This window comes from Enterobacter cloacae complex sp. GF14B (assembly GCF_004136805.1).
In the GTDB taxonomy this organism is placed as follows: Bacteria; Pseudomonadota; Gammaproteobacteria; order Enterobacterales; family Enterobacteriaceae; genus Enterobacter; species Enterobacter hormaechei_C.
Map to the genome: position 1 here is coordinate 57,672 of NZ_QFRV01000005.1, position 47,295 is coordinate 104,966.

Consider the following 47,295-nt stretch of genomic DNA (forward strand, 5'->3'; position numbering starts at 1 on the left):
CCTTCGCCTGTTTTTGTTGAGCGTCCTTAAGCCCGGTAAACCAGTTACCACCATTTATCGACCAGAGACTAAAATCATTATTTTTAAGCGCATCTAACGCCATTTGCTCGTGATTACCGCGTACCGCATAAAACCAGTTTTCCTGCATCAGCTGTAAACATTTTACGCTGTCAGGCCCGCGGTCGATAATATCCCCCACCGAGATCAGCAGATCCGTATCAGGATTAAAATGTCGTCGTTTCAGCTCATCCATAAGCCACTGATAGCAACCATGAATATCGCTGGCAACCCAGATATGACGCCAGTGTTCTCCCTCTATTTTCTGATACATAACGCCTCCTGTAAGAAGTATAGCTGCCACAGAAAATGTCATGAACTGGCGTCGGATTTCGCGAATCCAAACAAACCATAAACCAGCCGGAAATAAAGATCGCTGCGCTATTAATCCCTTATTCCCTGGCCTTTAAAATAGAGCGGAATAAAAAGAGGGATTTTCACGTGTCAAACATACACCTGCAAAACGATGTTTTTTATCCGCATCGTACAAATATTATTTCTGAACTGGTGAGAGGAAAACGCGTTCCCGGCCCAATCTGGCACAAACGTGATTACCGGTTAAAGTTCCTTCTGCGCTCGCTTTTATTCTGGTCCTCCACCCATCGCATGCTGGAGGCCCTGTCCGGGCGCGATGATTTCGACAGGCTGCTCACCTCTCAAATTACCTTGCCGAGCAAAACTCACCGCCAGTATCTGATGCGCGGCCTGAACTCAAACGACCGGGCCGATGCTATCGTCAGCCACTATCAGTGGATTGATAGTCTGAAAAACATCGCCCTCGCCCACGCGCTGACCAGCCCGCAAGAGGTGCCGGTTGTCCGGTTCGAAGCAAAAAACGGCGAAATCTATACCGTCCACGCCTCGTCCGCAGGTAAGGCCGAACGCGAAGGCGAAAGCACGCTTTGGCTGCACGACAATGACAATACGCTGCTTGCCAGCCTGACGTTCTGTGTCGCACGCAGTAACGGCCGTACGGTGCTGGTGATCGGCGGCCTTCAGGGTCCACGTCGTCATGTTTCACGGGAGGTGATTAAACAGGCTACCCGTGCCTGCCATGGTCTTTTCCCGAAACGCGTGCTGATGGAGGTGATCTTCCAGCTTGCCTCACGCTCGAACATCAGCGCGATTTTTGCCGTCAGCGATGAAGGCCATGTTTTCCGCGCGCTGCGCTACCGTCTGAGCAAAGGCCGTCATTTTCACGCCAGCTACGACGAGTTCTGGGAAGGCCTGAACGGAAAGAAACTCTCCCCCTTCTGCTGGCAGTTGCCGCTCCAGATGGAGCGTAAAGCACTGGAGGAGATTGCCAGCAAAAAACGCGCCGAATACCGTCGCCGCTTTGCGTTACTTGATGATATTGCGGCTTCCGTACAGGCGCGCATTGATCCCGCAGTCGTCTCAGGCAAAATACAAACAAAAATTTAACAAAACAGCCAAAAAGGACTGGACTTACGCCTGCCGGGTTGTGGTATGTTTGAGGCAGGCGCACAGGAAGTGAACCTTCTGCTGAGACGAAAACCGGATTTTATCGTTTATTTTCATGCGGATAAAAAGAGACCGAATACGATTCCTGTATTCGGTCCAGGGAAATGGCTCTTGGGAGAGAGCCGTGCGCTAAAAGTTGGCATTAATGCAGGCTCAATCGCCTTGCCCTTTAAGAATAGATGACGACGTCAGGTTTTCCAGTCCACAGTAAAAGTGGTCTGAAAAAAAGCGTCAGAACATCACTAAATGTGAAAAACCGCAGAGCTTTTACAAGCACCTGCGGTTTTTTTTTACTGGAAACCTGACGGCTAGCAGAGCTTTTCAGCGCGCTCAATAAACGGTGCCAGACTTTTCTTCTGCCCGGGGTTTGCCGGGTCATCCACCTGGATCACGCTGACAGGCTGTCCGTTACTTTTCCCGCTGGCCACCTGCTGCTCCGCTACGTCATTTAACGGATACTGCACGAGCGTACTGGGATTGATGACATACAGCGCGTTACCGGGACGGCAGGTGAGCATGACCTCTTCACGATTAAATGCCCAGTTGTCCTTGCCCACTTCAAACCGGCTGACGGTGATGACCTGCGGCGCGGCCAGCGCACTGCTGGCACAGGTGAGAAGTAAAAGAGAAAGCAGTGTCTTTTTCATATGTTATTTAACCTTGTCAGAAGGGTTCCCAGGTCGCGAACAGGCTGACGGCCGCCAGTACCAGCGCGCCCAGCACCACCTCTGCCTGTGTCATCCTGATAAAAATCTGTTGTTCCCGCCCGGCCTCCGGGCGAAAGCGTGGCACAAGAAAATACCGATTCGCCAGCGCAATTGCCACCATCATCATGACCAGCGCACATTTGAACAACAACAGCTGGACATAAGGCGCATGCCACGGCACGTTTATGCCAACAATAAAGAGCGTATTGATTATCCCGGTCAGCAGCACGCCTGCCACGGCGTAATGCCCCACGCGGGAGAAGCGCATCATGGTAAAGATAGCGGCTGGCTGCCAGCGGCCTTTCGCCAGACGCATACAAAACAGCAGCGGCAGTAAACCACCCACCCAGGTCGCGGCGCAGAGCAGGTGAAGCGCATGGTTGAGACGATGCAATGCTCCCGGTGCGCCACCGTTCATCGCGGCATGTCCCACGCCCGCCAACAGCACCAGCTGCCCCATCACGAGCAGTAACAGCCGTGAGCCTTTTTGCGGGGTAAGCCATGCAGCGCCCGCCGTCACAGCGGCCAGCACCATTTGCCACAACCAGACGCCGCCAAATTGCGTTCCCAGCACGCTGCGCCAGACCGCCGGACGAATGACATCGCTCCAGCCGTTGCCCATCAACCCACTTTGCAGGCCAAACATCAGCAGAGCCGCCATCAGGTTGATTAAGGCCGCGAGTTTCTGCTGCCGCTGGAAACGCCGGGTCATGAGGCGCTGCAACGAAGACGGTGCAAACCAGACGCTGTAAAGCGCGTTGCCGAAAAGCAGCATCAGCGCAGCAAAATGGATAAAGCGTAACGCGACGTAGCTCAGGGCCAGCATACTATTTCACGCTAAAGTGATAGCTGCCTTTGGTTTTGTGGCCGTCCACGGAGACCACATGCCAGTCCACCGTGTAGGTGCCGGTCGTCAACGGTTTCTCAAGAGGAACAATCAGCTTTGCGTTATCCTTCTCGTCACGCTTCACCGCGCCGGTCTGGATCTTGTGCTGCTGCGCGTCCGTCACCACCACGCCGCTGAAGGCAGGCTCAATGCCTTCCGAGAAGTTCAGGGTAATGACCTCTGGTGCCACCGCAACGGTATTTTCCTGCGGGGATTGCTGCTTAAGATGCGCATGGGCCAGAGCTGAGGTCGCGGTTGCTGAAGAGAGCAAAAATGCCAGCGCGCACGCGACGCGGGAAGGGGTAAAGTGCATCACAATCATTCCTTTTCGTTATGCCTGAATGCTAAAGAATAACTCTGTATAATTAACGAGTCGAGGAACATCCTTTGCTCCCTTGTCATCGTTGAACAATCGCGGTAACGTTGCCGCCGCAGAAAAAGGAGAAGGAAATGAACGTTAACCTGGCCGCCCTTCCTCAGGACGAGATGGACAAAGTGAATGTCGATCTCGCCGCCGCGGGTGTCGCATTCAAAGAGCGTTACAACATGCCCGTCGTAGCTGAAGTGGTAGAGCGTGAACAACCCGCACATCTGCGCGACTGGTTTCGCGAACGTCTCATTGCGCATCGCCTCGCCTCCGTCAATCTCTCGCGCCTGCCGTACGAACCTAAAGTTAAATAAGCTTAACGTCTCGTTACACTTCCTTACGCGTTATGTGGCAGGATAAGAAAACCCTGATAAATTTAGGTGTAATCTTAAAATCCCAGCGACTTAGTGTATAAGGAAGTCACGATGTCACGATGGAATATTGCCGCGGCTCAGTATGCCCCGCGGCACAACTGTGTTGATGAGCACGTAAAACATCACCTGCACTTTATTGCCGAAGCTGCCTGGCATGGGTGCGATTTGATCGTCTTTCCGGAGCTTTCGCTTACCGGCCCAGGCGGAACATCCTTACCCCCACCTCCTGACGATTTGCAGCTTGCCCCCCTCCTTCACGCCGCCCAGTCACGTTTCATCACGGTGATTGCTGGTATTACGCTCCAGCAACACGGCCAGCGCCAGAAAGGACTCGCGCTTTTCACCCCTAACCTGTCGACCATCCGGCGTTATCCGCAGGGCAACGGTGCGGGTGTTATTCCTGGCGATAAAAGGTTAACCATCGTGGATAACCAGGCTGACGCCCCGGAACTGGACCCGGAGGTAACGCTGTTCACCAGCAGCCTGGCCGTGGGCGAGCACCGCTGGCGACAATCGATCGGTTCGTTACAACGCTTCGCGCACAAGTACGCCATCGCGGTATTAATGGCGAACGCGCGCGGCGGTAGCGCGTTATGGGATGAAAAAGGTCAGCTGATTGTACGTGCCGATAAGGGAGAACTGCTGCTAACCGGTTCTTTAGGCCAACAGGGTTGGCAAGGCGATATCATTCCATTAGGCTAGGCATTTTAGGATCAGGAGCGATCAATGCTGCGCGTTATCGATACCGAAACCTGTGATTTGCAGGGTGGAATTGTGGAAGTCGCTTCTGTCGACGTGATTGACGGAAAGATAGTCAACCCAATGAGCCATCTGGTGCGCCCGGATCGTCCCATCAGTGCGCAGGCGATGGCTATACATCGCATTACGGAATCGATGGTGGCGGATAAGCCGTGGATTGAAGAGATCATCCCTCTTTACCACGGTAGCCAGTGGTATGTCGCCCATAACGCCAGCTTTGACCGCCGCGTGCTGCCGGAGATGCCCGGCGAATGGATTTGCACCATGAAGCTGGCGCGCCGTCTGTGGCCTGGGATCAAATACAGCAATATGGCGCTGTATAAGTCGCGCAAACTCAGCGTGCGGACGCCGGAAGGGCTGCATCATCACCGTGCCCTTTATGACTGCTACATCACCGCAGCGCTCCTGATTGATATCATGAATACTTCCGGCTGGACGCCAGACGATATGGCGACCATTACCGGGCGCCCCGCGCTACTGACTACCTTTACGTTCGGTAAATATCGCGGGAAGCCAGTATCGGAAGTGGCGGACAAAGATCCGGGCTATCTGCGCTGGCTGTACAACAACCTCGACAGAATGAGCCCGGAACTGCGCCTGACGCTGAAGCATTATTTAGGCGAAGCCTGAGTCCCCGCCCGGCCTGGCAGCGTATCCTGCGCCAGGCCAATCAAAAAGGCGTACTCCAGCGCCACCCCTTCATAGGATTTAAATCGCCCTGATTTCCCTCCGTGCCCTGAGTCCATATCGGTACACAGCAGCAGCAGATTATCGTCAGTTTTCAGCTCACGCAGCTTCGCCACCCATTTCGCGGGCTCCCAGTACTGCACCTGGGAATCGTGCAGGCCGGTGGTCACCAGCATATGCGGATAGGCTTTCGCCTCAACGTTATCGTACGGGCTGTACTCTTTCATGTAGCGATAATAGGTTTCATCCTGCGGGTTCCCCCACTCCTCAAACTCCCCGGTGGTCAATGGAATGGACTCATCAAGCATGGTCGTCACCACGTCCACAAACGGCACCTGGGCGATAACGCCTTTAAACAGTTCAGGCCGCTGGTTGATCACGGCACCCATTAGCATGCCCCCGGCGCTGCCCCCCATGCCAAAGCAGAGCTGCGGATCGCCATAACCCTGCGCGATCAGCGCATCGCAGACATCAAGGTAGTCGTTAAAGGTATTTTTCTTTTTGAGAAATTTTCCGTCTTCATACCAGTGCTGACCCAGTTCGCCGCCACCGCGAATATGGGCAATCGCATAAACAAAACCGCGGTCGAGCAGGCTCAGCCTGCTGCTGCTGAAATCGGCGTCCATGCTTGATCCATAGGAGCCATAGCCATAGACGAGGATGGGGTTTTTACCTTTGTTGAAGTGCGCCTTGTGATAGACGAGCGATACAGGGACTTCAACGCCGTCGCGTGCGGTCACCCACAGGTGCTCACTGCGATAATTTTCCGACTCAAAACCCCGGACCTCAGCCTGTTTAATCACCTGACGCTGCCCGGTGTCCATATCCAGTTCAAACAACGTATCCGGGGTGGTCATCGACGAATAGCCGTACCGCAGGCGGGACGATTCCGGTTCCGGGTTAAAGCCGATCCACGTTACGTAAGCCGGGTCATCGAACGCAATGCCCACCACTTCGCGGGTTTTGCGGTTGATTTGGCGGATACTGGTCAGTCCGCGCTGACGCTCTTCCACCACCAGCCAGTCGGTAAACAGGGTGAACCCCTCCAGCATCACCTGATCGCGCGCGGGAATTAACACTTCCCATTTGCGTTCATCGCGCACTTTGGTTTTATAAAGGCCAAAGTTTTTGCCCTCGCGGTTCGAACGCAGGTAAAAGCTGTGCTGGAAGTGATCCAGGCTGTACTCATGATCTTTACGGCGCGGCAGGAAGCACAGCGGCTGCGCATCCGGCAGCTCTGCATCCAGCAGCAGCACTTCTGAAGTGGTGGCGCTGGAGAGGAAAATGATCACGTAGTGGCGAGACGACGTTTTGTGCAGGCTGACATAGAACGTCTCGTCTTTTTCCTCGTAGACTAATTCATCGTCGGCGGAATCGGTCCCCACCGTATGACGCCATACCTGATAAGGCAGCAGCGTTGAGGCATGCTTTTTAACGTAGTAGACCGTTTCTGAATCGTTACCCCAGACGAAATCGGGGGAGACATTATCCAGCATTTCGGGATACCAGTTTCCCGTTTCAAGATTGCGGAAACGCAAACCGTACTGGCGGCGGGAAAGGTAATCCTCAGCCAGCGCCATAATGGCGTTATCGGGGGAAATGGACATGCCGCCCAGCGTATAAAACTCACTGTGGGCAGCACGTTTGTTGGCATCCAGCAAGATCTCCCATTCGTCCCACTCGGCGCTCAGCACAGACTGGCGCTGGTAGATGGGATATTCGTTTCCCGGCTCATAAATATGGCGATAGCGATAACCGTTTTTGCACCACGGGGCAGAGACATCACGCTGGGGGATACGCTGCACCATTTCGTTCAGGAGCTGATCCTGAAGCGCCTGCTGGCTGGCCATGACCTGGCGGCCATAGTCGTTTTCCTCGTGCAGATAGTCGAGCACCTCTGGCCGGGAACGAGAATCGTCCCGCAGCCAGTAGTAGTTATCGATACGCGTATCGCCATGCGTGGTGATCGCATAAGGAGTACGTCGGGCTTTTGGAGGCATGGCATTCTTACTTTTTCGTTTTACATCCTATAAGGTTGGCAAAACACGCGTATGATGCAAGCGAAACATGGCCTTCTAGCCCGCGAGAGTCTGCTTCTGCTGCTGAATATCCTGCTCAATTCCCTCGCGAACGTCCTGGGGGATCTTCAGCGCATCGCCCAGGGCGTTCAGGTAGCTGCGCTCCATAAAGTGATCGATATCGATGGCGGCACAGCTCAGAAAATAGAGTTCCAGCGCCTCTTCTTCGTTTTTCACGCCTTGCGCCAGACGCTGCGGATCGAGCGGCTGTTCAATGGCCTGCGCCACCAGCGCCCTGCCCTGCTCCTCAACGCCCGCTTCCCGCATCTGCTGTTCAATTGCGGCACGTTCACTGGCATCAATATGCCCGTCGCTCTTGGCTGCAAAGACCAGGGCGAGGATCAGGCGCTCGGTGCGTAAATCTAACGGTGATACCTGCTTCCCGTACTGCGGTTCATCCTGATGCGCGCTGCGCACCTTGTCTTTGTATTTGTTCCATAAGACGGAGCCTGCAATAGCCCCTCCGCCCGCCAGCAGCGCGCCGGTACCGTATTTGGTAAGCAGTTTCCGCGATGATTTATTGGCAACCAGCAAACCGGCCAGCCCGCCAAGCGCACCCGGCACCAGCAGCTTGCTTAGACCCTGCTCGCCCGACGACGAGCCTTTTTGTCCCAACAGGGATTGCAGTTGATTCATCCAGCCTGACATATTTTTCCTCACGTAACAGTGCGTAACCTTCACAGCCTAAGCGAGCGGGTGTCAGGAAATGTCTGTCAGTGCTAAAGAAGCGCAAATTTCCCCCTTGTCCGGTTAACCCCATACAAGACAGACGCAAACGTTTTCGTTTATACTACCCGCATCTTTTTCAGGGGGATTTTTATGACTCTTTTAGGAACCGCGCTGCGCCCTGCCGCGACGCGCGTCATGCTGTTGGGATCGGGTGAACTGGGTAAAGAAGTGGCCATTGAATGCCAGCGTTTGGGCGTGGAGGTGATTGCGGTGGACCGTTACGCGAACGCCCCTGCCATGCACGTTGCGCATCGCTCGCACGTCATCGATATGCTTGACGGCAATGCCCTGCGGGCGTTAATTGCCGAGGAAAAACCGGATTTCGTGGTGCCTGAAATTGAGGCCATTGCCACTGAGATGCTGGTTGCCCTTGAGCAGGAAGGCCAGCGCGTAGTGCCTTGCGCCACTGCGGCAAAACTGACCATGAACCGGGAAGGCATTCGTCGCCTGGCGGCAGAAGAATTACAGCTCCCGACCTCCAGCTACCGTTTTGCCGGGGATAAAGCTGCGTTTCTCCAGGCCGTCGAAAAGATTGGCTACCCGTGCATCATTAAGCCGGTAATGAGCTCCTCCGGCAAAGGGCAGAGCTTTATCCGCGACAGCAGCACGCTGGACCAGGCCTGGGACTATGCCCAGCAGGGCGGTCGTGCCGGTGCCGGGCGCGTCATCGTGGAAGGCGTGGTGAAGTTTGATTTCGAAATTACCCTGCTTACCGTCAGTGCCGTGGACGGCGTTTATTTCTGCGACCCGATTGGTCATCGTCAGGAAGACGGCGATTATCGAGAATCCTGGCAGCCGCAGCAGATGAGCGCGCTGGCGCTGGCACGCGCGCAGGAGATCGCCCGCAAGACGGTGCTGGCGCTGGGCGGCTACGGCCTGTTCGGCGTGGAATTGTTTGTTTGCGGCGACGAGGTTATCTTCAGCGAAGTCTCCCCTCGCCCGCACGATACCGGGATGGTTACACTGATTTCACAGGATCTCTCCGAGTTCGCGCTGCACGTGCGCGCTTTCCTCGGCCTGCCGGTTGGCGGCATCCGTCAATACGGCCCGGCAGCCTCCGCGGTGATCCTGCCGCAGCTGACCAGCCAGAATGTCACCTTTGATAACGTCGAAGGTGCGGTTGGTGCAGGCTTACAGGTCAGACTGTTCGGCAAACCGGAGATCGACGGAAGCCGTCGTCTGGGCGTGGCATTAGCAACCGGGGAAAACGTGGACGAAGCCGTCGCGAGAGCGAAAATAGCGGCCACTGCGGTAAAAGTGACAGGGTAAATAACTAAAGGCTGGTCAACTAAGCGACCAGCCACATTACATGATTAACATTGTTCCGTTTCTATCGCTTCCATTCGTATTCCATATCCTCGTAGGCTTCATTCGTTTTCGAGATGAAAACAAAAATACCGAGGCCAATAAAAATAACGAAGGGAATGATGATGCTCGCAATCAGTTCCCAGATTGCTGGCGGATCGTTTTGCGCCAGGAAACTGATACGATAGGCAATGAGGGATAACACGCAGAATAAAGCCGCCATCCCCGCAGGATAAAGGGGATTACTCCAGTTACACCAGGTAAGTTTTTTTGGGATAGCTGTCTTCATGGAGGAAAGCGAAGTAATACAAAATTTGTTTTTGTCTGAATAAGCTGCCAGTTGCTCCCCCTGGGCATATTTGACCGCATCCGCCGCAAATGCCAGAGCCAGCCACCGATACCCGGCACTCTTTGCGCCCAGAGAGGCATCGATATCCAGCCGTTCCACCGTGAGCGCTTTTTTATCCAGTGCCTGCATTAATGGATATTTTTCAATACGGGACAGCCCGGTATACCAGAGATTTTTCGGCGTAAGTACCGAACCCGTCTCAAGGAAGACCGCCATTTTGTCCTCTACATCGGTCACGTCAGACATAGGCTGATATAAATATACCGGTTTTTCGCCCTCCTCCCGGACATAATGACTGGTCAGCAGGAATGCACATGCATTTTCCATGCTCTTTGATTCGCCGCTTTCTTCATGTAAATCAACGATAACAATCAACCGGTTTTCAACTCTGTAATCAGATAAGTTCATCCATTGGCTAACGATCGCGTAGTCAGGACATTCTGTGCTGTACTCAATTTTACACGTGCTTGCCGTTTCAATACCCAACCGCTCCAGAGTGCGCCTCAGTTCATCAATGCAGGATCCACTCCCTCCGTGAACCCAGACAACGGTTTCAAAAATACGGTAGTTATAGTCCTTCAATTTTTCTGCCATCGGGTCCAGTAAGCGGTAAAACATCTGTTCATTCCTGGTCTGGTCGAAGCGATCTTCCAGCTGAATATTAACCGGCGTTTTCGGTGCCAGCGGAAATTCGCCTTCCAGTTTCAACATATTCAGCGCGGGTTCCTCCAGGGGGGTGATTGCAGACCATGCTGCGATAGCGATATTTTTTCGCGCATACGCCTTTAAATTAATCTCCTGCTCTTTTGCTATGAATTTTCGGGTTTCAGCATAATGAATGTTGGCGTCATGAAATATGAAACTTGTAAAAACTAGCAACGATACAACACAGATGGGCAGAATAACTGAAGGCACAAAAAAGAGAGCCGTAACGTGTTCCTGTTCAGGCCAGGTGAGAGCCCGGATCGCGAGGCCCATTGCGACGGCTATCACATAGAGGAAAACAATCATGACGACTGGCACAGTGGAATCCGGGTCTGGCTGTTGTTTGTATAACCACCACGCGCGCATTACGAAGCTCCCGCCACAGGTAAGGTACTTTTGATTTCACATCCACACGCCGCGCGACAGCCATCTACCACAACCCCACGGCCATGCATGGTCCAGGTTGGGTGACATTCAGTGATTGCGAACGTCCCTTTATGGAGCGGACACTGCGCAAGATCATCTTTTAAGGCCACGGGCTGCCCCATAAAGTCTGCCCCAGAGGCCTTAGTGACTTTTCCTCCGCTTATCAGCGGATCGTTTAACCTAATGACGCCTTTCATCGCTTTATCTCCCTATTTTCCCGCATCCATGTTGCATTGCATGTGCTCCCAGCCGGTATAGCCTTTCACGTCGGGTACGCTGTCGGGTAAATCTTGCCAGTTAGCCTTAAGTTGCTGCGTGCTGCCCTCGAGCCCCTGCTTAGTCATGTAGACCATTCCCCACGCCCAGCCAGGGGAACGGGGGTCCAGCTTCCCGCTGACTTTATTTCCCATTCCGTCATCCACGGTATAGGCAATCCCCGGCCCGCCGGGCAGAATGCGCGGGTCTTCAAATGGCTTTGATGACATATACAGCCGGTGTTTGGTCTGTAAAAAACCCTGGTCGTTGACGACGGTGAAAGAAATAATATCCTCATAGGATGGTTGGTTAGTACCATCGGGCTCATTAGGCCCTACCGAAAAAAACTGGGGAGACCATGTTTTACCATAATCTTTAGAAATCATTGTTCCTGGGTCATCCCAGGTGGGTATGGCAATATATCGTTCAGAAGGATGAACAAATTTTTTGGTGAAAATCCGATAAAATTGACTGACGGGCCTGGTATGAATACCCCGAAAAGTATCCGTATACCAGAGTTCACCTTCGCAGCCCCAGCCTTTCAATTCGAGAAAACGGTGATCATCGAACCGGTAAACAACCTGTGTGGGCGGTTCTTTAGCCTGGCATCCGGTCGCCAGCACAACGGACGTCGCTGCGAGAACGGTACATAATCCTTTCATCAGTTATCGCCCCGCATCCATATCACAGCGCATATGATCCCAGCCGGTGTACCCCTTCACTTCGGGTACGCTGTCGGGTAAATCTTGCCAGTTAGCTTTAAATTGCTGCGTGCTGTGCTTAAGCCCCTGCTTAGTCATATAGACCATTCCCCAGGCCCAGCCAGGGAAACGGGGGTCCAGCGTATCGCTTACTTTATTTCCCATTCCGTCATCCACGGTATAGGCAATCCCCGGCCCGCCGGGCAGAATGCGCGGGTCTTCAAACGGTTTTGACGACATATACAGCCGGTGTTTGGTCTGTAAAAAACCCTGATCGTTGACGACGGTGAAAGAAATAATATCCTCATAGGATGGTTGGTTAGTACCATCGGGCTCGTTAGGCCCTACCGAAAAAAACTGGGGAGACCATGTTTTACCATAATCTTTTGAAATTATTGTTCCTGGGTCATCCCAGGTGGGTATGGCAATATATCGTTCAGAAGGATGAACAAATTTTTTGGTGAAGATCCTGTAAAATTGGCTAACAGGTTGGGTATGAATACCCCGCCGAGTATCCGTATACCAGAGTTCACCTTCGCAATCCCACCCTTTCAGTTCGAGATAACGATGATCATCGAACCGGTAAACAACCTGTGTCGGTGGTTCTTTCGCCTGGCACCCGGTTGCCAGCACAACGGACGTAGCTGCGAGAACGGTACATAATCCTTTCATCAGTTATCGCCCCGCATCCATATCACAGCGCATATGATCCCAGCCGGTGTAGCCTTTCACGTCGGGTACGCTGTCGGGTAAATCCTGCCAGTTTGCCTTAAGTTGCTGCGTGCTGCCCTCGAGCCCCTGCTTAGTCATGTAGACCATTCCCCACGCCCAGCCAGGGGAACGGGGTTCCAGCTTCCCGCTGACTTTATTTCCCATTCCGTCATCCACGGTATAGGCAATCCCCGGCCCACCGGGCAGAATGCGCGGGTCTTCAAATGGCTTCGACGACATATACAGCCGATGTTTGGTCAGTAAAAAACCCTGATCGTTGACGACGGTGAAAGAAAGAATATCCTCATAAGGCGCGTAGTCATCGCCATTGGGTTCATTATGATTTGGTGAAAACGCTACGGAGTGCCACGTTTTCCCATAGTCCTTAGATACTATGAATCCACTCGCGCCCCATCCCGTCAGTGCAATATATCGCTCTGATGGATGAATAAATTTACGGGTAAAGAGTCGATAAAACTGACTTACGGGTTCGGTGTGAATGCCTCGCTTAGTATCCGTGTACCAGAGTTCGCCTTCACAATCCCAGCCTTTCAGTTCGAGATAACGATGATCATCAAATCGGTACACCACCTGCGTTGGTGGTTCTTTCGCCTGGCATCCGGTCGCCAGCACAACGGACGTAGCTGCGAGAACGGTACATAATCCTTTCATCAGTTATCGCCCCGCATCCATATCACAGCGCATATGATCCCAGCCGGTATAGCCCTTCACCTCGGGTACGCTGTCGGGTAAATCTTGCCAGTTAGCCTTAAGTTGCTGCGTGCTGCCCTCGAGTCCCTGCTTAGTCATGTAGACCATTCCCCACGCCCAGCCAGGGGAACGGGGGTCCAGCTTCCCGCTTACTTTATTTCCCATTCCGTCATCCACGGTATAGGCAATCCCCGGCCCGCCGGGCAGAATGCGCGGGTCTTCAAACGGTTTTGACGACATATACAGCCGGTGTTTGGTCAGCATAAATCCCTGGTCCTTAACAACAGTAAAGGAAATAATGTCATCGTAGGGCGGTGAAGAATCTCCATTTGGTTCGTTAGAACCCGCTGAATAAAACTGAGGGGACCAGGTTTTACCATAATCTTTTGAAATTATTGTTCCTGGAGAGCCCCAGGTAGGGATAGCTATATAACGCTCCGATGGATGTATGAATTTTTTGGTGAAGATCTTGTAAAATTGGCTAACAGGTTGGGTATGTATACCCAGCTCAGTATCCGTGTACCAGAGTTCGCCTTCGCAGCCCCAGCCTTTCAGTTCGAGATAACGATGATCATCGAACCGGTACACCACCTGCGTTGGCGGTTCTTTCGCCTGGCATCCGATCGCCAGTAAAACAGCAGTGGCCATCAGACCCATAAATGATATTTTCATGCTCTATCCTTAAGCCAGTTGACTGTCACTTATGGGCTTTGGCATGTCCCATTGCAGATTTGCGACGTCCTGATTCCCTGCGACAAGATCACTGGACGGCTTGACAGTCGTTGCATTATTGAACTTATTTACCACCCCATACTCACCTTTCGGCAGCACGTCATATGGCTTATTCATGAAAAATTTGGTTGTAGGTTCATCTAGCTTACCCGTCCGGTAATATGCCCTTGCATAGGGATTTTCATTCTGAGGATCGCGCCAGTCTGCACGATGTAACAACCCTTCCCAAAATTTCCCCGCCTGATAATCGAATGATTTGCACTGCCCAATAGCCAAATCAAACGCCATAGCGTGCGATGGCGCAAATTCGCTCATCACAATAGAGGAGTGCTGGCTGTAGCCCACCGGGTCGATTTTCTGCCATTCCGCTTGCAGTTCTTCCGGTGTTTTCTTCCAGGTAAGGGTAACTAACTGAAAATCACGCGAACCTGACACCTCACCATAAATAACCTCATGCTTGCGTTCAAAACTCTCTTCTTTAAGCTCTGAAGCAGATAAAACGTGACCCGGCTGCCAGCCAATATTTTGATAGCGGTTCACTGCAAAGGTTGTCGTTACCGTGCGCTTAATGGCGCTGGCTTTGGCGGAATAGGAAATGTAGGCGTCCGGGCTGTCCGGATCGACATAATAGGTATACGGTTTATCACTGGTTTTAGGATCGTTATCCGGGTGATTATCCTCCCCCTGAAGTTTGAAAATAAAAGGTTCCGGTAACTCCTCACCGTTTATCACCACATCGCGAGCGCTGTAACTGGCGTTCGTGAGAAAGGCATATTTTGCATCCCCCTCATTTCGCGGTGGTAGCTCAAAGGGGTTAGCGTCAGGGATGTTTCCTACTTCACCATGCTGGTAAAACACGCGCTGAAACAGATTAGGTATATCACTGGCAATATTCTGAGGAATGCCTCGCCAGCCAAACCCCTGCACATTCTCCAGCGACACGACGCCATCGTTCGGGCAAAAGTAGTTATACACTTTACCGTCGTTGCTTCGGCAATATCTGCCATCCGTTCGCAGCGGATTATCGGAAGGTTTACGCAGGGTACAGGAGGCCTCCAGAGCAAGTAATTCGCTCTCGGCCATTTTCCCGCCACCTTTCCATTGCGTATGCATCAGGCGACAGAAATTTTTAAATGTCTGCTGTCTGGCGTCGTCGGTCTGTTGATAACCCGGCTGAATATTTTCAGCCACGCGCGACTCAAGAGAATATGGTGAGTGATTAAGAATCACACAATTTACCGGATCGTATCCGGCCTGTTTCACCAGCATATTTGCCAGCATAGTAATAATCGTGCCCTGACTGTGAGCGACGATATTGATAACATCGTTTTGAGTTACTAACGGCTGACGAATCTGAATAATCAAATCCGCCAGCCGTTGAGCGGCAAAAAACTGGTAAATGCGGTGCGGGTTTTCATAAATGGGATGGGTAAAATCGCCATCATTGAAGTGCAGCGAGGCAAATCCCGCAGCGGCAACGCCGAAGCCACCGGCGCCGGGCCCCAGCATATCCGGGATCGTCGTCGTCGCGTTGGCAAAGGTCCCGCCCCCCTTGGCAAAACTCTTATCAAGTGCGTTCTTAAAGTTATCGTTCTGGTACTGAAACGGCCCTTTTCCGTCATTACCCAGCGACTTTTTATTCGTCTCGTTATCTTCCTGGTACGCATCATAGGGAAGATGCGCTTTGTCACTCAGCTTCCCGACCTCCTCCCGGTAGCGCTTCTGGTCCGCCCGGTAATCAGCATGCGTAACCGGTTTATATCCCCAGTAAAACGGGATGATGGGGGAACGCCCTGGAGTGATAATTCTGTAGTCTTTCCATTCGTGGGCGTAAAAATCCTGCCGGTTAAGTCGCTTACCCAGCCCGGCAAGTATACCTTTCTCCTGGTTCTGGTAGGCTTCACCCACGTCGTTCACGCCATGGACGAGGATCACAATGCCGGGCATCGGACGCGGTATCCCGACGTTGCGCGTCTGGGCGACTTCGCCCAGGGTTTTGTGTACCGGAATATCGCCTTCTGATACCACCCGTGGAGCGTAGGGTTTTGTCTTCGCCTCCGTCATTCCATTATCTCCATTTTATAGCTGTCGAGGTCGTCAGCATCGAGCAGGGGTGAACGACCGCAGCTGTCCGTCACGCCTTCCACCACCTGTCCGGATGCACTGGTCAGCCTGAATTTTTTGTTTGCCAGAATTTGCTCCGGATCATCGCCGGCGTGCAGTTTGTAGCGAAGTTTAAAGGCGCCTTTCTCAAAGGATGGCGTCGGTACCGACACACTTTCCGGACCGTCGTATTTCAGGCTCGGCGCTTTGAGCTCAATGCCCGTCGGCGAGAAAATGGTGACCAGTCCGGTCGGGCTGATACGGATCCCGCCGCCCCCGCAGACAAACTGCATTCCCTTTCTGGCACTGCCGTTCATTTTCCCGGCGGTGCTCGTCAGCGTGAAATCCTGCTGCGACAGCATGTGCATTTCGCCCCGCTGCGCCTGCGTCGTAATATCCCCCGCACCGGCAATCATCTGGATGCCGAGTTTGCGGGCAAACAGCGACAGTTTTTCCCCTACGGCCAGCGAGAATTTTTTCACCACATTCACGCTGGCATTCCCGCCCGCTGTGGCAATCAGGTCTTTCCCGGCGGAAAGTTGCAGGCTGTCCGGCGTAACCAGCGCAATTCCACTTTTTCCATATGCCAAAATACCGGGCTCCGCGAGATGACTCAGCGTCTGGCTGAGCGCATTTTGCCGATCGGTTTCCACATTACTCGCACCTGCCGTAAGCGCACTTTGTTGTAGGGTCATCGCCAGCGATAACGCCTTTTCAAGTTGTGTAATAGCCGCTGTCATATCCAGTTGCTTACCCCCCGCGCGGGGCTGGGCTTCCGTGGTGATCATCACGCCTTTCGCAGCACGCAGCGCCATCCAGTCGTCGGTGCGAGCCTCCACACCTTCCCCGCGCTTTTTGCCTTCAGCATCAACCAGGTGACCCACACTCACTTGCCCTTTGCCGTACTCCGTAGCGATTTTGATGTGCTCCTGCCCGCGACGATCTTCAAGACGGATCTTGTTCAACGCGGCCGTGCGGATCACGTTTCGGGTATCGTTACGGTTTGTGACTAAATCCGGGTGGCTGCCGTCGTGCATGACATGCGCGATAAAAGGTCTGTCCGGATCGCCGCCTTCGAAACCAACGGCAACTTCAGTCCCCTCCAGTAGCGGAAAGTGAATACCAAAGGTGTCACCGGCGTACGGCCTGCCGAGGCGTACCAGGGCGCTTTCGAATCCGACCCGTTTTTCATCAAGGTCAAAATCGAACTTAACCCTGTAGCGCCCAACCGCATCAAGTCCGGCATAGGTTTTATCTCCCCCGATAGCCTTCACTCTGGCGGGCACCGTTCCGGCTATCACCGGCCGGGATAAGTATTCAGGACGGAAGCTATAGCCCTGGATATAGGGGATCCCAGAAAGTACGGCGCGATAGTGTTCAGCACGGCTGCCGCGGATAGTCATCGCAGTTATCACAAACCCGGACTTAAACCCGTCAGGTACAGGCCCTGAGGGATAAAACATAATGCCTGGCTGAAGCTCGGGATCGCTGGTTGTCGCCCCCAGAAGACTCTGTCCGTTCAACAGGCGTTCATAACGCAGACGAGCGTAAAATGCGGCGGTTTCCGCCTCTTCACCGTGAAAATCCCCCGCAGTCAGATAGTGATCGGCATAGTGATAGTGTTGGCCTGTCGTTACACCTTCGGGAATATCGCTCGTTTTAACGGTCTTATCCGTCTGCGGCGATTGCGGGTCACGGTAGTTATAGGTGCGAACCAACACATTTTTGGGGATCAGGCCGTGCTGCTCCTCCAGATCGGTAATGTATTCGCTATAACTGGTCATGCCTGAATGTCGGACATAAGGCATCTGTTTGTCGCTGAAGTTGTAACGACGCGCAGAATCCCCAAAAATAACGACGGTTTCCGTTTTCACTTTGTTGTGATTCTCAAATCGGAACCAGATCCCTATCTCTGCCAGCAGCCGACGGATGAACCGCAAATCGGTTTCTTTCCACTGAACGATCATTTCCCGTCGTGGATAACTGTGGCTCAGTTGGTCAAAATCAATGTTGTAGCCGTCAAAGTGACCACTGTCCTTCATCAGCTTTGTAACGAGCTCCGGGACTGTCATGTTCATGTAAACCGCAGAACGGTAATTTTGATCCAGCAGCGCCAGCTCATGCTCCAGCACGCATTCATACAGTGCTTCGTCACCTGAAGACATCAGCCGCGAAAATTGGGTGATCGTGCCATTAATCTGGCGAACCGGCAGCCAGGAGGTTTGCCCATGCCATGAGGCTTCCAGATTGGGTGCACGCAGAATAAACTCAGCCCTTTGATTAAGAACAGCATTAATGGCAATGTTTAGATCCGGACTGGTAAAGCGAATGGTATAGCGATAAGGCTCGCTTAATATCTCTTTTCCTGTAAAAGAATGAACATCTGAAATAACATTTTTGCTACGCGGGAAATACAATAAATATCTGTTTAACGTGTCCTGCCTTTGAGCTACCTCAGATTCCCCTGACATTATTAGCTATCCTTTTAACAAACTTTCCGTTCATTAAAAACAATACACCCATCGCTCCCCCATTAAAATACCCAACTTCAGGTTGAATTAATTCACGGGAAGTGAATCTATTCACAGAATAAATAAAAAAGGACCAGACAATTTTATCACACATAAATTCAGAATGATTTATTCATCAAATATATAAGTGAAGGATTATTTAATAATGAAAAATAATACGCCTGGGGTTAGGGATATCAGAAATGTTGTGTAGAGAAGAAGAACTTATACATGCTGGTCACATAAAGTGACCAGCATCAGGCCAGAGGGCCTGCTTTATGCATTGGGCATTTGTTACTGTTTCGAGCCTTCTACCGCTTCGCGAGCCAGTTTAGTGATGCGATCCCAGTCGCCTGCTTCCAGCGCATCCGCCGGAACCAGCCAGGAGCCACCGATGCACAGCACGCTTTTCAGCGCCAGGTAGTCACGGTAGTTTGCCGGAGAGATGCCGCCCGTTGGGCAGAAACGCACCTGGGAGAATGGGCCCGCAATCGCCTGCAACGCTTTGGTGCCGCCGTTCGCTTCAGCCGGGAAGAATTTGAATTCTTTCAGGCCGTAGTCCATGCCCAGCATCAGTTCAGAAACGGTGCTGATACCCGGGATCAGCGGAATAGAACCTTCGGTTGCGGCTTTCAGCAGGGGCTCGGTCAGCCCCGGGCTGATGGCAAACTGTGCGCCCGCTTCGGTCACTTCCGCCAGCTGCTGCGCATTCAGAACCGTACCTGCACCGATGATCGCTTCCGGCACTTCTTTGGCGATAGCGCGAATCGCATCCATCGCACAGGCCGTACGCAGGGTCACTTCCAGAACACGAACGCCACCCGCAACCAGCGCCTTCGCCATTGGGACAGCGTGCTCCAGTTTGTTTACCACAATAACCGGCACGACAGGGCCAGTAGTCAGGATTGCTTCTGCACTTGTTTTCCAGTTTTTCATCAGAGTTTTCTCTCGCCAGATCGTTAAAATCAAGTCGTCTTAAAACGTAATACAGGTTGCGCCCTGCTCCGCACCGGAGAGTTTCTCACGCAATGCACCAAACATTTCGCGTCCGGTACCCACGCGGGATGCGCTCAGGTCAGGAATATGTGGCTGACGCGCCGCCAGCTCTGCTTCGTCCACCAGCAGGGTTAACTCGCCTGTCTGACCGTTAACGCGGATCATGTCACCATCACGCACTTTCGCCAGCAGGCCGCCGTCGTAGGCTTCCGGGGTGACATGAATCGCTGAAGGCACTTTACCGGATGCCCCCGAGAGGCGTCCATCGGTCACCAGTGCAATTTTGAAACGGCGGTCCAATAATACACCAAGCGGCGGCATAAGTTTATGTAATTCTGGCATCCCGTTCGCTTTTGGTCCCTGATGACGCACCACGACCACACAGTCTTTATCAAGCAGACCCGCGTCAAAAGCAGGTAAAACGTCGTGCTGGCTTTCAAACACCACCGCCGGGGCTTCAATCACCTGATTCTCTTCCGGCACGGCAGAGGTTTTCATCACGGCACGTCCAAGGTTACCGCTCAGCACTTTGGTGCCGCCGTGAGGAGAGAACGGCTGTTCGAAGGTTGCGATAACCTGAGGATCGAGCGAGTCGCTCGCTCCTTCGCGCCAGTCCAGCTCACCGTTGTTCAGCCAGGGTTCAAGGGTATAGCGATGCAGGCCAAAGCCCGCCACCGTGTTGACATCCTCATGCAGCAGGCCGCCTTTCAGCAGCTCGCGCATCAGCACCGGCACGCCGCCCGCGGCCTGGAAGTGGTTGATGTCCGCCGGACCGTTCGGGTACAGACGCGCCATCAGCGGTACCACAGAGGAGATATCGGAGAAGTCATCCCAGTTAATCAGAATGCCCGCCGCGCGCGCCATCGCGACAAGGTGCATGGTATGGTTGGTTGAACCGCCGGTCGCCAGCAGGGCGACAATCCCGTTTACGATAACTTTTTCATCCACCATTTTGCCCATTGGCATCCACTCGTTGCCGTTACCGGTCAGGCGCGTCACCTGACGGGCTGCGGCTTCGGTCAGCGCTTTACGCAGTGGCGCATCCGGCTGGATGAACGACGAGCCCGGTAGCTGCATCCCCATAAACTCCACCACCATCTGGTTGGTGTTGGCCGTACCGTAGAACGTACAGGTGCCCGGCGCGTGATAAGACGCGGCTTCCGCTTCCAGCAGTGCCTGACGGTCCGCTTTTCCTTCGGCATACAGCTGACGGATACGGACTTTTTCCTTGTTTGGCAGACCGCTTGCCATCGGGCCTGACGGCACAAAAATCGCTGGCAGGTGGCCAAACGACAGCGCGGCCATCACCAGCCCCGGGACGATTTTGTCGCACACGCCCAGATAGAGCGCGCCATCAAACATATTGTGAGACAGGCCCACTGCCGCCGACATGGCGATCACTTCGCGGCTCAGCAGGGACAGCTCCATACCGTCCTGGCCCTGGGTTACGCCATCACACATGGCCGGCACGCCGCCTGCAACCTGGCCCACCGCGTTCACGCTGTGCAGCGCATTGCGGATGATAGACGGGTAGACCTCATACGGCTGGTGGGCTGAAAGCATGTCGTTATAGGAGGTAATGATGGCGATATTGTTACGCAACATGCTTTTCAGCGCGTCTTTATCACCAGGCTGGCAGGCCGCAAAGCCGTGGGCCAGATTCCCGCAGGCCAGCTGTGAGCGATGGACCGTTTCACTCTTCGCCTGTTCGATGCGGGCAAGGTAGGCAGCACGGGTCTCTTTCGAGCGTTCAACAATGCGTTGTGTTACGCGTAACAATGTCGGATTCATAAAAGCTCCTCTAATTTATCTGTCCAGGCTCGGGAGTTTACACAGTTTCTGACGGTTGTTAACAACGCTGAAACGCCTGATATCCGGAGCACAGGGGCAAAATGTCTGAAGGGAGTGTAATAAAAAAAGCTCCGCGGGTGAATCCACGCGGAGCTTAAAAGATAAAAATTATGCCACTTGCTGTGTTAGATCATGTTACCGGTAAAATAACACCTTTGGGCTAGAGAAGGTGGTTATTCAAACTCGTTCCAGGAGCGGCCATCACGGGTGATCATCGCAACGGAGGCGACAGGTCCCCATGTTCCCGCCTGATACGGTTTTGGCGCGTCCTGATCGGCTGCCCACGCTTCGGTGATGGAGTCGACCCACTTCCACGCCTCTTCCACTTCATCGCGGCGGACGAACAGCGCCTGGATACCACGCATGGTTTCCAGCAGCAGACGCTCGTAAGCGTCGGCCAGATGCGTCTGGTTGAAGGTTTCAGAGTAGCTCAGGTCGAGCTTGGTGGTTTGCAGGTTGTGTTTGTGATCAAGACCCGGCACTTTGTTCAGGATCTGAATATCCACACCCTCGTCCGGTTGCAGACGGATGGTCAGTTTATTCTGCGGCAGTTCCTGCCAGGATTCTTTGAACAGGTTCAGTTCCGGATTTTTGAAGTAGACCACCACTTCGGAGCATTTTGCCGGCAGACGTTTCCCGGTACGCAGGTAGAACGGCACACCGGCCCAGCGCCAGTCGTCGATATCCACGCGGATCGCCACAAACGTCTCGGTGTTGCTGGACTTGTTCGCGCCCTCTTCTTCCAGATAGCCAGGAACTTTTTTCCCCTGGGCAAAACCTGCGGTGTACTGGCCGCGCACGGTTTTCTCACGCACGTTGGAGCGGTCAATACGGCGCAGTGATTTCAGCACTTTCACTTTGGCGTCACGAATGCTGTCGGCCGTCAGATCTGACGGTGGAGACATGGCAATCATGCACAGAATTTGCAGCAGGTGGTTCTGGATCATGTCACGCATCTGGCCGGCCTGGTCGAAGTAGCCCCAACGGCCTTCGATGCCCACCTCTTCCGCCACGGTAATTTCCACGTGGTCGATAGTGCGGTTGTCCCAGTTGTTCACAAACAGGGAGTTGGCAAAACGCAGCGCCAGCAGGTTCAGTACCGTCTCTTTGCCCAGATAGTGGTCAATACGGTAAACCTGACACTCCTCAAAGAACTCGCCTACCTGGTCGTTGATTTCACGCGAGGTCGCCAGCGACGTACCCAGCGGTTTCTCCATCACTACGCGCGCCGGTTTGGCGTTCAGCTTCGCCTCGCCCAGACCTTTGCAGATGGCGCCGAAGGTGCTTGGCGGCATGGCGAAATAGTTAATAGTGACACGATTTTCCTGGTCAAGCATTTCACCCAGACGGGTAAAGGCGCCTACATCGTTGACGTCCAGGTTGCAGAAATCGAGACGCCCGCTCAGCTTATCCCAAAGGCTTTCATCGATTTTCTCTTTCATGAACGTTTCGAGCGCCTCACGCACGACTTTGGTATAAGCCTCCTTATCCCAGTCTGCGCGCCCTACCCCAAGGATCCGGGTGTCGGGATGGATCTGGCCCGCTTTTTCGAGCTGATACAGGGAAGGCAGCAATTTTCGGCGTGCAAGATCGCCTTTCGCGCCGAAAATGACCAGGTCACATGCCTGGGCTGTTTGCGTTACCGCCATGTCATTCTCCTCAGTTAGATCGCCTGGTACTCTGCCAGGTATCGTTGTAATTTTATTACAATGCACTGTACTGCTTTTACGCGTTTCCTGAAACCATTAGCGCTTAACGTCACGTGCGATACGGTGATTTTTCGTCGCCTGGGCCATTACGCCCGTCTGATGACGCAACAAACGTCGATTCTTTGCGCAACGGGGTCAGAGCAAAACCCGACGTCGATCAAGTAATGAAAAAAAACAACAACATTTCTTGTCGACGATTACCCTTTCGGGAGTCCTGGGGGTAATATCGGCTAAATCGAATCAAGGTTTCATCTCTTTATGAAATCGTTTATGCCCTCATGAGCGTCTTGTTAACAATGAACATGCTGGAAAAAATCCAGTTTCAACTGGAACACCTTAGCAAATCCGAGCGCAAAGTGGCTGAAGTTATTCTCGCCGCGCCCGCTCAGGCGATTCATTCAAGCATCGCCGCTCTGGCACAGGAATCGGGCGTCAGCGAACCGACGGTCAATCGATTCTGTCGTAGTCTGGACACGCGCGGCTTTCCTGATTTTAAACTGCATCTGGCCCAAAGTCTGGCAAACGGCACCCCGTATGTTAATCGCAATGTCGATGAAGACGACAGCGTTGATGCATACACCGCAAAAATATTTGAATCGGCAATGGCCACGCTCGACCACGTTCGCCAGTCTCTGGACATGAGTTCAGTAAATCGCGCGGTCGATCTTCTCACGCAGGCCAAACGGATTGCCTTCTTTGGCCTTGGCTCGTCCGCCGCCGTGGCGCATGACGCCATGAATAAGTTCTTTCGCTTTAACGTGCCGGTGATTTACTCCGATGACATTGTGCTGCAACGCATGAGCTGTATGAATTGTAGCGAAGATGATGTCGTGGTACTCATCTCTCATACGGGCCGCACCAAGAGCCAGGTGGAGCTGGCGCAGCTCGCGCGTGACAACGATGCGATGGTCATCGCCCTGACGACGGCAGGTACGCCGCTCGCCCGGGAAGCGACGCTCGCCATTACCCTGGACGTACCGGAGGATACCGACATGTACATGCCGATGGTCTCCCGCCTGGCGCAGTTGACGGTCATCGACGTACTGGCGACCGGTTTTACCTTACGCCGGGGCGCAAAATTCCGGGATAACTTGAAGCGGGTCAAGGAAGCCCTGAAAGAATCGCGTTTTGATAAAGAATTGCTTATAAAGAGCGATGTTCCCTAATAACGACGAAGTACGATTTACGGCATTCGGTCCCCTCGCTACTGCCTTGCGATAGATGAAGGCCGATTCTATGTTCACGCAACACCAAAGTTGTTTCAGTCAACGGAGTATTACATGTCCAGAAGGCTTCGCAGAACCAAGATCGTCACCACCTTAGGCCCGGCCACCGACCGCGATAATAACCTCGAAAAGATTATCGCCGCGGGTGCTAACGTGGTGCGTATGAACTTCTCTCACGGTACGCCAGAAGACCATAAATTACGTGCCGACAAAGTGCGTGAAATCGCAGCTAAACTGGGCCGCCATGTTGCTATCCTCGGTGACCTGCAAGGTCCAAAAATCCGCGTATCGACCTTTAAAGAAGGCAAAGTCTTCCTCAACATCGGCGATAAATTCCTGCTGGACGCCAACCTGAGCAAAGGCGAAGGCGATAAGGAAAAAGTGGGTATCGACTACAAAGGTCTGCCTGCTGACGTTGTGCCTGGCGACATCCTGCTGCTGGACGACGGACGCGTACAGCTGAAAGTGCTGGAAGTTCAGGGTATGAAGGTATTCACCGAAGTGACCGTCGGCGGCCCGCTCTCCAACAACAAAGGCATCAACAAACTCGGCGGTGGCCTGTCTGCCGAAGCGCTGACCGATAAAGACAAAGCGGATATCGTGACCGCAGCGCAGATCGGCGTGGATTATCTGGCCGTCTCCTTCCCGCGCTGCGGTGAAGATCTGAACTATGCTCGCCGCCTGGCGCGCGATGCAGGCTGCGATGCGAAAATCGTTGCAAAAGTGGAACGCGCTGAAGCGGTCTGCGATCAGGACGCGATGGACGACGTGATCCTGGCGTCTGACGTGGTGATGGTTGCCCGTGGTGACCTGGGCGTGGAAATTGGCGACCCTGAACTGGTCGGTATCCAGAAAGCGCTGATCCGTCGCGCGCGTCAGCTGAACCGCGCGGTGATCACCGCCACCCAGATGATGGAATCCATGATCACCAACCCAATGCCGACCCGTGCAGAAGTCATGGACGTGGCGAACGCCGTGCTGGATGGTACTGACGCGGTGATGCTGTCAGCGGAAACCGCGGCGGGCCAGTATCCGGCGGAAACCGTGGCCGCCATGGCGCGCGTCTGCCTGGGTGCAGAGAAGATCCCAAGCATTAACGTCTCCAAGCACCGCCTGGATATCCAGTTCGACAATGTGGAAGAAGCGATCGCGATGTCCGCGATGTACGCAGCCAACCACCTGAAAGGGGTCACGGCGATCATCACCATGACCGAATCTGGCCGTACCGCGCTAATGACGTCCCGTATCAGCTCCGGTCTGCCGATCTTCGCCATGTCCCGTCACGAGCGTACGCTGAACCTGACGGCGCTGTATCGCGGCGTGACGCCAGTATACTTCGACAGCACCAACGACGGCGTGGCCGCCGCGCACGATGCCGTGAACCTGCTGCGCGACAAAGGTTATCTGGTATCCGGTGATATCGTTATCGTGACGCAGGGTGACGTGATGAGCACCATCGGCTCAACCAATACCACCCGCGTACTGACCGTAGAGTAAGCTCTGATCCCCTCTCCCCTAAGGGGAGAGGGGTGAAGGTTTCCTATTTCTTCGGGAAAAGTTCTTTACGCTTGTACGGCTCTGTTTCGCCAGGTTTACGCGTTTTGAGCAGCTTCAGGATCCACGTATATTGCTCCTTATGCGGCCCCACCAGCACTTCCACCTCTTCATTCATGCGGCGTGCGATGGTGTGATCGTCTGCGGTCAGCAGATCGTCCATCGGCGGACGTACCTCAATGCTCAGGCGATGCGTTTTACCGTCATAAGCCGGGAACAGTGGGATCACGCGGGCGCGGCAGACTTTCATCAGGCGACCAATCGCAGGTAGCGTGGCTTTATAGGTTGCGAAGAAATCGACAAACTCGCTGTGCTCAGGACCGTGGTCCTGATCGGGCAGATAGTAGCCCCAGTAACCCTGACGTACCGACTGAATGAAAGGCTTAATGCCATCGTTTCGGGCGTGCAAGCGTCCGCCAAAGCGACGGCGCACGGTATTCCAGACGAAATCGTAGATTTTGTTTCCCTGATTATGGAACATCGCCGCCATTTTCTGGCCCTGCGACGCCATTAACATCGCCGGAATGTCGACCCCCCAGCCGTGCGGCACCAGGAAAATCACCTTTTCATCATTGCGACGCATCTCGTCGATGATCTCCAGCCCTTTCCAGTCAACGCGTTCGACGATCTTCTCCGGCCCTTTCAGCGCCAGTTCCGCCATCATCGCCATCGCCTGCGGCGCGGTGGTATACATGTCATCAATGATTGCTTCGCGTTCGGCGTCGCTTTTATCCGGGAAACAGTACAACAGGTTTATTTGCGCGCGTCGGCGCGCGCTTTTACCCAAGCGCCCTGCCAGGCGCCCCACTTTACCGAGCACCGGATCGCGAAGGGAAGCAGGTAGCAACGCCATGCCAGCAAACGCATATACGCCAATCCAGGCGCCCCAGTTACGCGGGTGGCGAAAAGATTTTTCAAACTCGGGAATGTATTCAATATTGTTTTTTTTGGTTTCCATGCGGGTTCCAGGGTCTGGTGACGCAAAAATATATGCGGATAGTGTAGCGAGGCTGCCGCCCGCGCACAAAAGAAAAAGCCGGCGCATACTGACGCCGGCTTTTTAAATCAGGAGAGCTTAGTCGAAGCGAAGCTGCGGCATCACCTCTTTCACCTGCGCCAGGTAATCTTTGCGATCTTTCCCGGTCAGCCCTTCGGTGCGCGGCAGTTTCGCCGTCAGCGGGTTAACCGCCTGCTGGTTGATCCACACTTCATAGTGCAGGTGCGGCCCCGTCGACCGGCCGGTGTTACCGGACAGCGCGATGCGATCGCCACGTTTCACCTTCTGGCCCGGTTTGACCAGCAGTTTACGCAGGTGCATGTAGCGGGTGGTGTACGTACGACCGTGACGAATAGCAACGTAATAGCCAGCAGCACCGCTGCGTTTCGCCATGACCACTTCACCATCTCCTACCGCCAGCACTGGCGTGCCCTGCGGCATAGCGAAGTCAACGCCACGGTGCGGCGCTACGCGGCCCGTTACCGGGTTCAGACGACGCGGGTTAAAGTTGGAGGAGACGCGGAACTGTTTCGCCGTTGGGAAACGCAGGAAGCCTTTTGCCAGACCCGTACCGCTGCGGTCATAGAACTTACCGTCTTCCGCGCGAATAGCGTAGTAGTCTTTGCCGTCTGAACGCAGACGAACGCCCACCAGCTGGCTCTGCTCGCGCTTACCGTCCAGCATTTCGCGGGACATCAGGACAGAGAACTGATCGCCTTTTTTCAGTTTGCGGAAATCCATCTGCCACTGCATGGCTTTGATCACCGAGCTGATTTCAGCGCTGGTCAGGCCGGCATCGCGTGCACTGGAAACAAAGCTGCCGCCGACGGTTCCTTTCATGACGCTGTTAACCCAGTCGCCCTGCTGCAATTCACTGGTCATTTTGAAACCGTTTGCAGTGCGATCGTAGGTGCGGGTTTCGCGACGGGACATCTCCCAGGTCAAACGTTGCAGATCGCCGTCGGGCGTTAAGGTCCAGGAAAGTTGCTGACCAATTTTCAGGTTACGCAGCTCTTTATCGGATGCGGCGAGCTGGCTGATGTTGCCCATGTCGATACCGTACTGGTTCAGGACGCTGCTCAGCGTATCGCCAGTGGATACAACATATTCATGAATGCCAGCTTCATTCTGGATCTTGTCATCCAGCTCATCCTGGGGAATCGCTTCATCTTCCTGAGCGGCCTGATCGATAGGCTCGCTGGCCTCGGGCAGCAGAGAGCGGATCTCGCTCTTCTCCAGTTCGATGGTTTTGATGATTGGGGCGGAACTCGGGTGGTAAACATAGGGCCGCCAGACGGCGACCGCTAATGTGAGAACTGTAAGCGACCCCAGCATAACGCGGTGGGGTCGAGGCAGATTGTTAAATGCCAGGGCGACAGAGCGGGCTATCTGTTGCACGTATTCACTTCCTCGTTAATCTCCTTTCAGGCAGCTCGCATACTGATTCGCCAGTTGGCTGAGGAACTGCGAATAGCTCGCTTTGCTCAACTGGATGTTCGTACCTAGCGGGTCAAGGGTTCCCATGCGCACGGATGTTCCCCTGGCCACGGCTTCTACGACCGCTGGCCTGAACTGTGGCTCAGCAAAAACGCATGTCGCTTTTTGCTCAACCAACTGTGTTCTGATTTCATGTAAACGCTGCGCACCAGGCTGAATTTCAGGGTTGACGGTAAAATGCCCCAGCGGGGTCAGACCGTAATGTTTCTCGTAATACCCGTAGGCATCATGAAAAACGAAGTACCCTTTTCCTTTAAGCGGTGCGAGCTCGTTACCCACCTGTTTGTCGGTTGCGGCTAATTGAGCCTCAAAATCCTTCAGGTTGGCGTCGAGTTTGATTCGACTTTGCGGCATAAGTTCCACTAATTTGTCGTGGATTGCAACCGCTGTAAGCCGCGCTATCTCTGGGGAGAGCCAGAGATGCATGTTGTATTCACCGTGATGGTGATGGTCGTCACCTTTTTCACCATGAGCATGGTCGTGGTCATGCTCATCACCCTCGTCCTCAGCTCCTTTCATGAGTAACGGTTTCACGCCGGACAGCCCGGCAATCGTCACCTGTTTCTCAGCGGGAAGCTGTCTGGCTGACTTCTGCATGAACGCTTCCATCTCAGGACCAATCCAGACGACTAAGTCCGCGTTCTGTAAGCGTTTTACATCAGATGGACGCAGAGAATAATCATGCTCGGAAGCCCCGTCAGGCAGCAGAACCTGTGTCTCAGTGATCCCGTCCGCGATGGCAGAGGCGATAAATCCAAGCGGTTTAAGCGAAGCGACAACAGCGGCGTTAACATCTTGTGCTGTTGTACCCCAAAGAGCAGCGGATAAAGCTGCGAAAAGAAGCGTATTTTTCTGTAACATAATGCGACTAATCATCGTAATGAATGCGTGGAATGTGATATTATAACATTCGATGACTTCTGCAAGCTTAAATTGACATGACGACTTTAGTTTCTCTTGAAAATGTTTCGGTCTCATTCGGCCAGCGCCGCGTCCTTTCTGACGTGTCGCTGAATCTGAAGCCCGGCAAAATACTCACGCTGCTCGGCCCTAACGGTGCAGGCAAATCGACGCTGGTGCGCGTCGTATTAGGCCTGGTAGCCCCTGACGCAGGTGTTATCGTCCGCGAAGACAAATTGCGTATCGGCTATGTGCCGCAAAAATTACATCTTGATGCCACCCTGCCCCTGACGGTGAGCCGCTTCCTGCGCCTCCGTCCCGGTACGCGTAAAGCGGATATCCTCCCGGCGCTGAAACGCGTTCAGGCGGGACATCTTGTTGAGGCGCCCTTGCAAAAGCTGTCGGGCGGTGAAACCCAGCGCGTATTGCTTGCCCGTGCCCTGCTCAGCAGCCCTCAGCTGCTGGTCCTGGACGAGCCGACGCAGGGTGTTGACGTCAACGGTCAGGTTGCGCTGTACGATCTGATTGACCAGCTCCGTCGGGAGCTTAACTGCGCGGTGCTGATGGTCTCCCATGATCTGCATCTGGTGATGGCCAAAACCGACGAAGTGCTGTGCCTGAACCATCACATTTGTTGTTCCGGCACGCCGGAAGTGGTGTCAATGCATCCCGAATTTATCTCCATGTTTGGCCATCGTGGCGCCGAACAGCTGGGCATCTATCGCCATAATCACAATCACCGCCATGATTTACAGGGACGAATTGTCCTGCGTCGGGGAAATGGACACTCATGATTGAACTGTTACTGCCCGGCTGGCTGGCCGGGATTATGCTTGCCTGCGCCGCGGGTCCACTCGGCTCGTTTGTCGTCTGGCGCAGAATGTCCTATTTCGGCGATACGCTGGCCCATGCTTCATTGCTGGGTGTCGCGTTTGGTTTATTACTGGACGTGAACCCGTTTTATGCGGTGATTGTCGTCACGCTGCTGCTGGCTGCCGGTCTGGTCTGGCTGGAAAAACGCCCTCACCTGGCAATTGATACCCTGCTCGGCATTATGGCGCACAGCGCCCTGTCGCTGGGCCTGGTGGTAGTGAGCCTGATGTCAAACATCCGCGTAGATCTGATGGCCTACCTGTTTGGCGATCTGCTGGCCGTCACGCCCGAAGATCTCATTTCCATTGCCATTGGCGTGGCGGTGGTGCTCGGGATCCTGCTGTGGCAGTGGCGGAGTTTACTGGCGATGACCGTCAGCCCGGATCTGGCCTTTGTCGACGGCGTGAAGCTTCAGCGCGTGAAGCTGCTGTTGATGCTGGTGACGGCGTTAACCATCGGTGTGGCGATGAAGTTTGTCGGCGCGCTGATCATCACGTCGCTGCTGATAATCCCTGCCGCCACGGCGCGCCGTTTTGCGCGTACGCCGGAGCAAATGGCCGGTATCGCGGTGATTATCGGAATGATTGCGGTGACGGGCGGGTTAACCTTCTCGGCGTTTTATGACACGCCAGCGGGGCCGTCGGTGGTATTGTGCGCGGCGGTGTTGTTTATTTTCAGTATGATGAAAAAGACCGCGCAGTAGTCAGCATGTCCCCGGTGGCGCTTCGCTTACCGGGGCTAGAATTTATCGCTACTTACGGCATCGCGGGCGGCGTAATGCCGAAATGATTCCACGCCCGCACCGTCGCCATACGACCGCGCGGGGTACGCTGCAAGAAGCCTTGCTGGATCAGATACGGCTCCAGCACATCTTCAATAGTCTCACGCTCTTCGCCAATTGCCGCCGCCAGGTTATCCAGCCCTACTGGCCCGCCAAAGAACTTATCCAGCACCGCCAGCAGCAGCTTACGGTCCATATAGTCAAAACCTTCAGCATCGACGTTCAGCATATCCAGCGCCTGGGCGGCGATCTCGGCCGATATAGTGCCGTCGTGCTTCACCTCGGCAAAGTCACGCACCCGGCGCAGCAGGCGGTTGGCGATACGCGGCGTACCGCGGGAGCGCTTCGCCACTTCAAACGCCCCCTCTTCGCTCATATCCAGCCCCATGTAGCGCGCGCTGCGCCCCACAATATGCTGAAGGTCGGGCACCTGATAAAACTCCAGACGCTGCACGATACCAAAACGGTCACGCAGTGGAGAGGTCAGCGAGCCGGCACGGGTCGTGGCGCCAATCAGGGTAAACGGTGGCAGATCGATTTTGATCGAGCGCGCGGCCGGACCTTCACCGATCATGATATCCAGCTGGTAATCCTCCATTGCCGGATAGAGCACTTCCTCCACCACCGGAGAAAGACGGTGGATCTCGTCGATAAACAGCACGTCATGCGGTTCGAGGTTAGTCAGCATCGCCGCCAGGTCCCCTGCTTTCTCCAGTACCGGGCCGGAAGTGGTACGCAGGTTAACGCCCATTTCGTTGGCGACGATATTCGCCAGGGTGGTTTTACCTAACCCCGGCGGACCAAAAATCAGCAGGTGATCGAGCGCATCGCCGCGCAGCTTTGCCGCCTGGATGAAAATCTCCATCTGAGAACGAACCTGCGGCTGGCCGATATACTCATCCAGCAGTTTGGGACGGATCGCGCGATCCACCACGTCATCTGGCTGAATGGTGCCTGCCGATACCAGGCGGTCTGCTTCAATCATCCTTTACCTCACAATGCAGCGCGCAGCGCTTCACGAATCAGGGTTTCACTGCTGGCATCCGGTTTAGCAATTTTGCTCACCATCCGGCTGGCCTCCTGAGGTTTATAGCCCAGCGCCACCAGCGCGGCAACCGCTTCCTGCTCGGCATCATCATCCGATGCAGGCGCGCCCGGGGAAGTCAGCACCAGATCGGCTGCCGGCGTGAACAGATCGCCATGCAGACCTTTAAAGCGGTCCTTCATCTCGACAATTAAACGCTCGGCAGTTTTCTTCCCGATGCCCGGAAGTTTAATTAACGCAGCCGGATCTTCACGCTCAACGGCGTTCACAAACTGTGGCGCTGACATACCGGACAGAATCGCAAGCGCCAGCTTCGGCCCGACGCCGTTGGTTTTGATCAATTCGCGGAACAGGGTGCGTTCCTGTTTGTTATTGAATCCGTACAGCAGCTGAGCGTCTTCACGCACCACAAACTGGGTAAAGACAACCGCCTCTTTGCCCGCCTCCGGAAGCTCGTAGAAGCAGGTCATCGGCATATGGACTTCATAGCCCACGCCACCCACTTCCAGCAGCACTAACGGGGGTTGTTTTTCAATGATGATGCCTCTGAGTCTGCCTATCACGTGACGCTCCTGCGTTCTGGAAGAAATTATCTGCCGACATAATAAAAAAAGGCTGGATAAACATCCAGCCTGATTTGTCATTATCGTAACCTGCCTCGCGCCAGATTGAGCCGCGACTCGCTCATTTGCATCGCATTCTGGCTGACGTGACAGTGGGTAATCGCAATGGCCAGCGCATCCGCGGCGTCGGCCTGCGGGTTCGCAGGGAGCTTCAGCAGGGTACGCACCATGTGCTGCACCTGGCTTTTCTCCGCGCTACCAATGCCCACCACCGTCTGCTTAACCTGACGGGCCGCATACTCGAACACCGGCAGCTCCTGGTTCACGGCGGCAACAATCGCCACGCCGCGCGCCTGACCGAGCTTTAACGCCGAGTCAGCGTTTTTCGCCATAAAGACCTGCTCGATGGCGAAATAGTCCGGCTGAAACTGAGTGATGATCTCCGACACGCCCGCATAGATGAGCTTCAGGCGCGACGGCAGATCGTCCACTTTGGTGCGAATACACCCACTGCCGAGGTAGGTTAACTGGCGTCCCACCTGACGGATAACGCCATACCCGGTGACGCGTGAGCCTGGGTCAATCCCGAGGATAATCGACATCACGCGTCTCCTGTAACGGATCTACACGCTCTCATCAGAGAGTCGCTGCAACCTCATCAGAGATTTCACCGTTGTGGTACACTTCCTGTACGTCGTCGCAGTCTTCGAGCATGTCGATCAGACGCAGCAGTTTCGGTGCGGTTTCCGCATCCATGTCCGCTTTGGTAGACGGGATCATGGAGACTTCAGCGTTATCCGCCTTCAGGCCAGCCGCTTCCAGCGCATCGCGCACGGCACCCATCTCTTCCCATGCGGTGTAAACATCAATAGCGCCGTCGTCGTAGGTCACCACGTCTTCCGCACCGGCTTCCAGCGCCGCTTCCATGATCGCATCTTCGTCGCCTTTCTCGAAGGAGATGACGCCTTTTTTGCTGAACAGGTACGCTACAGAACCGTCAGTGCCCAGGTTGCCGCCGGTTTTGGTGAACGCGTGGCGCACTTCCGCAACGGTACGGTTACGGTTGTCGGACAGACACTCAACCATCACCGCCGTACCGCCAGGACCGTAACCTTCATAAATGATGGTTTCCATGTTCGCGTCTTCATCACCGCCCACGCCACGTGCGATTGCACGGTTCAGGGTGTCACGCGTCATGTTGTTGGACAGGGCTTTATCCACCGCTGCGCGCAGACGTGGATTAGAGGCCGGATCGCCGCCGCCCAGACGCGCCGCTGTCACCAGCTCACGAATGATTTTGGTAAAGATTTTACCGCGTTTGGCATCCTGTGCCGCTTTGCGGTGTTTGGTGTTGGCCCACTTACTATGACCTGCCATAAAAAGTTCTCCAAAAATCGCGCCTTCTCAGGCAGCGTTAATTACAAATTCTTCAATCGCCTGCCGGTTGCTCCACGACTTGGTCAGTGCGGCGGCATCCGCCGCATCCACCCAGCGGTAGGTCAGGTGTTCCGTGAACACGATCTCCCGCTCATGGGGAAGCGCAAGGCAGAACCATGATTCCGTATTGCGCTCAATTCCCGGTGCATAGCGATGACGTAAATGGCTAAAAATTTCAAACTCCACCGTGCGCTGACAGTCCTTCAGGGTCAGTTGCTCGTAAGCAACATCAATGGCGACCTCTTCCTTTACTTCACGCGCGGCGGCCTGCGGTGCGGTCTCCCCCTCTTCCAGGCTGCCGGTAACCGACTGCCAGAAATCCGGATCGTCGCGCCGCTGCAACATCAGCACCCGCTTCGTGTCTTCTGCATAAATGACCACCAGAACCGAAACGGGACGCTTATATGCCATATCAGTTTTTCTCTTCCTTCTTCACCACCTCAATGCCCAGCTCAGCCAGTGCGGCCGGGTTGGCAAAGCTTGGCGCTTCGGTCATCAGACACGCGGCGGCAGTGGTTTTCGGGAAGGCGATCACATCACGGATGTTATCGGTGCCGGTCAGCAGCATGGTCAGACGGTCAAGACCGAAAGCCAGACCCGCGTGCGGAGGCGTACCGTATTTCAGCGCGTCCAGCAGGAAGCCGAACTTCTCGCGCTGCTCCTGTTCGTTGATGCCCAGGATGCCGAACACGGTCTGCTGCATTTCACCGCTGTGAATACGCACGGAACCACCGCCCACTTCGTAGCCGTTGATGACCATATCGTAGGCGTTTGCCACTGCGTCTTCCGGTGCTGCCTTCAGCTCTGCCGGCGTCATGTCTTTTGGCGAGGTGAACGGGTGGTGCATCGCGGTCAGGCCACCTTCACCGTCGTCTTCAAACATTGGGAAGTCGATAACCCACAGCGGCGCCCATTTGCTTTCGTCGGTCAGGTTCAGGTCTTTGCCGAGCTTCAGACGCAGCGCGCCCATCGCATCCGCAACCACTTTCTTGTTGTCTGCGCCGAAGAAGATCATGTCGCCGTCCTGCGCGCCGGTGCGCTCCAGGATCGCTTCCACGATGTCCGCGTTCAGGAATTTCGCAACCGGGCTGGTGATACCTTCCAGACCTTTCGCACGCTCGGTCACTTTAATATAGGCCAGACCTTTCGCGCCGTAGATCTTGATGAAGATGCCGTAGTCGTCGATCTGCTTACGGCTCAGAGCCGCTCCGCCCGGCACGCGCAGTGCCGCCACGCGGCCTTTCGGATCGTTAGCCGGGCCAGCAAAGACCGCGAACTCAACGGCTTTCACCAGGTCTGCCACGTCCACCAGCTCCATCGGGTTACGCAGGTCTGGTTTGTCGGAGCCGTAGCGACGCTCGGCTTCCGCGAAGGTCATGATTGGGAAATCGCCCAGTTCGACGCCTTTCACGTCGTTCCACAGGCTACGCACCAGGGCTTCCATCACTTCACGCACCTGCTCAGCGGTCATGAAGGAGGTTTCCACATCGATCTGGGTAAATTCTGGCTGACGGTCAGCGCGCAGGTCTTCGTCGCGGAAGCATTTCACGATCTGATAGTAGCGATCGAAGCCAGACATCATCAGCAGCTGTTTGAACAGCTGTGGAGACTGCGGCAGCGCATAGAATTTGCCTTTATGGACGCGGGATGGCACCAGGTAATCGCGCGCGCCTTCCGGCGTGGCTTTGGTCAGCATCGGGGTTTCGATATCAAGGAAACCGTGGTCATCCATAAAACGGCGCACCAGGCTGGTGATTTTCGCACGGGTTTTCAGGCGCTGAGCCATTTCCGGACGACGCAGATCCAGGTAGCGGTATTTCAGACGCGCTTCTTCGGTGTTGACGTGGTTGGAGTCCAGCGGCAACGCTTCCGCGCGGTTGATGATCGTCAGATCGGACGCCAGCACTTCGATAGCGCCGGTCGCCATGTCGGCGTTGACGTTTTTCTCGTCACGCGCACGCACGGTGCCCGTCACCTGAATGCAGAACTCATTGCGCAGCTCAGAAGCCAGCTTCAACGCATCAGCGCGATCCGGATCGAAGAACACCTGAACGATACCTTCGCGGTCACGCATATCAATAAAGATAAGGCTACCAAGATCGCGACGACGATTGACCCAACCACACAGGGTGACCTGCTGCCCGACGTGGGACTGACGCAGCTGCCCGCAATATTCTGTACGCATGAGATATCCCTTAATTAGCCGCAGGCTGATTGTCGCCTGTCTCGCAGGCTACGATGTCGCAGCTTTCTGTATGTCACAACTGGATGAAAAAAGGCGGCTATTATACTGGAAATTCTGCCGCACGATAAGAGCGAAGCACGGCCTGACGCGCGTTTGCTGAACTCTTATTGCCTATTCTCACAAAAATTAACAAAATTATCCGACCGATAACAGGCCATCACGTCGTAAGGTGTAGAAAAGCAATCATTTGACGGGAGCGACGATGTTTACACTTGATGCCACCAAAACCGCCCTTGTGGTCATTGATTTACAGGAAGGCATTCTGCCTTTTGCCGGTGGTCCGCACACCGCTGACGATGTGGTCAGCCGCGCTGCGCGCCTGGCAGAAAAATGCCGCGCCAGCGGCTCGCCTGTTGTTATGGTGCGCGTCGGCTGGTCCGCTGATTTCGCCGAAGCGTTAAAACAGCCGGTTGATGCTCAGGCCCCGGCGCAGGCGCTGCCGGACAACTGGTGGACATATCCTGTCTCGCTCGGTAAACGCGACAGCGATATAGAAGTCACCAAACGCCAGTGGGGCGCATTCTACGGCACCGACCTGGAGCTCCAGCTGCGCCGTCGCGGGATCGACACGATTATTCTGTGCGGGATCTCCACCAACATTGGTGTGGAATCCACCGCCCGTAACGCCTGGGAGCTGGGCTTTAACCTGGTGATCGCGGAAGATGCGTGCAGCGCAGCCTCTGCGGATCAGCACCAGGGCAGCATGACCCATATCTTCCCGCGTATCGGTCGCGTGCGCAGCACGGATGAGATCCTCAGCGCGCTATGATGTACGTGGGCCTGCCCCAGTGGTCGCACCCGAAATGGGTGCGCCTGGGTATTACCAGCCTTGAAGAGTATGCCCGACACTTTAACTGCGTGGAGGGCAATACCACGCTGTACGCTCTGCCCCGCGCGGAGATCGTCGAACGCTGGCGCGAGCAAACCACCGACGACTTCCGCTTTTGCTTTAAATTCCCGGCGACCATCTCCCACAACGCCGCGCTGCGCAACTGCGATGATTTAACCCACGAGTTTTTCACCCGGATGTCGCCTCTGGCCAACCGTATTGGCCAGTACTGGCTCCAGCTTCCCGCCACGTTTGGCCCACGCGACCTGCCCGCCCTCTGGCAGTTTCTCGAGGCCCTGCCACTTGATTTCACCTACGGCGTAGAAGTGAGGCATCCGGAATTCTTTGCCAAAGGCGACGCGGAGAAAGCGCTCAATCGCGGCCTGCATGAACGATCGGTCAACCGCGTGATCCTCGACAGCCGCCCCGTGCACAGCGCAATCCCGCACAGCGAAGCCGTTGTTGATGCCCAGCGCAAAAAACCGAAAGTGCCCGTCCATGCGATCGTAACGGCGCAGAACCCGATGGTCCGGTTTATCGGCAGCGATAACATGCAGCAAAATGAGGAGATGTTCGCCGTCTGGCTGCAAACGCTGGCGAAATGGGAGCACACCACCACGCCGTACCTTTTTTTACATACGCCGGATATCGCACAGGCGCCTGAACTGGTCGATGCTCTCTGGCAGGCCTTGCAGCAGGCGGTTCCGTCGGTTGGCCCCGCGCCGTCCATCCCACAACAATCTTCTCTTTTCTGAAATCACCCCCTATCATAGAGACGTGCCATCTGCCAAAAACAGGGAGTTAGTATGGTCAGCGCGCTGTATGCGGTGTTAGGTGCATTACTGCTGATTAAGTTTTCATTTGATGTTGTGCGCCTGAGAATGCAGTACCGCGTCTCGTACGGTGACGGGGGCTTTTCTGAGCTGCAAAGCGCAATCCGGATCCACGGCAACGCGGTCGAGTACATTCCCGTCGCGTTAATTTTACTGCTGTTAATGGAGATGGATGGCGCTGAAACCTGGATGGTGCACGTCTGCGGGCTGCTGCTGATAGCAGGGCGTTTGATGCATTATTATGGTTTTCACCATCGCCTGATCCGCTGGCGTCGTTCCGGCATGAGCGCGACCTGGTGCTCGCTTTTGCTGATGGTGCTGGCTAACCTTTGGTATATGCCGTGGGAGTTGGTTTTCTCCTTCCATTAGCGCACAATATGCCCCTTTATTTTTCCCGGATTTTTACGTTATGTCAGATCGCGACACGCTTTTTTCCGCGCCTATCGCCAGCCTGGGCGACTGGACCTTTGATGAACGGGTAGCCGAAGTCTTCCCGGATATGATCCAGCGCTCTGTTCCCGGTTATTCCAATATTATCTCCATGATCGGCATGCTGGCGGAGCGTTTTGTTCAACCCGGCACGCAGGTCTATGACCTGGGCTGTTCGCTGGGAGCGGCAACGCTGTCCATTCGTCGTAACGTTCATCACGAAGGCTGCAAGATTGTGGCTGTCGATAACTCACCGGCCATGGTCGAACGCTGCCGTCGCCACATTGACGCGTATAAAGCCCCTACGCCTGTGGAGGTGGTAGAAGGCGATATCCGCGATATCGACATCCAGAACGCCTCGATGGTGGTCCTGAACTTTACCCTTCAGTTCCTGGTGCCGGACGATCGTCAGCGGTTGCTGGATAAAATTTATCAAGGCCTGAACCCGGGCGGCGCGCTGGTGTTATCTGAGAAATTCAGCTTTGAAGATGCCAGCGTGGGCGAACTGCTGTTCAACATGCACCATGATTTCAAGCGTGCAAATGGCTACAGCGAGCTGGAGATCAGCCAGAAGCGCAGCATGCTTGAAAACGTCATGCTGACGGATTCCGTAGAAACCCACAAAGCGCGCCTGCGCAAAGCCGGATTTGAACACAGCGAACTGTGGTTCCAGTGCTTTAACTTTGGTTCTCTGGTGGCGCTGAAAGCCGGAGACGCAGCATGATCGAGTTCGGTAATTTCTATCAGCTGATTGCCAAAAACCATCTTTCCCACTGGCTGGAAACCCTGCCTGCGCAAATTGCCACCTGGCAGCGCGATCAGCAGCATGGTCTGTTGAAGCAGTGGTCCAACGCCGTGGAGTTTCTGCCTGAACTGACGCCTCATCGTCTGGATTTACTGCACAGCGTGACGGCGGAGAGCGAAGAGCCGCTCCCGGCCGGGCAGATCAACCGCATCGAAACGCTGATGCGCAACCTGATGCCGTGGCGCAAAGGGCCGTTTTCACTTTACGGCGTAAACATCAACACCGAGTGGCGCTCCGACTGGAAGTGGGATCGCGTTCTGCCGCATTTATCCGACCTGACCGGGCGCACCATTCTGGACGTGGGCTGCGGTAGCGGCTATCACATGTGGCGCATGATCGGCGCAGGCGCGCATCTGGTCATCGGTATCGATCCGATGCAGCTGTTCCTGTGCCAGTTTGAAGCGGTGCGTAAGCTGTTGGGTAACGACCAGCGTGCGCACCTGTTGCCGCTGGGTATCGAGCAACTCCCGGCCCTGAAAGCCTTTGATACCGTTTTCTCGATGGGCGTGCTGTACCACCGTCGTTCCCCGCTGGAGCATCTCTGGCAATTGAAAGATCAGCTGGTCAGCGGCGGCGAACTGGTGCTCGAAACGTTGGTTATCGAAGGCGATGAACATGCCGTTCTGGTGCCGGGCGATCGCTATGCGCAGATGCGCAACGTTTACTTCATCCCTTCCGCGCTGGCGCTGAAGAACTGGCTGGAGAAATGTGGGTTTGTCGATGTACGCATCGCCGATGTGTGCGTGACGTCGATTGAAGAACAGCGTCGCACCGACTGGATGATCACCGAATCGCTGGAGCAATTCCTCGACCCGGACGATCACAGTAAAACCATCGAAGGCTATCCGGCCCCGATGCGTGCGGTATTGATTGCGACGAAGCCGTAGTTTGTGCCGGGTGGCGGCTGCGCCTTACCCGGCCTACGCGTCGCACGTTTTCTCCAAAATAGTTCAAGTTGCAGCAAGGCGGCAACGCAGCGAATCCCCGGGAGCTTACATCAGTAAGTGACCGGGGTGAGCGAGGCGGCCAACGCGGCTGCGGCTTGAAATATGAAGGAGAAAAAAAGGCCCCTGTGTAATTTGCAGGGGCCTGGTACAAGCAAGCATCATATTGGGCGACATGATGCGCGGTAAAAATCGGTACGTTGCTACACGTGATGACGTTCAATCAACGATTTCATTACCGCAACCGACTCTCCATCCACACCGTAGCGCGAGTACTCATCCGCTTCAGCATCCGTCGACATTGACAACCCTGTATTGCGATAACGCATGGGTGAAGGTATCCATTTACCCGCTGAGCTGTGCAGCTCTTCCACCTCTGCGTTTAAAAACAGTTCCAGATTGCTGGCGCGTACTCCTGCGCCCGCCATGATTATTGGAACACCGGAATGTGCTTTTAGTTCCGTAATTAATTTCAGTCCTTTTTCAGCCGAGGACTGCTGGCCCGACGTCAGAACGCGCGCCACGCCCAGTTCTGCCAGCGTATCAAAGGCTTGTATCGGATCCTGACACATATCGAACGCACGATGAAAAGTGACCGCCATCCCCCGGGCGGCGCGCATGACCTGACGCATACGCGGAAGATCGATGTTGCCGTCTTCGTCCAGTACACCGATCACCAGCCCCGGAAAACCTAAATCACGGACGAGGGCGATATCCTCAAGCATGGCACTGAACTCACCCGCCGTATAACAAAAATCACCGCCGCGCGGGCGAATAATCGGGTGCACCGGAATAGTGATGGCCTGACGGGCTGATTTCAGCACGCCAGAGGACGGGGTTAATCCTCCTTCTTTCGGTGCCGCGCAAAGCTCGATGCGATCGGCCCCGTGCCGTTGCGCAGTGACGGCACACTCCACGCTGTAACAACAAATTTCCAGCAGCGCCATGTCATCCTCCTTAAATTTCACTCAACGTACCATCGTGGCACGTTGCCCGATTGGTGTCTGGATCGACGCTCACAATGCTTACGCTTCGCTGGCGATGATCTGCTCGATAGTCCAGGGATGGAATTTCACCGTCACGTTGCCGTCCGTTACGGCAAGCGTAGGGTTCGGTAAGCGTTCGCGCTCCCCTTTTGGCGAGCTGGTTTTGACGAAAATACCCGGCTGGCTTAACCCCTCGTCGGAAAGCAGCGTCAGCGCACGGGCGTTCAGCGTCTCGGGCTCCCCAGGCAGAACAATTTCGATATGCTCCCAGCCTTCGTGCGGATAACGCTTCTCTCCTGGCCAGGGCAGTTCCACAACGGTGAATTGCCAGTGCGCCACCGTTACCGGCGCATGAAGTTTGAACAGGCAGATCGGGCGACCGTTAATGATATTCTCCGACAGCAGTTCTCCGCACTGTTCAAAGCCACGCCGCCAGCGTTCGGCGGTGGCATTCTGGTGGCAGCGCAAAGAGATGTGATCGGCCTCAAGCGGCGCGATATCCAGCCCGAGACGGGTGGCAAGTTCTGTGAACGCCTGGGTGAAGCGCGGTAAATCTGCGGAAATATCATGCAGTTCGTCAATGGTGTGCCAGTTCGCCATAGGTCAGTCTCGTTTCGTGTAGCAAAGCCGCTAATTTACTCTGTTGCCCCCTGTCGACCAACCGCAGAATCACGGTTTTTTCGACTGCATGATTATGCATACCGTCTTCGCCTGGATTCTGAGCGATCTTCGCCCCCCGCAGGGCTGACGCCCGAAGGCATTTGCAGTATACTCCCGCCCTAAATTCTTAAACTGGCGTGGGTGTTTTTTACCCGCATCAAAAACGTAAGGTATCCAGGTGAATATTCAGGCTCTTCTCTCAGAAAAAGTCAGTCAGGCACTGATTGCCGCAGGTGCGCCTGCGGATTGCGAACCACAGGTTCGTCAGTCAGCGAAAGTACAGTTTGGCGACTATCAGGCTAATGGCGTGATGGCAGTGGCTAAAAAACTGGGCATGCCGCCGCGACAGCTCGCTGAGCAGGTACTGACGCATCTGGATCTCACCGGCATCGCCAGCAAAACCGAAATCGCCGGTCCAGGCTTTATCAACATTTTCCTTGAGCCTGCATTCCTGGCAAGCCACGTTGACGCGGCGCTGAAATCTGACCGTCTGGGCGTGGCTCAGCCAGAAGCGCAGACCGTGGTGGTTGACTACTCCGCGCCAAACGTGGCGAAAGAGATGCACGTCGGTCACCTGCGCTCCACCATCATCGGTGACGCGGCAGTGCGTACCCTGGAGTTCCTTGGTCACAAGGTGATCCGCGCTAACCACGTAGGCGACTGGGGCACGCAGTTCGGCATGCTGATCGCGTATCTGGAAAAACAGCAGCAGGAAAACGCAGGCGAAATGGCGCTGGCAGACCTGGAAGGTTTCTACCGTGAAGCCAAAAAGCACTATGACGAAGACGAAGCCTTCGCCGAGCGCGCGCGCAGCTACGTGGTGAAACTTCAAGGTGGCGACCCGTACTTCCTCGAGATGTGGCGCAAGCTGGTGGACATTACCATGTCCCAGAACCAGCTTACCTATAATCGTCTGAACGTGACCCTGACCCGTGACGACGTGATGGGTGAAAGCCTGTATAACCCGATGCTGCCAGGCATTGTGGCGGACCTGAAAGCTAAAAATCTGGCGGTGGAAAGCGAAGGCGCAACGGTGGTGTTCCTTGATGAGTATAAAAACAAGGAAGGCGAACCGATGGGCGTGATCGTCCAGAAAAAGGATGGCGGCTATCTTTACACCACCACCGACATCGCCTGTGCGAAATACCGTTACGAAACCCTGCATGCGGACCGCGTGCTGTATTACATCGACTCCCGTCAGCATCAGCATCTGATGCAGGCGTGGACTATCGTGCGTAAAGCGGGTTATGTGCCGGATTCCGTGCCGCTGGAACATCACATGTTCGGCATGATGCTGGGTAAAGACGGTAAGCCGTTCAAAACCCGTGCGGGCGGCACCGTGAAGCTTTCCGATCTGCTGGATGAAGCGCTGGAACGCGCGCGTCGCCTGGTGGCCGAGAAGAACCCGGACATGCCTGCTGACGAGCTGGAGAAACTTGCTAACGCGGTGGGAATTGGCGCGGTGAAATACGCGGATCTCTCCAAGAACCGTACCACCGACTATATCTTCGACTGGGACAACATGCTGGCGTTTGAAGGCAACACGGCGCCATACATGCAGTACGCTTATACCCGCGTACTCTCCGTCTTCCGTAAAGCCAATATCGACGAAAGCGTGCTGGCGAATGCTACGGTGTCTATTACCGAAGACCGTGAAGCACAGCTGGCTGCCCGCCTGCTTCAGTTCGAAGAGACGCTCTCCGTGGTCGCGCGTGACGGTACGCCGCACGTTATGTGTGCTTACCTGTACGATCTGGCCGGTCTGTTCTCTGGCTTCTACGAACACTGCCCTATCCTCTCTGCCGAGAGCGAAGCGGTGCGCCACAGCCGCCTGAAGCTCGCGCAGCTGACGGCGAAGACCCTGAAGCTCGGTCTGGATACTCTGGGTATCGAAACCGTAGAGCGTATGTAAAAAATAAACCCGGCAAGCGCCGGGTTTTTTATTATCAGAAATACTTCCGCAAATACTCCGTCAGGCACAGTATCGCCATCGCCTGCCCGTACGGCATCGACGTGAGCGGTATCTGGCGATAAAACTCAAGATCGCTTCCCATCCCGGTCCCGAACGAGGTTTGCAGCAGCTCCCCTTCCGGCGAGATGTTTTTCACGATACCGCGAATCGCTTTCTCCGCCACCTCTGCGTACTCTGCGCCGACATAACGCTTGCGCACGGCTTTCAGAATGCCGTAGGCAAACCCTGCCGTGGCCGACGCCTCCAGATAAGATTCAGGATCGTCCAGCAGCGTATGCCACAAGCCACTCTCGTCCTGACATTTTGCCAGTGCGGCGATCTGCGCGTTCAGTACCTGCACCAGATAGCGACGAACGGCGTTGTTTTCCGGCAGATCCACCAGCTCGAGGAAATCCGGGATCACGATGGTCAGCCAGCTGTTGCCGCGCGCCCAGCGGGCCCGGGCAAAGTTGTGATTGCCGTCGTAATTCCAGCCGTGGAACCACAGCCCCGTCTCCCGATCCATCAGGTTCTGTACGTGGAGCAGGAACTGATAGATCGCCTCCTCGACGTACTCCGGCTTGTTCAGCAGCTTGCCGATTTTCGCCAGCGGCAGCACCGTCATCATCAGCGTGTCATCCCACATTTGCTGATGGTTCTCTTCCGCCAGGGTGATGTGCTGCATGCCACCATGTTCGGTGCGCGGCATCTCATTCATCGCCCATTCCGCCCAGCTTTCCAGCCACGGCAGCCAGGCCGGGTTTTTGGTCTCTTCGTAGCGATACGCCAGCGTCAGGAACGGCGACATGGTATTCACGTTTTTGGTGGTTGCGCCTTCAGCGAAACGGTCAGTAAACCAGCTGTCGATAATCTCGCGCATACCTTCGTCACCGGTCTGGCAGTAATACTGCCAGATACCGTATAAACCGACGCCGTGGGTCCATTCCCATCCGGCCCAGCCTTTGGTGTCGATCACGCGCCCGTCGTCCAGCCGCAGCAAAAACTCACCCGTTTTGTCGTGGATATTGACCAGGTTATGCGTCACCTTTTGAATCAGCGATTTCAGCTCATCCCTGGCGATAAAGCGCTCAGGCTGACGCAGTAACGGGCTATGTTTGACAGGCCAAACTTTCATCATCTTAACCTCTGTTGTATGTCGAATTCAGTACCGCGCGATCCTTCAGCGAAGGGGCCGCCGGCTTATTGCGATTCAGATAACCGATATTGTTGTTGCCCCACAGGGATTCATACGGCATACCGGCCAGCATCTCCACGGTGGCGCGGGCCTGCGGGGTCGCCGCCTCCGGCATCGCATGGCCGGACTCGCGCATTTTCGCGGTCTCTTCACGCAGGGTGCTGTGGGTCTGCAAATTGAGTTTGAAGCGCAGGGAGACCAGGAAGCCGCAGAACAGTACCAGAATGGTGCCAACGCTCAGGATCATCAGAATGGTGTGGCTCACTTCCGCAGGCTGCACTTTTTGACCGCTGACAAAGCCAGACATCTGCATCACGATCCCCACCAGCATTACCGCACCGGCCTGGGACGCTTTACGGGTCAGCGTCATGATGCCCGCGAAGATCCCTTCGCGACGCTGACCGGTGATCACTTCGTCCACGTCAGCAATGTAGGTGTAGGTATTCCACGGTACGTAGTTGATCCCCCCGCGACCAAGACCGGCAACCGCAGAGATCAGCAGCAGCAGAGCGTAAACGTCGCTCAGGCCCGCGTAATAAAGCACCGCGTAAGAGAGCGAGGCCAGGCCAAACAGCACGACCACCATGCGGTAAGACGGCGCAGGTCCGAAGCGAATGCACAGCGGGATCATGCCGATCACGGCGAGGAACTGGAAGATGGCCATCGTGCCCAGCAGGTTGGACGCCATTGACGCCTCCTGCATCAGCACAAATACCACGTAATAGGTAAACACGGCATTAAAGACGTCCTGTGCGATGTAGCCGCCAAGGTACATCCCCAGATGCTGGCGGAAAATCTTGATACGCAGCGTCGAACTTAATTCAACAAAAAGGCGATTCAGGCTCTGCCCCAGGGTCAGCTTTTTCTTCTCTTCTTCGGCACGCAGGGCCGCTTCAGACCACTCTTCCCGCGGGCGCTCCCAGGTAAAGAACCAGACGAACGTAAGCATCAGTGCGCAGAGTACGGAGAAGACCAGGCTTGCATAGAAGAAGGAGATCGCGTTGTCTTTGCCGAAATGCGTGAGCAGGATCCCCGGGAGGAAGGAAGCCAGAATAGCGGACATCTGCGCCATAGAGATACGCGCCCCGGAGAATTTGGTTTTCTGTTTGAAATCGTCCGTCATCTCCGGCACCAGCGTTTCGTATGGCACCAGGATCATGGTGTAGACGATATCAAAGATCAGATAGGTCAGCAGGTAGTACCAGAAACTCATGTCCCCTACCCACATCAGCGAGTAGCTGAAAACACAGGGAATACCGAGCAGGATGAAGAACTTACGACGGCCAAAACGCTTGCCCAGCCAGGTGGTGCCAAAGTTATCGGTTAAAAAGCCCATTAACGGGCTGACAACCGCATCCAGCACCCTTGCGGCGGCGAAGATAAAGGTTGCTTCAATCGGTGTGAGTCCACAGAAGGTGGTATAAAAATACAAAAGCCAGGCGGCCGTCAGGGCGGTGGTTCCCGCCCCGAGGAAGTCCCCTGACCCGTAAGCAAGATAATTTGCGAGTCCAATTTTACGTGTTTTCATTGCCGTCAACCCTAATCAGTTTTGGGAGACTCCCTGTAAGCAAACCTCGTCCGGGAGTTTTTACACGGCTACAGTAAAAGTATCGACCTGTTGATACCTTTCTGTTTCTGCCATCACAAAGGGGTGAATGGCAAAAATGCAAAGAGTGTCAATACGCGTGTCACTGATTTATAAAACAGCGTTTCTTTTGTATCAAAAGGGAAGGTCAATTTTGCGAGCCAGCCTTCAGAAATGCCTGAAGACTGGTGAAAAGGCAGGCAGTTAGCGGTAGTTGACGAGCACCTCGTTGCGCTGAACTTTCAGCGCCGGGATCAGACGTCCACCGCCTGGCACTTCCCAGATAAAGCGTAAAGGCTCCTGAGCAGACACCCCGTTGAAGGCCTGGGTGGTGCCACTTTGTCCCTCGATTTCCGCGCAGCGGGTCAGCGAGCACAGACGCACCCGCAACCCGGCTGGTGTGGGTCCCGTCAGGGTGTAATTCCAGGCCACCAGCGTCATCTGCCCGGACACGGGCTCAGAGGCAGACAACGGACGGGAGGAGATCGACTCCCCGCGATGGTTGAGCGTTAAGCCTATACTGCTGGCCTGCCATGCCCCCTCGCCTGCGGCCTGCGCCGCCAGCGGGAAAAGTAAGATCCCCAGCCACTTCCGCATTATTTCCCTCCTATGGTCGCCGTCATGCGAATATTGCGGTTATCGGACAGCTCCATATTCGACAGCACCACCAGCTGGTTCAGGCTCCGGCGCAGGAAGCGCGACAGCAGCGGACGCAGCGCATGATTCACCAGCAGCACCGGCGGCGCGCCCAGCATCTCCTGACGCGCCAG

At 54.9% G+C, this 47,295-nt stretch carries 48 protein-coding genes (1 of these 48 cut by a window edge); 16 read left to right on the forward strand and 32 right to left on the reverse strand.

What is annotated here, in order from left to right; all coding sequences use genetic code 11:
* Positions 1 to 331, reverse strand: the 5' portion of a protein-coding gene (pphA, locus tag DD606_RS02980) for a protein-serine/threonine phosphatase (protein WP_003859884.1). Its footprint begins 314 nt before the window's first position; only the first 331 of its 645 coding nucleotides appear in the window; it begins with the start codon at positions 329 to 331; its stop codon lies off the left edge, out of view.
* A 167-nt stretch (positions 332 to 498) separates the two neighbouring features.
* On the opposite strand from pphA, the gene DD606_RS02985 reads away from it, so the two are divergent.
* Positions 499 to 1,479, forward strand: a complete 981-nt coding sequence (locus DD606_RS02985) for a VirK/YbjX family protein (protein ID WP_003859879.1) — start codon at positions 499 to 501, stop codon at positions 1,477 to 1,479.
* A 45-nt stretch (positions 1,480 to 1,524) separates the two neighbouring features.
* Positions 1,525 to 1,722 (forward strand): hypothetical protein, encoded by a 198-nt coding sequence (locus tag DD606_RS02990; protein ID WP_032609507.1) that lies wholly within the window; start codon positions 1,525 to 1,527, stop codon positions 1,720 to 1,722.
* Positions 1,723 to 1,847: 125 nt separating this feature from the next.
* Here the strand turns inward: DD606_RS02990 and DD606_RS02995 are convergent, their stop codons facing one another.
* From DD606_RS02995 to yobA, 3 genes are read right to left on the reverse strand one after another with little or no spacing between them, the layout of a single operon-like run.
* On the reverse strand, positions 1,848 to 2,186 hold the full coding sequence (locus tag DD606_RS02995; RefSeq protein WP_003859787.1) for a YebY family protein: 339 nt from the start codon (positions 2,184 to 2,186) through the stop codon (positions 1,848 to 1,850).
* Between the two features lie 16 nt (positions 2,187 to 2,202).
* Entirely contained in the window at positions 2,203 to 3,072 is an 870-nt protein-coding gene (gene copD, locus DD606_RS03000; protein ID WP_129258159.1) for a copper homeostasis membrane protein CopD, read from the reverse strand.
* A 1-nt stretch (position 3,073) separates the two neighbouring features.
* Complete coding sequence (gene yobA, locus DD606_RS03005) at positions 3,074 to 3,445, reverse strand: CopC domain-containing protein YobA (protein WP_023314337.1); 372 nt, start codon at positions 3,443 to 3,445, stop codon at positions 3,074 to 3,076.
* Between the two features lie 137 nt (positions 3,446 to 3,582).
* Between yobA and DD606_RS03010 the strand changes: the two genes are divergently transcribed.
* The 3 genes from DD606_RS03010 (at position 3,583) to exoX (ending at position 5,262) form a co-directional block, all read left to right on the forward strand.
* The gene (locus tag DD606_RS03010; RefSeq protein ID WP_003859784.1) at positions 3,583 to 3,813 is read left to right on the forward strand and encodes a DNA polymerase III subunit theta; all 231 of its coding nucleotides are present in this window, start codon (positions 3,583 to 3,585) and stop codon (positions 3,811 to 3,813) included.
* Between the two features lie 111 nt (positions 3,814 to 3,924).
* On the forward strand, positions 3,925 to 4,575 hold the full coding sequence (locus DD606_RS03015) for a carbon-nitrogen hydrolase family protein (RefSeq protein WP_129258161.1): 651 nt from the start codon (positions 3,925 to 3,927) through the stop codon (positions 4,573 to 4,575).
* Positions 4,576 to 4,599: 24 nt separating this feature from the next.
* A complete protein-coding gene (exoX, locus tag DD606_RS03020; RefSeq protein WP_015570288.1) occupies positions 4,600 to 5,262 on the forward strand; it encodes an exodeoxyribonuclease X in 663 nt (220 codons plus the stop codon).
* Here exoX and ptrB read toward each other — a convergent pair.
* Together ptrB and DD606_RS03030 are read right to left on the reverse strand one after the other, a co-directional pair.
* Positions 5,244 to 7,319, reverse strand: a complete 2,076-nt coding sequence (gene ptrB / locus DD606_RS03025; protein ID WP_045343596.1) for an oligopeptidase B — start codon at positions 7,317 to 7,319, stop codon at positions 5,244 to 5,246. The two genes, exoX and ptrB, sit on opposite strands and share 19 nt — an antisense overlap.
* Before the next feature lie 75 nt (positions 7,320 to 7,394).
* A complete protein-coding gene (locus DD606_RS03030; protein ID WP_032609515.1) occupies positions 7,395 to 8,045 on the reverse strand; it encodes a tellurite resistance TerB family protein in 651 nt (216 codons plus the stop codon).
* Between the two features lie 171 nt (positions 8,046 to 8,216).
* Here DD606_RS03030 and purT point away from each other — a divergent pair, with 171 nt between their 5' ends.
* On the forward strand, positions 8,217 to 9,395 hold the full coding sequence (purT, locus tag DD606_RS03035) for a formate-dependent phosphoribosylglycinamide formyltransferase (protein WP_048240584.1): 1,179 nt from the start codon (positions 8,217 to 8,219) through the stop codon (positions 9,393 to 9,395).
* A 61-nt stretch (positions 9,396 to 9,456) separates the two neighbouring features.
* On the opposite strand, the gene DD606_RS03040 is transcribed toward purT, so the two are convergent.
* The 11 genes from DD606_RS03040 to zwf form a co-directional block, all read right to left on the reverse strand.
* A complete protein-coding gene (locus DD606_RS03040; RefSeq protein WP_023324869.1) occupies positions 9,457 to 10,851 on the reverse strand; it encodes a hypothetical protein in 1,395 nt (464 codons plus the stop codon).
* The gene (locus DD606_RS03045) at positions 10,851 to 11,108 is read right to left on the reverse strand and encodes a PAAR domain-containing protein (RefSeq protein WP_023324870.1); all 258 of its coding nucleotides are present in this window, start codon (positions 11,106 to 11,108) and stop codon (positions 10,851 to 10,853) included. Before DD606_RS03045 ends, DD606_RS03040 begins: the two co-directional genes overlap by 1 nt.
* 12 nt (positions 11,109 to 11,120) lie before the next feature.
* Entirely contained in the window at positions 11,121 to 11,828 is a 708-nt protein-coding gene (locus DD606_RS03050) for a hypothetical protein (RefSeq protein ID WP_032659013.1), read from the reverse strand.
* A gap of 3 nt (positions 11,829 to 11,831) precedes the next feature.
* The gene (locus tag DD606_RS03055) at positions 11,832 to 12,539 is read right to left on the reverse strand and encodes a hypothetical protein (protein ID WP_047653736.1); all 708 of its coding nucleotides are present in this window, start codon (positions 12,537 to 12,539) and stop codon (positions 11,832 to 11,834) included.
* Positions 12,540 to 12,542: 3 nt separating this feature from the next.
* A complete protein-coding gene (locus DD606_RS03060) occupies positions 12,543 to 13,250 on the reverse strand; it encodes a hypothetical protein (RefSeq protein WP_039264792.1) in 708 nt (235 codons plus the stop codon).
* Positions 13,251 to 13,253: 3 nt separating this feature from the next.
* Positions 13,254 to 13,961 (reverse strand): hypothetical protein, encoded by a 708-nt coding sequence (locus tag DD606_RS03065; RefSeq protein ID WP_045329866.1) that lies wholly within the window; start codon positions 13,959 to 13,961, stop codon positions 13,254 to 13,256.
* A gap of 9 nt (positions 13,962 to 13,970) precedes the next feature.
* Positions 13,971 to 16,085, reverse strand: a complete 2,115-nt coding sequence (locus DD606_RS03070; RefSeq protein ID WP_045329869.1) for a DUF3274 domain-containing protein — start codon at positions 16,083 to 16,085, stop codon at positions 13,971 to 13,973.
* Positions 16,082 to 18,595 (reverse strand): type VI secretion system tip protein VgrG, encoded by a 2,514-nt coding sequence (locus tag DD606_RS03075; RefSeq protein WP_048240583.1) that lies wholly within the window; start codon positions 18,593 to 18,595, stop codon positions 16,082 to 16,084. Before DD606_RS03075 ends, DD606_RS03070 begins: the two co-directional genes overlap by 4 nt.
* A 333-nt stretch (positions 18,596 to 18,928) precedes the next feature.
* A complete protein-coding gene (kdgA, locus tag DD606_RS03080; protein WP_129258163.1) occupies positions 18,929 to 19,570 on the reverse strand; it encodes a bifunctional 4-hydroxy-2-oxoglutarate aldolase/2-dehydro-3-deoxy-phosphogluconate aldolase in 642 nt (213 codons plus the stop codon).
* Between the two features lie 39 nt (positions 19,571 to 19,609).
* The gene (gene edd, locus DD606_RS03085) at positions 19,610 to 21,421 is read right to left on the reverse strand and encodes a phosphogluconate dehydratase (RefSeq protein WP_015570284.1); all 1,812 of its coding nucleotides are present in this window, start codon (positions 21,419 to 21,421) and stop codon (positions 19,610 to 19,612) included.
* Positions 21,422 to 21,654: 233 nt separating this feature from the next.
* Positions 21,655 to 23,130: a glucose-6-phosphate dehydrogenase gene (gene zwf, locus DD606_RS03090; protein WP_003859771.1), complete on the reverse strand. Its 1,476-nt coding sequence runs from the start codon at positions 23,128 to 23,130 to the stop codon at positions 21,655 to 21,657.
* Positions 23,131 to 23,486: 356 nt separating this feature from the next.
* Here zwf and DD606_RS03095 point away from each other — a divergent pair, with 356 nt between their 5' ends.
* Together DD606_RS03095 and pyk are read left to right on the forward strand one after the other, a co-directional pair.
* Complete coding sequence (locus DD606_RS03095; RefSeq protein ID WP_003859769.1) at positions 23,487 to 24,356, forward strand: MurR/RpiR family transcriptional regulator; 870 nt, start codon at positions 23,487 to 23,489, stop codon at positions 24,354 to 24,356.
* A gap of 114 nt (positions 24,357 to 24,470) precedes the next feature.
* Positions 24,471 to 25,913 (forward strand): pyruvate kinase, encoded by a 1,443-nt coding sequence (gene pyk / locus DD606_RS03100; RefSeq protein WP_003859767.1) that lies wholly within the window; start codon positions 24,471 to 24,473, stop codon positions 25,911 to 25,913.
* A gap of 43 nt (positions 25,914 to 25,956) precedes the next feature.
* Here the strand turns inward: pyk and lpxM are convergent, their stop codons facing one another.
* The 3 genes from lpxM to znuA all read right to left on the reverse strand — a co-directional run bounded on the left by lpxM (position 25,957) and on the right by znuA (position 29,325).
* Positions 25,957 to 26,928, reverse strand: a complete 972-nt coding sequence (gene lpxM, locus DD606_RS03105; RefSeq protein WP_022651444.1) for a lauroyl-Kdo(2)-lipid IV(A) myristoyltransferase — start codon at positions 26,926 to 26,928, stop codon at positions 25,957 to 25,959.
* Between the two features lie 117 nt (positions 26,929 to 27,045).
* Positions 27,046 to 28,365 (reverse strand): murein DD-endopeptidase MepM, encoded by a 1,320-nt coding sequence (gene mepM, locus DD606_RS03110; RefSeq protein ID WP_003859762.1) that lies wholly within the window; start codon positions 28,363 to 28,365, stop codon positions 27,046 to 27,048.
* Between the two features lie 15 nt (positions 28,366 to 28,380).
* Positions 28,381 to 29,325, reverse strand: coding sequence for a zinc ABC transporter substrate-binding protein ZnuA (znuA, locus tag DD606_RS03115; protein ID WP_032610246.1), 945 nt, complete (start codon positions 29,323 to 29,325; stop codon positions 28,381 to 28,383).
* Positions 29,326 to 29,402: 77 nt separating this feature from the next.
* Between znuA and znuC the strand changes: the two genes are divergently transcribed.
* Both znuC and znuB read left to right on the forward strand, forming a co-directional pair.
* A complete protein-coding gene (gene znuC, locus DD606_RS03120; RefSeq protein ID WP_003859757.1) occupies positions 29,403 to 30,158 on the forward strand; it encodes a zinc ABC transporter ATP-binding protein ZnuC in 756 nt (251 codons plus the stop codon).
* Complete coding sequence (znuB, locus tag DD606_RS03125; RefSeq protein ID WP_003859755.1) at positions 30,155 to 30,940, forward strand: zinc ABC transporter permease subunit ZnuB; 786 nt, start codon at positions 30,155 to 30,157, stop codon at positions 30,938 to 30,940. The genes znuC and znuB overlap by 4 nt, the downstream gene beginning before the upstream one ends.
* 52 nt (positions 30,941 to 30,992) lie before the next feature.
* Here znuB and ruvB read toward each other — a convergent pair whose 3' ends face one another.
* From ruvB to aspS, 6 genes are all read right to left on the reverse strand, one after another.
* Positions 30,993 to 32,003 carry a Holliday junction branch migration DNA helicase RuvB gene (gene ruvB / locus DD606_RS03130; RefSeq protein WP_003859753.1) on the reverse strand — a complete coding sequence of 337 codons (1,011 nt, stop codon included), beginning with the start codon at positions 32,001 to 32,003 and terminating at the stop codon, positions 30,993 to 30,995.
* A gap of 8 nt (positions 32,004 to 32,011) precedes the next feature.
* Positions 32,012 to 32,626 carry a Holliday junction branch migration protein RuvA gene (gene ruvA, locus DD606_RS03135; protein WP_003859751.1) on the reverse strand — a complete coding sequence of 205 codons (615 nt, stop codon included), beginning with the start codon at positions 32,624 to 32,626 and terminating at the stop codon, positions 32,012 to 32,014.
* A gap of 80 nt (positions 32,627 to 32,706) precedes the next feature.
* Positions 32,707 to 33,228 carry a crossover junction endodeoxyribonuclease RuvC gene (gene ruvC, locus DD606_RS03140; protein WP_023303896.1) on the reverse strand — a complete coding sequence of 174 codons (522 nt, stop codon included), beginning with the start codon at positions 33,226 to 33,228 and terminating at the stop codon, positions 32,707 to 32,709.
* A 34-nt stretch (positions 33,229 to 33,262) separates the two neighbouring features.
* Complete coding sequence (locus DD606_RS03145; RefSeq protein WP_003859747.1) at positions 33,263 to 34,003, reverse strand: YebC/PmpR family DNA-binding transcriptional regulator; 741 nt, start codon at positions 34,001 to 34,003, stop codon at positions 33,263 to 33,265.
* A gap of 27 nt (positions 34,004 to 34,030) precedes the next feature.
* Entirely contained in the window at positions 34,031 to 34,474 is a 444-nt protein-coding gene (gene nudB / locus DD606_RS03150; protein ID WP_003859745.1) for a dihydroneopterin triphosphate diphosphatase, read from the reverse strand.
* 1 nt (position 34,475) lies between these two features.
* Positions 34,476 to 36,248, reverse strand: coding sequence for an aspartate--tRNA ligase (gene aspS, locus DD606_RS03155; RefSeq protein ID WP_129258165.1), 1,773 nt, complete (start codon positions 36,246 to 36,248; stop codon positions 34,476 to 34,478).
* A gap of 262 nt (positions 36,249 to 36,510) precedes the next feature.
* On the opposite strand from aspS, the gene DD606_RS03160 reads away from it, so the two are divergent.
* The 5 genes from DD606_RS03160 to cmoB are packed head-to-tail and all read left to right on the forward strand — an operon-like array spanning position 36,511 to position 40,091.
* Positions 36,511 to 37,077 (forward strand): hydrolase, encoded by a 567-nt coding sequence (locus tag DD606_RS03160; protein WP_017384353.1) that lies wholly within the window; start codon positions 36,511 to 36,513, stop codon positions 37,075 to 37,077.
* Positions 37,074 to 37,892 carry a DUF72 domain-containing protein gene (locus DD606_RS03165; RefSeq protein WP_003859739.1) on the forward strand — a complete coding sequence of 273 codons (819 nt, stop codon included), beginning with the start codon at positions 37,074 to 37,076 and terminating at the stop codon, positions 37,890 to 37,892. Before DD606_RS03160 ends, DD606_RS03165 begins: the two co-directional genes overlap by 4 nt.
* Before the next feature lie 51 nt (positions 37,893 to 37,943).
* Positions 37,944 to 38,339, forward strand: coding sequence for an MAPEG family protein (locus DD606_RS03170; protein ID WP_003859737.1), 396 nt, complete (start codon positions 37,944 to 37,946; stop codon positions 38,337 to 38,339).
* Between the two features lie 40 nt (positions 38,340 to 38,379).
* Positions 38,380 to 39,123, forward strand: coding sequence for a carboxy-S-adenosyl-L-methionine synthase CmoA (cmoA, locus tag DD606_RS03175; protein ID WP_003859735.1), 744 nt, complete (start codon positions 38,380 to 38,382; stop codon positions 39,121 to 39,123).
* Entirely contained in the window at positions 39,120 to 40,091 is a 972-nt protein-coding gene (gene cmoB, locus DD606_RS03180; protein ID WP_022651447.1) for a tRNA 5-methoxyuridine(34)/uridine 5-oxyacetic acid(34) synthase CmoB, read from the forward strand. Before cmoA ends, cmoB begins: the two co-directional genes overlap by 4 nt.
* 260 nt (positions 40,092 to 40,351) lie before the next feature.
* On the opposite strand, the gene cutC is transcribed toward cmoB, so the two are convergent.
* Entirely contained in the window at positions 40,352 to 41,095 is a 744-nt protein-coding gene (gene cutC, locus DD606_RS03185) for a copper homeostasis protein CutC (protein ID WP_047653733.1), read from the reverse strand.
* A 78-nt stretch (positions 41,096 to 41,173) separates the two neighbouring features.
* Positions 41,174 to 41,734, reverse strand: a complete 561-nt coding sequence (locus DD606_RS03190) for a VOC family protein (protein WP_045896070.1) — start codon at positions 41,732 to 41,734, stop codon at positions 41,174 to 41,176.
* A gap of 238 nt (positions 41,735 to 41,972) precedes the next feature.
* On the opposite strand from DD606_RS03190, the gene argS reads away from it, so the two are divergent.
* Positions 41,973 to 43,706 carry an arginine--tRNA ligase gene (gene argS, locus DD606_RS03195; RefSeq protein ID WP_032609527.1) on the forward strand — a complete coding sequence of 578 codons (1,734 nt, stop codon included), beginning with the start codon at positions 41,973 to 41,975 and terminating at the stop codon, positions 43,704 to 43,706.
* Between the two features lie 34 nt (positions 43,707 to 43,740).
* Here the strand turns inward: argS and DD606_RS03200 are convergent, their stop codons facing one another.
* From DD606_RS03200 to DD606_RS26345, 4 genes are all read right to left on the reverse strand, one after another.
* Entirely contained in the window at positions 43,741 to 44,880 is a 1,140-nt protein-coding gene (locus tag DD606_RS03200) for a glycoside hydrolase family 105 protein (protein WP_003859729.1), read from the reverse strand.
* Between the two features lie 4 nt (positions 44,881 to 44,884).
* On the reverse strand, positions 44,885 to 46,468 hold the full coding sequence (locus DD606_RS03205) for an MFS transporter (RefSeq protein WP_022648498.1): 1,584 nt from the start codon (positions 46,466 to 46,468) through the stop codon (positions 44,885 to 44,887).
* A 261-nt stretch (positions 46,469 to 46,729) separates the two neighbouring features.
* A complete protein-coding gene (locus DD606_RS03210) occupies positions 46,730 to 47,122 on the reverse strand; it encodes a flagellar protein FlhE (RefSeq protein WP_048240552.1) in 393 nt (130 codons plus the stop codon).
* On the reverse strand, positions 47,122 to 47,295 hold a 174-nt coding region (locus DD606_RS26345), incomplete at its 5' end, for a hypothetical protein (RefSeq protein ID WP_176691432.1). The genes DD606_RS03210 and DD606_RS26345, both read right to left, overlap by 1 nt.

Coding starts and splice junctions, on each gene's coding strand:
- DD606_RS02990 (WP_032609507.1), top strand. CDS start 1,525: ATGTTTGAGGCAGGCGCACAGGAAGTGAACCTTCTGCTGAGACGAAAA.
- DD606_RS02995 (WP_003859787.1), bottom strand. CDS start 2,186: ATGAAAAAGACACTGCTTTCTCTTTTACTTCTCACCTGTGCCAGCAGT.
- copD (WP_129258159.1), bottom strand. CDS start 3,072: ATGCTGGCCCTGAGCTACGTCGCGTTACGCTTTATCCATTTTGCTGCG.
- yobA (WP_023314337.1), bottom strand. CDS start 3,445: ATGCACTTTACCCCTTCCCGCGTCGCGTGCGCGCTGGCATTTTTGCTC.
- DD606_RS03010 (WP_003859784.1), top strand. CDS start 3,583: ATGAACGTTAACCTGGCCGCCCTTCCTCAGGACGAGATGGACAAAGTG.
- DD606_RS03015 (WP_129258161.1), top strand. CDS start 3,925: ATGTCACGATGGAATATTGCCGCGGCTCAGTATGCCCCGCGGCACAAC.
- exoX (WP_015570288.1), top strand. CDS start 4,600: ATGCTGCGCGTTATCGATACCGAAACCTGTGATTTGCAGGGTGGAATT.
- ptrB (WP_045343596.1), bottom strand. CDS start 7,319: ATGCCTCCAAAAGCCCGACGTACTCCTTATGCGATCACCACGCATGGC.
- DD606_RS03030 (WP_032609515.1), bottom strand. CDS start 8,045: ATGTCAGGCTGGATGAATCAACTGCAATCCCTGTTGGGACAAAAAGGC.
- purT (WP_048240584.1), top strand. CDS start 8,217: ATGACTCTTTTAGGAACCGCGCTGCGCCCTGCCGCGACGCGCGTCATG.
- DD606_RS03040 (WP_023324869.1), bottom strand. CDS start 10,851: ATGCGCGCGTGGTGGTTATACAAACAACAGCCAGACCCGGATTCCACT.
- DD606_RS03045 (WP_023324870.1), bottom strand. CDS start 11,108: ATGAAAGGCGTCATTAGGTTAAACGATCCGCTGATAAGCGGAGGAAAA.
- DD606_RS03050 (WP_032659013.1), bottom strand. CDS start 11,828: ATGAAAGGATTATGTACCGTTCTCGCAGCGACGTCCGTTGTGCTGGCG.
- DD606_RS03055 (WP_047653736.1), bottom strand. CDS start 12,539: ATGAAAGGATTATGTACCGTTCTCGCAGCTACGTCCGTTGTGCTGGCA.
- DD606_RS03060 (WP_039264792.1), bottom strand. CDS start 13,250: ATGAAAGGATTATGTACCGTTCTCGCAGCTACGTCCGTTGTGCTGGCG.
- DD606_RS03065 (WP_045329866.1), bottom strand. CDS start 13,961: ATGAAAATATCATTTATGGGTCTGATGGCCACTGCTGTTTTACTGGCG.
- DD606_RS03070 (WP_045329869.1), bottom strand. CDS start 16,085: ATGACGGAGGCGAAGACAAAACCCTACGCTCCACGGGTGGTATCAGAA.
- DD606_RS03075 (WP_048240583.1), bottom strand. CDS start 18,595: ATGTCAGGGGAATCTGAGGTAGCTCAAAGGCAGGACACGTTAAACAGA.
- kdgA (WP_129258163.1), bottom strand. CDS start 19,570: ATGAAAAACTGGAAAACAAGTGCAGAAGCAATCCTGACTACTGGCCCT.
- edd (WP_015570284.1), bottom strand. CDS start 21,421: ATGAATCCGACATTGTTACGCGTAACACAACGCATTGTTGAACGCTCG.
- zwf (WP_003859771.1), bottom strand. CDS start 23,130: ATGGCGGTAACGCAAACAGCCCAGGCATGTGACCTGGTCATTTTCGGC.
- DD606_RS03095 (WP_003859769.1), top strand. CDS start 23,487: ATGAACATGCTGGAAAAAATCCAGTTTCAACTGGAACACCTTAGCAAA.
- pyk (WP_003859767.1), top strand. CDS start 24,471: ATGTCCAGAAGGCTTCGCAGAACCAAGATCGTCACCACCTTAGGCCCG.
- lpxM (WP_022651444.1), bottom strand. CDS start 26,928: ATGGAAACCAAAAAAAACAATATTGAATACATTCCCGAGTTTGAAAAA.
- znuA (WP_032610246.1), bottom strand. CDS start 29,325: ATGTTACAGAAAAATACGCTTCTTTTCGCAGCTTTATCCGCTGCTCTT.
- znuC (WP_003859757.1), top strand. CDS start 29,403: ATGACGACTTTAGTTTCTCTTGAAAATGTTTCGGTCTCATTCGGCCAG.
- znuB (WP_003859755.1), top strand. CDS start 30,155: ATGATTGAACTGTTACTGCCCGGCTGGCTGGCCGGGATTATGCTTGCC.
- ruvB (WP_003859753.1), bottom strand. CDS start 32,003: ATGATTGAAGCAGACCGCCTGGTATCGGCAGGCACCATTCAGCCAGAT.
- ruvC (WP_023303896.1), bottom strand. CDS start 33,228: ATGTCGATTATCCTCGGGATTGACCCAGGCTCACGCGTCACCGGGTAT.
- DD606_RS03145 (WP_003859747.1), bottom strand. CDS start 34,003: ATGGCAGGTCATAGTAAGTGGGCCAACACCAAACACCGCAAAGCGGCA.
- nudB (WP_003859745.1), bottom strand. CDS start 34,474: ATGGCATATAAGCGTCCCGTTTCGGTTCTGGTGGTCATTTATGCAGAA.
- aspS (WP_129258165.1), bottom strand. CDS start 36,248: ATGCGTACAGAATATTGCGGGCAGCTGCGTCAGTCCCACGTCGGGCAG.
- DD606_RS03160 (WP_017384353.1), top strand. CDS start 36,511: ATGTTTACACTTGATGCCACCAAAACCGCCCTTGTGGTCATTGATTTA.
- DD606_RS03165 (WP_003859739.1), top strand. CDS start 37,074: ATGATGTACGTGGGCCTGCCCCAGTGGTCGCACCCGAAATGGGTGCGC.
- DD606_RS03170 (WP_003859737.1), top strand. CDS start 37,944: ATGGTCAGCGCGCTGTATGCGGTGTTAGGTGCATTACTGCTGATTAAG.
- cmoA (WP_003859735.1), top strand. CDS start 38,380: ATGTCAGATCGCGACACGCTTTTTTCCGCGCCTATCGCCAGCCTGGGC.
- cmoB (WP_022651447.1), top strand. CDS start 39,120: ATGATCGAGTTCGGTAATTTCTATCAGCTGATTGCCAAAAACCATCTT.
- cutC (WP_047653733.1), bottom strand. CDS start 41,095: ATGGCGCTGCTGGAAATTTGTTGTTACAGCGTGGAGTGTGCCGTCACT.
- DD606_RS03190 (WP_045896070.1), bottom strand. CDS start 41,734: ATGGCGAACTGGCACACCATTGACGAACTGCATGATATTTCCGCAGAT.
- DD606_RS03200 (WP_003859729.1), bottom strand. CDS start 44,880: ATGAAAGTTTGGCCTGTCAAACATAGCCCGTTACTGCGTCAGCCTGAG.
- DD606_RS03205 (WP_022648498.1), bottom strand. CDS start 46,468: ATGAAAACACGTAAAATTGGACTCGCAAATTATCTTGCTTACGGGTCA.
- DD606_RS03210 (WP_048240552.1), bottom strand. CDS start 47,122: ATGCGGAAGTGGCTGGGGATCTTACTTTTCCCGCTGGCGGCGCAGGCC.